53 protein-coding genes (2 of these 53 cut by a window edge) are annotated in these 55,817 nt (G+C 70.0%); 35 read left to right on the forward strand and 18 right to left on the reverse strand.

The genetic code is table 11. The features are described from left to right. Together edd and eda are read left to right on the forward strand one after the other, a co-directional pair. A protein-coding gene (gene edd, locus VGU03_RS13680; RefSeq protein WP_327481421.1) for a phosphogluconate dehydratase crosses the window boundary here: on the forward strand, positions 1–1,018 show its 3' portion. Its footprint begins 797 nt before the window's first position; 1,018 of the gene's 1,815 nt are visible here — the last part of the coding sequence; its start codon lies beyond the left edge, outside the window; the stop codon is at positions 1,016–1,018. After that, on the forward strand, positions 1,018–1,677 hold the full coding sequence (gene eda, locus VGU03_RS13685) for a bifunctional 4-hydroxy-2-oxoglutarate aldolase/2-dehydro-3-deoxy-phosphogluconate aldolase (RefSeq protein ID WP_327481422.1): 660 nt from the start codon (positions 1,018–1,020) through the stop codon (positions 1,675–1,677). Before edd ends, eda begins: the two co-directional genes overlap by 1 nt. A gap of 23 nt (positions 1,678–1,700) precedes the next feature. Here eda and VGU03_RS13690 read toward each other — a convergent pair whose 3' ends face one another. Both VGU03_RS13690 and VGU03_RS13695 read right to left on the reverse strand, forming a co-directional pair. Then, a complete protein-coding gene (locus VGU03_RS13690) occupies positions 1,701–2,009 on the reverse strand; it encodes a DUF1272 domain-containing protein (RefSeq protein ID WP_327481424.1) in 309 nt (102 codons plus the stop codon). A gap of 210 nt (positions 2,010–2,219) precedes the next feature. Next, on the reverse strand, positions 2,220–2,612 hold the full coding sequence (locus VGU03_RS13695) for a rhodanese-like domain-containing protein (protein WP_327481426.1): 393 nt from the start codon (positions 2,610–2,612) through the stop codon (positions 2,220–2,222). A 79-nt stretch (positions 2,613–2,691) separates the two neighbouring features. Between VGU03_RS13695 and ftrA the strand changes: the two genes are divergently transcribed. The 4 genes from ftrA to VGU03_RS13715 all read left to right on the forward strand — a co-directional run bounded on the left by ftrA (position 2,692) and on the right by VGU03_RS13715 (position 6,770). Continuing rightward, complete coding sequence (gene ftrA, locus VGU03_RS13700) at positions 2,692–3,699, forward strand: transcriptional regulator FtrA (RefSeq protein WP_327481428.1); 1,008 nt, start codon at positions 2,692–2,694, stop codon at positions 3,697–3,699. Further along, positions 3,696–4,559 carry an EamA/RhaT family transporter gene (locus VGU03_RS13705; protein WP_327481430.1) on the forward strand — a complete coding sequence of 288 codons (864 nt, stop codon included), beginning with the start codon at positions 3,696–3,698 and terminating at the stop codon, positions 4,557–4,559. The genes ftrA and VGU03_RS13705 overlap by 4 nt, the downstream gene beginning before the upstream one ends. Positions 4,560–4,635: 76 nt before the next feature. Continuing rightward, a complete protein-coding gene (locus tag VGU03_RS13710) occupies positions 4,636–6,234 on the forward strand; it encodes a S10 family peptidase (protein ID WP_327481432.1) in 1,599 nt (532 codons plus the stop codon). Between the two features lie 164 nt (positions 6,235–6,398). Beyond that, positions 6,399–6,770: a nuclear transport factor 2 family protein gene (locus VGU03_RS13715; protein ID WP_327481434.1), complete on the forward strand. Its 372-nt coding sequence runs from the start codon at positions 6,399–6,401 to the stop codon at positions 6,768–6,770. A gap of 13 nt (positions 6,771–6,783) precedes the next feature. On the opposite strand, the gene VGU03_RS13720 is transcribed toward VGU03_RS13715, so the two are convergent. Continuing rightward, positions 6,784–11,403, reverse strand: coding sequence for a DEAD/DEAH box helicase (locus tag VGU03_RS13720; protein WP_327481436.1), 4,620 nt, complete (start codon positions 11,401–11,403; stop codon positions 6,784–6,786). Between the two features lie 122 nt (positions 11,404–11,525). Between VGU03_RS13720 and VGU03_RS13725 the strand changes: the two genes are divergently transcribed. Continuing rightward, on the forward strand, positions 11,526–12,434 hold the full coding sequence (locus tag VGU03_RS13725; protein ID WP_414655965.1) for an alpha/beta hydrolase: 909 nt from the start codon (positions 11,526–11,528) through the stop codon (positions 12,432–12,434). 183 nt (positions 12,435–12,617) lie between these two features. On the opposite strand, the gene VGU03_RS13730 is transcribed toward VGU03_RS13725, so the two are convergent. The 8 genes from VGU03_RS13730 to VGU03_RS13765 form a co-directional block, all read right to left on the reverse strand. After that, on the reverse strand, positions 12,618–13,265 hold the full coding sequence (locus VGU03_RS13730) for a DUF4142 domain-containing protein (RefSeq protein ID WP_327481438.1): 648 nt from the start codon (positions 13,263–13,265) through the stop codon (positions 12,618–12,620). Between the two features lie 51 nt (positions 13,266–13,316). Next, positions 13,317–13,640, reverse strand: coding sequence for a KGG domain-containing protein (locus VGU03_RS13735; RefSeq protein ID WP_327481440.1), 324 nt, complete (start codon positions 13,638–13,640; stop codon positions 13,317–13,319). 309 nt (positions 13,641–13,949) lie between these two features. After that, the gene (locus VGU03_RS13740) at positions 13,950–14,666 is read right to left on the reverse strand and encodes a hypothetical protein (RefSeq protein ID WP_327481441.1); all 717 of its coding nucleotides are present in this window, start codon (positions 14,664–14,666) and stop codon (positions 13,950–13,952) included. Position 14,667: 1 nt separating this feature from the next. Beyond that, positions 14,668–16,008, reverse strand: a complete 1,341-nt coding sequence (locus VGU03_RS13745; protein ID WP_327481443.1) for a sigma-54 dependent transcriptional regulator — start codon at positions 16,006–16,008, stop codon at positions 14,668–14,670. A 259-nt stretch (positions 16,009–16,267) separates the two neighbouring features. Further along, complete coding sequence (locus tag VGU03_RS13750) at positions 16,268–17,239, reverse strand: BON domain-containing protein (RefSeq protein WP_327481445.1); 972 nt, start codon at positions 17,237–17,239, stop codon at positions 16,268–16,270. A 56-nt stretch (positions 17,240–17,295) separates the two neighbouring features. Continuing rightward, the gene (locus VGU03_RS13755; protein ID WP_327481447.1) at positions 17,296–17,565 is read right to left on the reverse strand and encodes a hypothetical protein; all 270 of its coding nucleotides are present in this window, start codon (positions 17,563–17,565) and stop codon (positions 17,296–17,298) included. 98 nt (positions 17,566–17,663) lie between these two features. Next, a complete protein-coding gene (locus VGU03_RS13760; protein WP_327481449.1) occupies positions 17,664–19,607 on the reverse strand; it encodes a PAS domain S-box protein in 1,944 nt (647 codons plus the stop codon). Between the two features lie 143 nt (positions 19,608–19,750). Next, positions 19,751–20,176 carry a response regulator gene (locus tag VGU03_RS13765; protein WP_327481451.1) on the reverse strand — a complete coding sequence of 142 codons (426 nt, stop codon included), beginning with the start codon at positions 20,174–20,176 and terminating at the stop codon, positions 19,751–19,753. A 413-nt stretch (positions 20,177–20,589) separates the two neighbouring features. On the opposite strand from VGU03_RS13765, the gene VGU03_RS13770 reads away from it, so the two are divergent. The 16 genes from VGU03_RS13770 (at position 20,590) to VGU03_RS13845 (ending at position 37,705) form a co-directional block, all read left to right on the forward strand. Further along, on the forward strand, positions 20,590–21,246 hold the full coding sequence (locus tag VGU03_RS13770) for a gluconate 2-dehydrogenase subunit 3 family protein (protein ID WP_327481453.1): 657 nt from the start codon (positions 20,590–20,592) through the stop codon (positions 21,244–21,246). Next, complete coding sequence (locus VGU03_RS13775) at positions 21,246–23,006, forward strand: GMC family oxidoreductase (protein WP_327481455.1); 1,761 nt, start codon at positions 21,246–21,248, stop codon at positions 23,004–23,006. The genes VGU03_RS13770 and VGU03_RS13775 overlap by 1 nt, the downstream gene beginning before the upstream one ends. 23 nt (positions 23,007–23,029) lie before the next feature. Further along, complete coding sequence (locus VGU03_RS13780; RefSeq protein ID WP_327481457.1) at positions 23,030–24,310, forward strand: cytochrome c; 1,281 nt, start codon at positions 23,030–23,032, stop codon at positions 24,308–24,310. A 169-nt stretch (positions 24,311–24,479) separates the two neighbouring features. Further along, positions 24,480–25,127, forward strand: a complete 648-nt coding sequence (locus tag VGU03_RS13785; protein WP_327481459.1) for a cytochrome c3 family protein — start codon at positions 24,480–24,482, stop codon at positions 25,125–25,127. 70 nt (positions 25,128–25,197) lie between these two features. Further along, positions 25,198–28,137 (forward strand): TAT-variant-translocated molybdopterin oxidoreductase, encoded by a 2,940-nt coding sequence (locus tag VGU03_RS13790; RefSeq protein ID WP_327481461.1) that lies wholly within the window; start codon positions 25,198–25,200, stop codon positions 28,135–28,137. Between the two features lie 88 nt (positions 28,138–28,225). Further along, a complete protein-coding gene (gene nrfD, locus VGU03_RS13795) occupies positions 28,226–29,569 on the forward strand; it encodes an NrfD/PsrC family molybdoenzyme membrane anchor subunit (protein ID WP_327481463.1) in 1,344 nt (447 codons plus the stop codon). After that, a complete protein-coding gene (locus VGU03_RS13800) occupies positions 29,566–30,093 on the forward strand; it encodes a DUF3341 domain-containing protein (protein WP_327481465.1) in 528 nt (175 codons plus the stop codon). The genes nrfD and VGU03_RS13800 overlap by 4 nt, the downstream gene beginning before the upstream one ends. After that, positions 30,090–30,767, forward strand: a complete 678-nt coding sequence (locus tag VGU03_RS13805) for a cytochrome c (protein WP_327481467.1) — start codon at positions 30,090–30,092, stop codon at positions 30,765–30,767. Before VGU03_RS13800 ends, VGU03_RS13805 begins: the two co-directional genes overlap by 4 nt. After that, positions 30,764–31,846, forward strand: coding sequence for a hypothetical protein (locus tag VGU03_RS13810; RefSeq protein WP_327481469.1), 1,083 nt, complete (start codon positions 30,764–30,766; stop codon positions 31,844–31,846). The genes VGU03_RS13805 and VGU03_RS13810 overlap by 4 nt, the downstream gene beginning before the upstream one ends. Further along, on the forward strand, positions 31,843–32,256 hold the full coding sequence (locus VGU03_RS13815) for a hypothetical protein (protein ID WP_327481471.1): 414 nt from the start codon (positions 31,843–31,845) through the stop codon (positions 32,254–32,256). Before VGU03_RS13810 ends, VGU03_RS13815 begins: the two co-directional genes overlap by 4 nt. 104 nt (positions 32,257–32,360) lie before the next feature. Continuing rightward, complete coding sequence (locus VGU03_RS13820) at positions 32,361–33,128, forward strand: SCO family protein (protein ID WP_327481473.1); 768 nt, start codon at positions 32,361–32,363, stop codon at positions 33,126–33,128. Further along, positions 33,125–34,060: a cytochrome c oxidase subunit II gene (gene coxB, locus VGU03_RS13825; RefSeq protein ID WP_327481475.1), complete on the forward strand. Its 936-nt coding sequence runs from the start codon at positions 33,125–33,127 to the stop codon at positions 34,058–34,060. Before VGU03_RS13820 ends, coxB begins: the two co-directional genes overlap by 4 nt. Next, a complete protein-coding gene (gene ctaD / locus VGU03_RS13830) occupies positions 34,047–35,648 on the forward strand; it encodes a cytochrome c oxidase subunit I (protein WP_327481477.1) in 1,602 nt (533 codons plus the stop codon). Before coxB ends, ctaD begins: the two co-directional genes overlap by 14 nt. Beyond that, the gene (locus VGU03_RS13835) at positions 35,645–36,292 is read left to right on the forward strand and encodes a cytochrome c oxidase subunit 3 family protein (RefSeq protein ID WP_327481479.1); all 648 of its coding nucleotides are present in this window, start codon (positions 35,645–35,647) and stop codon (positions 36,290–36,292) included. Before ctaD ends, VGU03_RS13835 begins: the two co-directional genes overlap by 4 nt. Continuing rightward, complete coding sequence (locus VGU03_RS13840; protein ID WP_327481481.1) at positions 36,289–36,624, forward strand: cytochrome C oxidase subunit IV family protein; 336 nt, start codon at positions 36,289–36,291, stop codon at positions 36,622–36,624. The genes VGU03_RS13835 and VGU03_RS13840 overlap by 4 nt, the downstream gene beginning before the upstream one ends. A 118-nt stretch (positions 36,625–36,742) precedes the next feature. Further along, on the forward strand, positions 36,743–37,705 hold the full coding sequence (locus tag VGU03_RS13845; RefSeq protein WP_327481483.1) for a sensor domain-containing diguanylate cyclase: 963 nt from the start codon (positions 36,743–36,745) through the stop codon (positions 37,703–37,705). Positions 37,706–37,865: 160 nt separating this feature from the next. On the opposite strand, the gene VGU03_RS13850 is transcribed toward VGU03_RS13845, so the two are convergent. Beyond that, a complete protein-coding gene (locus VGU03_RS13850) occupies positions 37,866–38,267 on the reverse strand; it encodes a DUF4156 domain-containing protein (protein ID WP_327481484.1) in 402 nt (133 codons plus the stop codon). Between the two features lie 124 nt (positions 38,268–38,391). Further along, complete coding sequence (locus tag VGU03_RS13855; protein ID WP_414655966.1) at positions 38,392–41,241, reverse strand: M16 family metallopeptidase; 2,850 nt, start codon at positions 41,239–41,241, stop codon at positions 38,392–38,394. A gap of 255 nt (positions 41,242–41,496) precedes the next feature. Here VGU03_RS13855 and VGU03_RS13860 point away from each other — a divergent pair, with 255 nt between their 5' ends. The 8 genes from VGU03_RS13860 (at position 41,497) to VGU03_RS13895 (ending at position 47,120) form a co-directional block, all read left to right on the forward strand. Further along, on the forward strand, positions 41,497–41,700 hold the full coding sequence (locus VGU03_RS13860; protein ID WP_327481486.1) for a hypothetical protein: 204 nt from the start codon (positions 41,497–41,499) through the stop codon (positions 41,698–41,700). Positions 41,701–41,757: 57 nt separating this feature from the next. Then, a complete protein-coding gene (locus VGU03_RS13865; RefSeq protein ID WP_327481488.1) occupies positions 41,758–42,234 on the forward strand; it encodes a tRNA (cytidine(34)-2'-O)-methyltransferase in 477 nt (158 codons plus the stop codon). Positions 42,235–42,292: 58 nt separating this feature from the next. Continuing rightward, complete coding sequence (locus tag VGU03_RS13870; protein WP_327481490.1) at positions 42,293–42,943, forward strand: ubiquinone biosynthesis accessory factor UbiJ; 651 nt, start codon at positions 42,293–42,295, stop codon at positions 42,941–42,943. Beyond that, positions 42,940–44,586: a ubiquinone biosynthesis regulatory protein kinase UbiB gene (ubiB, locus tag VGU03_RS13875; RefSeq protein ID WP_327481492.1), complete on the forward strand. Its 1,647-nt coding sequence runs from the start codon at positions 42,940–42,942 to the stop codon at positions 44,584–44,586. Before VGU03_RS13870 ends, ubiB begins: the two co-directional genes overlap by 4 nt. Positions 44,587–44,689: 103 nt before the next feature. Then, positions 44,690–45,388 (forward strand): pseudouridine synthase, encoded by a 699-nt coding sequence (locus tag VGU03_RS13880; RefSeq protein WP_327481494.1) that lies wholly within the window; start codon positions 44,690–44,692, stop codon positions 45,386–45,388. A 75-nt stretch (positions 45,389–45,463) separates the two neighbouring features. Then, positions 45,464–45,886 carry an alternative ribosome rescue aminoacyl-tRNA hydrolase ArfB gene (gene arfB, locus VGU03_RS13885; RefSeq protein ID WP_327481496.1) on the forward strand — a complete coding sequence of 141 codons (423 nt, stop codon included), beginning with the start codon at positions 45,464–45,466 and terminating at the stop codon, positions 45,884–45,886. Continuing rightward, positions 45,883–46,485: a 1-acyl-sn-glycerol-3-phosphate acyltransferase gene (locus VGU03_RS13890; protein WP_327481498.1), complete on the forward strand. Its 603-nt coding sequence runs from the start codon at positions 45,883–45,885 to the stop codon at positions 46,483–46,485. The genes arfB and VGU03_RS13890 overlap by 4 nt, the downstream gene beginning before the upstream one ends. Next, positions 46,482–47,120, forward strand: a complete 639-nt coding sequence (locus VGU03_RS13895) for a LysE family translocator (protein WP_327481500.1) — start codon at positions 46,482–46,484, stop codon at positions 47,118–47,120. Before VGU03_RS13890 ends, VGU03_RS13895 begins: the two co-directional genes overlap by 4 nt. 7 nt (positions 47,121–47,127) lie before the next feature. Here VGU03_RS13895 and VGU03_RS13900 read toward each other — a convergent pair whose 3' ends face one another. Further along, positions 47,128–48,141: a LysR family transcriptional regulator gene (locus VGU03_RS13900; protein WP_327481502.1), complete on the reverse strand. Its 1,014-nt coding sequence runs from the start codon at positions 48,139–48,141 to the stop codon at positions 47,128–47,130. 142 nt (positions 48,142–48,283) lie between these two features. On the opposite strand from VGU03_RS13900, the gene aceB reads away from it, so the two are divergent. Beyond that, a complete protein-coding gene (gene aceB / locus VGU03_RS13905) occupies positions 48,284–49,909 on the forward strand; it encodes a malate synthase A (protein ID WP_327481504.1) in 1,626 nt (541 codons plus the stop codon). 40 nt (positions 49,910–49,949) lie between these two features. Continuing rightward, positions 49,950–51,245, forward strand: a complete 1,296-nt coding sequence (gene aceA / locus VGU03_RS13910; RefSeq protein WP_327481506.1) for an isocitrate lyase — start codon at positions 49,950–49,952, stop codon at positions 51,243–51,245. Positions 51,246–51,413: 168 nt separating this feature from the next. On the opposite strand, the gene VGU03_RS13915 is transcribed toward aceA, so the two are convergent. Then, on the reverse strand, positions 51,414–52,916 hold the full coding sequence (locus tag VGU03_RS13915) for a YifB family Mg chelatase-like AAA ATPase (protein ID WP_327481508.1): 1,503 nt from the start codon (positions 52,914–52,916) through the stop codon (positions 51,414–51,416). A 284-nt stretch (positions 52,917–53,200) separates the two neighbouring features. Continuing rightward, positions 53,201–53,458: an accessory factor UbiK family protein gene (locus VGU03_RS13920; RefSeq protein ID WP_327481510.1), complete on the reverse strand. Its 258-nt coding sequence runs from the start codon at positions 53,456–53,458 to the stop codon at positions 53,201–53,203. Between the two features lie 174 nt (positions 53,459–53,632). On the opposite strand from VGU03_RS13920, the gene glnK reads away from it, so the two are divergent. Next, positions 53,633–53,971 (forward strand): P-II family nitrogen regulator, encoded by a 339-nt coding sequence (glnK, locus tag VGU03_RS13925; protein ID WP_091338139.1) that lies wholly within the window; start codon positions 53,633–53,635, stop codon positions 53,969–53,971. A gap of 4 nt (positions 53,972–53,975) precedes the next feature. Here the strand turns inward: glnK and VGU03_RS13930 are convergent, their stop codons facing one another. Next, the gene (locus VGU03_RS13930) at positions 53,976–54,500 is read right to left on the reverse strand and encodes a DUF1453 domain-containing protein (protein WP_327481516.1); all 525 of its coding nucleotides are present in this window, start codon (positions 54,498–54,500) and stop codon (positions 53,976–53,978) included. Positions 54,501–54,641: 141 nt separating this feature from the next. Then, positions 54,642–55,385, reverse strand: a complete 744-nt coding sequence (gpmA, locus tag VGU03_RS13935) for a 2,3-diphosphoglycerate-dependent phosphoglycerate mutase (RefSeq protein WP_327481518.1) — start codon at positions 55,383–55,385, stop codon at positions 54,642–54,644. Positions 55,386–55,525: 140 nt separating this feature from the next. On the opposite strand from gpmA, the gene VGU03_RS13940 reads away from it, so the two are divergent. After that, positions 55,526–55,817: the 5' end (the start) of a hypothetical protein gene (locus VGU03_RS13940; protein ID WP_327481520.1), read on the forward strand. Its footprint extends 368 nt past the window's final position; only the first 292 of its 660 coding nucleotides appear in the window; the start codon lies at positions 55,526–55,528; the stop codon falls past the right edge of the window.

The following is a 55,817-nucleotide window of genomic DNA, read 5'->3' on the forward strand; positions in this document are numbered from 1 at the left end:
GTCGGTGATCGCCAACGCCGCCGCGTCCGCACGCATGCCGCTCGGCCGCATCGTCGACGAGCGCGCGATCGTCAACGGCGTGGTCGGCCTGCATGCCACCGGCGGCTCGACCAACCACCTGTTGCACCTGGTGGCGATGGCGCGCGCCGCCGGCATCGTGCTCAGCTGGGACGATTTCGACGCGCTGTCGGCGGTGGTGCCGCTGCTGGCGCGCGTGTACCCCAACGGCTACGCCGACGTGAACCAGTTCCACGAGGCCGGCGGCATGGCTTTTTTGATCGATCAGCTGCTCGGAATGGGCCTGCTGCATGCCGACGTGCAGACCATTGCCGGGCCTGGCCTGGCGCGCTACGCGCAGGTACCGGTGCTGGACGAAGCTGGGCGACTGGCATGGCAGCCGGTGGCCGGCGAAAGCGGCAACCGCGGCGTGCTGCGTGCCGCGCACGAGCCGTTCCGCCCCGACGGCGGCCTGCGCCTGCTCGACGGCAACCTGGGGCGCGCGGTGATCAAGATCTCCGCCGTGCCGGACGACCGCCTGCTCATCGAGGCGCCGGCCGTCGTGTTCGACGACCAGGACGCGGTGCGCGCGGCGTTCGAACGCGGCGAGCTCGATCGCGACTTCATCGCCGTGGTGCGTTTCCAGGGTCCGCAGGCGATCGGCATGCCGGAACTGCACAAGCTCACCCCTACGCTGGCCGTGCTGCAGGACCGCGGCCACCGCATCGCGCTGGTCACCGACGGGCGCATGTCCGGCGCCTCCGGCCGCGTGCCGGCGGCGATCCACGTGACGCCCGAAGCGGCCGCCGGCGGCCCGCTCGCGCGCCTGCGCGACGGCGACATGCTGCGCCTGGACGCGGCGAACGGACGCCTGGACGTCCTGGTCGACGCCGCCGAAGTGGCTGCCCGCGTCCCGGCCACCGGTAGCCAGTCCTCGCACCAGGCCGGTACCGGTCGCGAACTGTTCGCGCTGTTCCGCGCCAACGCCATGAACGCCGACCTCGGCGCCGGAGTGCTCTGATGAACCAGGCCGACAAGCAGCAAGTTATCGAACGCACGATGCGCCTCGCGCCGGTGATCCCGGTGGTGGTGATCGACGATGCCCGCGCCGCCGTGCCGATGGCGCGGGCGCTGGTCGCCGGCGGCATCCCGGCGATCGAGGTGACCCTGCGCACCGCCGCCGCGATGGAGGCCGTGCGCGCGATCGCGGCCGAGGTCGAGGGCGCGGTGGTCGGCGTCGGCACGGTGCTGGGCGAGGCCGACCTGCGCGCGGCGCAGCAGGCCGGCGCCCGCTTCGCCGTCTCGCCGGGCGCCACCACGCGATTGCTCGATGCGGCCGAGGACATCGCGCTGCCGCTGCTGCCCGGCGCGGCCACCGCCAGCGAGGCGATGGCCCTGCTCGAGCGCGGCTACCGGCACCTGAAGTTCTTTCCGGCCGTGCCTGCCGGCGGCGCGAAGCTGCTGGCCGCCTGGGCCGGCCCGTTGCCGCAGCTACGCTTCTGCCCGACCGGCGGCATCGGTGCGGCCAGCGCACCCGACTTCCTCGACCTGCCCAACGTGCTATGCGTGGGCGGCTCGTGGCTCACCCCGGCGGACAAGCTCGTCGGCGCCGACTGGGCCGGCATCGAGCAGCTCGCCCGCGCGGCGGCCGGACTGCGCCGGGCCCACGCCGGCACCTGACGGCAGGTCGGCGGATACGGCGGCTAGAGTTTCTCCGGCGGCAGCTGGCCGACCTGCGCCACCAGCGCGGCCTGCGTGGCGGTGTCGACCGGCTTGAAAATGATGCGGGTGGAGGCGGGATAGCGCCCCAGGTGGTTGCCGAGCCTCCAGTCGCGTGCGGGGCGTACCGGCCGCGCGACGAAGCCGCCGCCGCAATTCGGGCACACCCCGTGCAGCACGCGCTCCACGCAGTCGCTGCAGAAGGTGCATTCGAACGAACAGATCCGCGCATCGGTCGATGCCGGCGGCAGCGGCTTGTTGCAGTGTTCGCAGCTTGGGCGAAGTTCGAGCATGAGGCGGTTCCGAAGATGGTGGGTAGAGGCAGGGCGCGTGGATGCTACATCCATGAAGATGGCAGGCAAGCGCAGCGCGCCTGATGCCATGTCACGCCAGCAGCCCGTACCGCCGTCTGAGCGTCCCGCGCACCCAGCCGCCGGCAGAAGCGGGCCGCCTGCGCGAGGTCGGCACCGGTCGCGCGCCGCACCAGCAATCCGTCTAGGCGATCAGCCGCGCTCGAGGCCGAAGCCTTCGTCCAGCCAGCCGGTCAGCCCGCCGATCATTTCCTTGACCGGCCGGCCCAGCCGCGCCAGCTTGAGCGCGGCCTTGTTCGCGCCGTTGCAATGCGGGCCGGCGCAATAGACCACGAACAAGGTATCGGCGGGGAACTCTGCCAGGCGCGCCTCGCCGATGGTTCGCACCGGCATGTTGATCGCGCCGGGAACGTGGCCTGCCGCAAACAGCACGGGGGTGCGCACGTCCAGCAGCACGAAGTCATGTTCCTCGTGCCGGCTGGCGTACCAGACGTCGGCGCAGTCGGTCTCGAAACCCAGGCGCGCCTGGAAGTGTTCCTGCGCGAGGGCGGCGGGTGCGGCGGGGGTCTGGCTGACGACGCTCATGGAGATGCTCCGCTCGATAGGGCGCCAACAGTGTGCGCACTGGCGGCGAGCGCGGCCATTGGCGAGAATGACCATCTTCATGAAAAAGCCGCCAATCCCACCCCGCAACCTGACTGTGGTGGCGCTCGCCTACGACGGCCTGTGCACCTTCGAGTTCGGCATCGCGGTGGAGATGTTCGGCTTGCCGCGCCCGGAGTTGCCGGCCTGGTACGACTTCCGCGTCTGCGCCATCGAGCGCGGGCCGCTGCGCGCGGCCGGCGGTTTGCGCGTGCATGCCGACGGCGGGCTGGAGGCGCTGGAAGGCGCCGGTACGGTGATCGTGCCGGGCTGGCGCGGTGCCGATGCGCCGCCGCCGCCGAAACTGCTGGCCGCCCTGAGGGCCGCCCACGCCGGCGGCGCACGATTGCTCTCGTTCTGTTCCGGCGTGTTCGTGCTGGCCGCCACCGGCCTGCTGGACGGCCGCCGCGCGACCACGCACTGGCGTTACGCCGATGCGCTGTCGGCGCGCTTCCCGCGGGTGCGGGTCGAACCCGACGTACTCTACGTGGACGAGGGGAGCCTGCTGACGTCCGCCGGCAGTGCCGCGGCGCTGGACCTCTCGCTGCACCTGATCCGCCGCGACCACGGGCCGCAGGTGGCCAACCAGGTGGCGCGCCGCGCTGTGGTGCCGGCGCACCGCGACGGCGGCCAGGCGCAGTTCATCCCCTCGGCGCTGCCGGCGCAGGGCGAATCGCTGGGCGTGTTGCTGGATTGGATGCGCCGCCGCCTCGACCGTCCGTTGCCGCTGGCCGAGCTGGCTGCGCGCGCCCGCACCAGCGAGCGCACCCTGCTGCGCCGCTTCGAGGCCGCCACCGGCCGTTCGCCGCGGCAGTGGCTGATCGAGCAGCGGCTGGGCCGCGCCCGCGAGCTGCTCGAAGGCAGCCGGTTGAGTATCGAGCAGATCGCCGACCGTTGCGGTTACGGCCATGCCGACAGCCTGCGCCATCATTTCCGCCGCGCACTGGGTCTGAGCCCGGCGCGCTACCGCGAACGCTTCGCCCATCGTGCGCCGGCACGGTCCGCCCCCAACTTGCCGGAGAAGGCATGATCTATCTGCTGTTCGCCGCCCTCTGCAGCGTGCTGGTGTCGGTGCTGCTCAAGCTCGCCCGCCGGCTGGAGGTGGACGTGGGCCAAGCGATCGCCTGGAACTACGTGGCCGCGGTCGCGCTCAGCGCCTGGGCGTTCGCGCCCACCGCCTCGAGCCTGCGTGCGGCGGCAGCGGTGTGGCCGGCGTTGCTGGGGCTGGGCGTATTGCTGCCGACGATCTTCCTGGCCCTGGCCGGCTCGGTGCGCCATGCCGGCATCGTGCGCTCCGAGGTGGCCCAGCGCCTGTCGCTGATGCTGTCGCTGCTGGCCGCCTTCGTGCTGTTCGGCGAACCGTTGAGTGCGGCCAAGGCGTGGGGCGTCGCCGCGGGCCTGGCGGCGCTGGCCGGGTTGGTCTGGCGGCCTGCGCGCGGGGGCGCCGATACCGCCGCCGACGCGGCGCGCTGGCTCTTCCCTTTGCTGGTGTTCCTGGGCTTCGGCGTGATCGACGTGCTGTTCAAGCGCGTGGCGCAGGCGGGCGTGCCGCTCGGTGCCGCGCTGCTGGCGATGTTCGCGCTGGCCCTGCTGGTGAGCCTGCTGTTGCAGGGCTGGCGGCTCGCGCGCACGAACGTGCGGCTGGGGCGCCGCAGCGTGGCGGCCGGCCTGCTGCTGGGCCTGCTCAACTTCGGCAACATCCTGTTCTACCTGCGTGCGCATCAGGCACTGCCCGGCCGGCCGGCGCTGGTGTTCGCGGGCATGAACCTGGGCGTGGTGGCGTTCGGCGCGTTGGCGGGCCTGGTGCTGTTCCGCGAGCGGCTTTCGCGCCTCAACCTGGCCGGACTGGCGCTCGCGGTGGCGGCGATCGCCTTGCTGGCGCGCGGCTGAGCGTGACTTCTGGGCTGTGAACGCGCAGCAGGCGCTGCCTATGCTGGCGCTTTCACGCGTCCCGAGAGGTTACCTCATGCGCAAGCTTCCCCTGGCCGCGGCACTGGCCGCGACGCTGCTGGTCCCGGTCAGTTTCGCGGCGGACAAGGACAAGCCCCGCGCCGACGGCGACCAGGCCCAAGCGGCGCTCACCCAGCCGCAGAGCGCGCAGAGCAGCGGCTCGGTCAGCGTCGAGGGCAGGCGCATCGACTACAAGGCCGTCGCCGGCACGCTGGTGCTGCACGAGCACGGCGACCAGGCCGGCGAGCCGACCGTGAGCATGTTCTACGCCGCCTACTTCAAGCAGGGCGTCGATCCGGCCAAGCGGCCGATCACCTTCATCTACAACGGCGGCCCCGGCTCGGCCACGGTGTGGCTGCACATGGGCGCGTTCGGCACCAGGCGCGTGGTGACCAGCGACGACAGCCACACGCCGGCGGCGCCCTACCGCCTGGTCAACAACGACTACAGTCTGCTGGACGCCTCCGACCTGGTGTTCATCGACGCGCCCGGCGCGGGCTTCTCGCGGCTGATCGCCGACGACAAGGACAAGTCCAAGCGCGACGAACAGATGAAGGAGCGCAAGAAGGAGGTCTACGGCGTCGACGGCGACGGCCACGCCTTCGCGCAGTTCGTCACCCAATTCCTCTCCCGCTACGACCGTTGGAACTCGCCCAAGTACCTGTTCGGCGAAAGCTACGGAACCACCCGCTCGGCGGTGCTGGCCAACATCCTGCAAAACGAGGACAGCGTCGATCTGAACGGCGTGATCCTGCTTTCCCAGATCCTCTCCTTCGACACCAGCATCGACGGGCCCGAATTCAACCCCGGCGTCGACCTGCCCTACGCGCTGGCGCTGCCGACCTTCGCCGCCACGGCGTACTACCACCACAGGCTGCCGCAGCAGCCGGCGCAGCTGGAGCCGTTCCTGCGCGAGGTCGAACAGTACGCGCTGGGCGACTACGCCAGCGCGCTGATGCAGGGTGCGCGGCTGGACGATGCGCGCAAGCGCGCCGTCGCGCAGAAGCTGCACGAGTACACGGGACTGCCGGTCGACTACCTCGTCAAGGCGAATCTGCGCGTCAGCGGCGGCATGTTCGAGCACCAGCTGCAGTTCGACGGCGACCTGACCACCGGGCGCCTGGACAGCCGCTTCTCCGGGCCGGCGCTCGATCCGCTGGCGAAAGATTCGGAATACGACCCGCAATCCTCGGCGATCAGTTCCGCCTACGTAGCCGCCTTCAACGACTACGTGCGCCGCCAGCTCAAGTTCGGCGACGCCATGCAATACCGGCTGTTCGCCGATATCGACCACTGGGATTTCTCGCACAAGGCGCCGGGAACGCACGGCGAGGCCCTGCAGTCCTCGACCAATGTAATGCCCGACCTGGCCACCGCGATGAAGACCAATCCGGACCTCAAGGTGCTGCTCAACGGCGGCTACTACGATCTGGCCACGCCCTACTTCGCCGCCGACTACGAGATGCACCACCTGCCGATTCCGGCCGCGCTGGAGAAGAACATCTCCTATGCCTGGTACCCGTCCGGCCACATGGTCTATGCGCACGAGCAGTCGCTGAAGGCGTTGCACGACAACGTGGCGCGCTTCATCGAACAGACCGACAACGTGAAGTGAGCTGCCATCCCTCGCCCTCCGGGCGAGGGGGGGGCCGCGAAGGCGGGAGAGGATACGAGTGGAGCGGGATGCCGCCGGGCCCTCGTTCCCAATCCCTTTCCCGCGGGGAAGGGCCGGGCATCGCGAGCTTGCTATGCTGCCGAAGCCCAACACGGTAAACCCGCATGCGCGCCCTGATCGACCGCTATATAGACGCCTACAACCGACTGGACGTGGACGGCATGCTGGCCACGCTGCATCCGCAGGTGGTCTTCGAGAACATCACCGCCGGCGTCACCACGGTGCGCACGCAAGGCGTCGAGGAGTTCCGCCGCCTCGCCCAGAGCACGCTGCCGCTGTTCGCCCGCCGGCGGCAGACGATCACCCGCTACGACGAAAAGGACGGCATGGCGCACGTGGGCATCGCCTTCGAAGGCGTGTTCGCACTGGACCTGCCCAACGGGGCGCGGGCCGGCCAGCTGATCGCGCTCAACGGCCGCAGCGAGTTCCGCGTGCACGAGGGGCTGCTGATCCACATCGCCGACATCAGCGACTGACCGCCTCGGCCGGCTAGATGGCCAGGCCGAGGCCGCGCGGCTCGCTGCCGGACCGGCGCAGCAGCGCATTGCGCCAGCGCTGCTGGGCGGCGCCGTCGGCGTCCTGCAGGAACTGCGGCTTGTTGGCCACCAGCGCAGCCACCGGCACGCCGTCCTCGTACAGCACGCGGGTACCGGCAAGCGCCGGCAGCTTGTCGCCGGCCAGCACCGTGCCGACCAGGTTGAGCGGGTCGCTGCCGCTGACGCACACCAGTTGCTGCGTAGGCGCACGGTTGCGCACCGCACGCAATGCGCCGATCGCTTCGGGCAGCGCGAACTGCTCGCCGACCAGGCCCTCGACGAAGCGGCCGCCGCGGATCTCGCCGCGCGCTTCCAGCCGGTGGTACACGCGCAGCAGTTCGCGCCAGGACGGCAGCCACGGGGCTTCGCGCTCGAGCAGCTTCCAGAAGACCACGCCGTAGCGGCGAAGCAGGACACGCGCGACGTGCTCTGCTTCATCGGATTCAAGCTGGCGCGAAGCGCCTCCTTTGCCTGCTCTCCCCCCCAACCCGTCATTCGACCCCTTCGGGGCCATCTTCTCCCCCGAGGGGAGAAGGGCCGGACGAGCCAGCGACCAGCGTCCCGCATCCTCGATCTCGCTCAGCGCATGCCGCCGCGCGCGCCGGTGCGGGCGCGACTCGCGCTTGGCCGCCGGCAGCAGCAGCGCGCGCAGGCCGGCGAAGCTGTCGGCGGTGACGCGGCCTGCGGCGACCAGTTCGCCCAGCGCGTTTTCCAGTTCCGTGCGCAACAAATGCGTCAGGTCGAGCAGCTCGTCGAAGAACAGCGCGCCGTGCGCGGCCAAAGCATCGGCGACAGCCTGCGCGCGCGAGGAAAGCAGCGCCTCCTGCGGCTGCCCGTCGGCCGCCATGGCCGTCCAGACCGCCATTTGCCGCCGCGGCAGCAGCACGATCGGCGTGGCGCGCACCGGGCCCGCACTGCCGCCGCCGGCGCGCAGGCGGTTCCAGCCGAAGCGGCCGGCGCGGCACAGTTCATCCAGCCAGCGGCTGGCGTAGTCGCCCACGCGCGCGGGCAGCAGCTCGCTCTCCCACGCGCCGGCCGCCGCTTCGTAGCCTTCGAGCTGGTGCAGGGCACCGATCAGGCCATCCGGCCCCTCCATGCGGGTGTCCGGCGTCAAGTGTTGCCAGTCCGCGTAGAAGCGCAGCAGGTCGCGCCGGCTGACCGGCTCGATCTCGCGGCGCAGGCGGCCGATGGTGTAGCGATGGATGCGCGCGAGCAGATGCCGCTCGCACCACTCGATGGCGGGCGCGTCGGGGGTGAAGCGGCCCTGCATCACGTAGCCTTCGGACTGCAGGCGCAGCAGGGCCGGCTCGATGTCGGACGGCTCCACGGCAAGCGAGGTGGCAAGCGTGTCCACGGTGATCGGGCCGAGGCCGCCGAGGCGGCGGCGGATCAGTTCGAGCAGGGCGTCGTCGCGGGCCCAGGTCCGGGCGTAGTCGGGCGGGGGGCTGATCGGCGGTTGCAGCGTGGCGTCTGCGTGGACGGCATGCCAGAGCGGCAATGATTCCGCGGCGAGCCATACCGATGCGCGCTCGTGTTGGGACCTCTTCTGGCTGGCGGGAACGGCCTCCCCCTCTCCCCGATCCTCCGCCCCCGCCTGGGGCCGGGGCAGAGAGGGCCGGGAGCGTGTGGCGCGGTGGTGCCTGGCCAGCGCCTCGAGCCGTTCCTGCCAGCCGGCGTTGCCGGCCACCTCGCCGGCCGTGACGAAGCCCAGCAGGGTCAGCGCCTCGTGCATCTCGTCGGCGCTGCGCACCTGCGGCCAGGCTTCCTCGCGCACGGCCGCGATCGCCTCCGGATCCAGCCGGCCCAGGTCGTCGGCGTCCTCGGCGTTCCAGCGGCGGTTCTGCACCGCCTGCGTGCGGCGTTCCTCCAGCGGCGCGTCGTCGAGGTAGGCATAGGGCGCGGCGGTGAGCACCTCGGCGGCGAGCGGGCTGGGACCCGTGAGGTCGCGCGCGACCACCCTGATGGCGCCGCTTTCTAAGCCGCGCAGCACGGCGAGCAGGCCGTCCACGTCCATCGCCTCGCGCAGACAGTCATGCAGGGTCTGGTTGACCAGCGGGTGGTCGGGGATCTGCCGCTCGCCGACGATGTTCTCCAGGCAGGCGACCTGGTCGGGAAACACGGTGGCGAGCAGGTCCTCGCTCTTCATGCGCTGGATCTGCGGCGGGGTCTTCTTGCCGCCGGTGTAGCGCGGCAGCGCCAGCGCGGTGACCGCATTCCAGCGCCAGCGCGCCGGGAACAGCGGCGCGTCCAGCAGCGCCTGCACCAGCACGTGCTCGGCGGAGTTCGAATGCAGGTAGCGCGACACCTCCTCCAGCGGGAAGCTGTGGCTGGTCGAGAGCGACAGCACGATCGCGTCCTCGGTCGCCGCCGCCTGCAGCTCGAAGTTGAACTGGCGGCAGAAGCGCTTGCGCAGCGCCAGGCCCCAGGCGCGGTTGATGCGGCTGCCGAAAGGCGTGTGGATCACCAGCTGGGTGCCGCCCGATTCGTCGAAGAAGCGCTCGAACACGATCGTGTGCTGGGTCGGCAGCACGCCCAGCGCCGCCTTGGCCCGATGCAGGTAGTCGGCCAGCTGCTGCGCGGCCGGCTCGCTCATCGACAGGGTGCCGCGCAGCCAGGCGACCGCCCCGGCCACGCCGCCGGCGTCGAGCAGCCCGCCCACCTCTTCGCGCAGGCGGGCCACGCCGTAGGAGAGCTCGTCGCTGCGCCCGGGCGCCTCGCCGAGCCAGAACGGGATGCTCGGCGGCGCGCCGTGCGCATCCTCCACGCGCAGGCGGTCGCGTTCGACGCGCAGGATGCGGTAGCTGGTGTTGCCCAGCTGGAAAACGTCGCCGGCCAGGCTCTCGACCGCGAAGTCCTCGTTGACCGAGCCGACGATGGTCGACTGCGGTTCGAGTACGACCAGGTAATCGGCGGTGTCGGGTATCGTGCCGCCGGAGGTCACCGCGGTCAGCCGGGCATTGCGGCGGGCGCGCAGCTGGCGATGTACCGCGTCGCGATGGATGTACGCCGCGCGCGCGCCGCGGCGCGTGCTGAAGCCTTCGGCGAGCATGCGCACGATGGCGTCGAACTGCTCGCGCGGCAGCGCGCGGTACGGGTGCGCGCCGCGCACCAGCGCGTACAGCGCATCCTCGTCCCATTCCTGGCAGGCGACCTCGGCGACGATCTGCTGGGCCAGCACGTCGAGTGGCTGCACGGGCTGCACCAGCGCGTCGAGTTCGCCGCGGCGCACGCAATCGAGCAGCGCCGCGCATTCGAGCAGGTCGTCCCGGCTGGTGGGAAAGAGGCGCGCCTTGGGTGTACCGCTCACCGCGTGGCCGGAACGGCCGGCGCGTTGCAGGAAGGCGGCGATCGAGCGCGGCGAAGCAAGCTGGCACACCAGATCGACGTCGCCGATGTCGATGCCGAGCTCCAGCGAGGCGGTCGCGACCAGCAGCTTGAGCTCGCCTCGTTTCAGGCGTTGCTCGGCATCGAGCCTGAGTTCCTTGGCCAGGCTGCCGTGGTGCGCGGCGACCGCGTCCTTGCCCAGCCGCTCGGCGAGATGGCGCGCGGCGCGTTCGGCCATGCGGCGGGTGTTGACGAAGACCAGCGTGGTGCGGTGTTCGCGGGCGAGCTGGGCCAGGCGCTCGTAGACGGTGTCCCAGGCGTCGTTGGACATCACCGCCTCGAGCGGTACGGGCGGCACTTCGATGGCGAGATCGCGCGCGCGGGTGTGGCCCACATCAACAATCGCGCAGCTCGTTATTTCCTTCTCCCCTCCGGGGAGAAGGCGGCCCGAAGGGTCGGATGAGGGGCCGGGGCTCGCGGGGAGGGTTGTAGGAGCGAGCTCTTGACTTGGCTGAGGCAAGACCCGCCCCTCACCCCGGCCCTCTCCCCCTTCTTTGATAAGAGCCGGGGGAGAGGACGCCTGGTCGCGCGCTCCGACCAGGAAGCGCGCCACTTCCTCGATCGGCTTCTGCGTCGCCGACAAGCCGATCCGCTGCAACGGCCGCTGGCACAGCGACTCCAGCCGCTCCAGCGACAAGGCCAGGTGCGTGCCGCGCTTGGAGTTGGCCAGCGCGTGGATCTCGTCGACGATCACCGCACGCGTGCTCTTGAGCATGGCCCGCCCCGAGGCCGAGCCCAGCAGTACGTACAGCGATTCGGGCGTGGTCACCAGGATGTGCGGGGCGAGCTTGCGCATCAGCGCGCGCTCGGCCTGCGGCGTGTCGCCGGTGCGCACGGCGGTGCGGATCGCCACGTCGGGCAGGCCTGCGGCCTGGAGCTCGGCGCGGATGCCCTCCAGCGGCGCCTCCAGGTTGATGTGGATGTCGTTGGAGAGCGCCTTCAGCGGCGAGACGTAGACCACCCGCGTCTCGTCCGGCAGCACGCCACCGGCGGCCACGCCCTCGCGCACCAGCGCATCGATCGCGGCGAGGAAGGCGGTCAGCGTCTTGCCCGAGCCGGTCGGCGCCGCCACCAGCGTGTGCGCCCCGGCATGGATGTTCGGCCAGGCGCCCACCTGCGCCGCGGTGGGCGCCGGAAAGCTGCGCTGGAACCAGCGCGCGACGACGGGATGAAAGTGACCGAGCGGCATCGCCCGATGATATAGGGGCGGGCGTCTCATACTTCGAGCGTCCCCCCGAATGCATGCCTCCTCTTCGGGTGCCTGTTCAGGACGCGGCGGGCGGGTTACGTTGCAGGCCTGGGCGCGGAGGCATGCGTGTGGACGCACCATGGCACACAACCGAGGGCTTGCTCGGCCGGCTGACGCTGGCCGACGGGCGCTGGCTGTGCGTATACGACTGGCCGCGCGAGGATGCGCGCGCCGGCGTGCTGTTCGTGCACGGACTGGGCGAGCACGCGGGTCGCTACGGCCGACTGGCGGCCTGGTTCAACGCGAGTGGCTATACCGCGCGCAGCTACGACCAGCGCGGCCACGGTCGCTCGCCGGGACAGCGCGGCGGGCTCGCCCGGCCGCTGGAGCTGCTCGAAGACCTGGCCGAGGTCTACGCGCGCTTCGCCCGCGAGCTCGGGAAGCCGCCGCTGCTGCTCGGCCACAGCATGGGTGCGCTGGTGGCGCTGCACGCGGTCATCGACGGCCGGCTGGCGCCGCCTGCCCTGGTGCTTTCCTCGCCGGCGCTGCGTACCTGGGCGAGCGCCTGGGAACAGGCCCTGGCCCGGCAGTTGTCGCGCTGGCTGCCGAACCTGCCGCTGCGCAGCGGCCTGCCATTCGAGGCGCTGTCGCACGATGCCGCGGTGGTGGCGGCCTACCGGAACGATCCGCTGCGCTCGGGTTGGATCACGCCCCGGCTGGCGCGCTTCATCTTCGCGGGCGGCCGGCACTGCATCGCCCGAGCGCCGCAGCTGTCCGTGCCCACCCTGCTGCTGGTCGCCGGGGCCGATCGCCTGGTGGATGCGGGCGGTAGCCGCGCGTTCGCGGCGGCGGCGCCCGCCGGCCTGCTGACCACGCATCAGTTCGGCACGCTCTTCCATGAACTTTTCAACGAGGCGGAGCCGGCGCGCGGCGAGGTGCTGGCACTGCTCGCGCGCTGGCTTCAGGCGCACGGTCGGTCCGCCCTCCACCGACGAAGCCCTCCCTACGAGGGGGAGGGCTCACGTCTCTAGGGAACGCCCGGTCTGCCTTCGGCACTCTTCGGCTGGCACGGCGAATGGCCACAGCCGCAGGGACCCGAGGAGGGCTCGTTCACCGCCTGGCGGCAATGATCCGAGCAATAGGTGTCGCCGATGGGCACGCTGCAGCGGCAAGCCGGGTGGGCGCAACGCTGGCTGGCGGAGGCGTTCATGGCCTCAATGCGTACTGCTGCCGGAGGGCGGCATGCTCATCGAGCCGCTGCTGTCCATCGGCGTGGCGGAGCTGTGGCCCTTCGACCGACCGCTGCCGTGCATGCCTTCGCTGCCGGCGAGTTTCTCGGCCATCTCCATGTGCGTCTTGAGCACGGGCAAGGTGGCGCTGGCGAACTGCTTGACGTCGCTGTCGCTCGCCTTCTGGCTTTCCATGCCGAACATCTTGATCGCCTTGCGATGGTCCTTGACCATCGCCTTGGCGTAGGCCTGGTCGAAGGCCGTGCCGCTCATGGCCTTGAGCTTGTCAGCCTCCCGTTTTTGCATCGGCGTCGGCTCGGTGGGCAGGGTCACCTGCTGGCGCTGGGCGATGCTCATCAACTGATCGTTCGCCTTGGTATGGTCGTCGACGATGCGCTGGGCCAGTTCCTTCACCTGCGCGGAGGAGGACTTGTCCAGCGCGATGCGGCCCATCTGGACCTCGGCCAGGCCGTCGGCCGCCGCATGGCGCATGAACGCGCCGTCCTTGCTGGTGCCGCTCTTGCTCATGCTGCCGCTGCTGCCGGGAGTGCTGCTGCTCTGGGCGAACGCCGTGCAGGCCACGCCGGCCAGCAACAGTGCGCCGAGCATCATGCTGATGCGTCGGTTGGTCATCTCGATTTCCTCGTGGGTGGTTTGCGCGCCCCGGGCTTGCGCACGGCGCGGTCAGTCTTCTTCCCCGTTCTTGGAACCCTCGCGGCCGGCCTTGGCCTGCTGGGCGTTGCCACGGTTGCTTTCCTCGCCGCTGCGGCGGCCGTGGCTGGCTTCGCCACCTTTGCGGCCGATCGCGGCCATGTGCTCGCGGTTGGAGCTCACGGCTTCGCCGCCCTTCTGGCCGGCGCGGCGTGCTTCCTCGGACGTGAACTGGTGGGCATGGCCGCTGGCGTGCGCCGCGCGGCCGCCTTCGCTGGCGATCTCGCGCTGGCGTTCCTCGTCCATGCTGGCGAAGCCGCGTTTGCTGGTGCCGCTGCCTTGGTTCTTGCTGGACATGTCGGTGCTCTCTTCTTCTCTTCCGTTCGGGGGAACGTCGGGCAGGGGAACCCGACGGCGCACCGCGTTGCGCGGCTGCTGCCATGTGGTCGCAACATCCATGCCAGCCAGAAAGTGCGCCGAACGCCGCCGTAACGTGCGCAACGTCGCCGACAAGCCAGATGCTGCCGCGCCTGCTCGCAAGCGGTCGCGGCAAAACTACAAAGCCGCTTGGAAAAGTTGCCGTGGTGCGCAGCTAGGTGCGGTGACGGCGGCGTGCAGCGCGGCTAGACGTTTGGAGGGCGCATGCCGCGTCGAGCCCGCTCGCGGCTAGTTGAGCTCGCTGCGGCGGACCGGGTTAGGCTCGCCGAGCAGGCCGCGGGCTAGCTCGGCGCAATGCAGGCAGCCGTGGCCGATCTGGTTGAGCACGGTGAGCACGCGGGCGTGCTCCTTGCGCTCGAGCATCAGTGCGGCAAGATCGGTGCGCATCAGGATGACGTTGAGCGCGTTGTTGATCGCGTCGACCACCGAGACCGGGTTGGCGGATTGCTCGTGGGCGTCGGCCTCGCGCCGCTCGCGCTGCAGCAGCACGGCCAGCCAGGCGCCGACGTGGGCCAGCGCCGCACGTTCCTCGGCGTCGAGCATGCGCGGCCGGTACAGCGTCAGACCGAGCGCCGCCGCCGGCCGGCGCGCGCGCCGGCAAGGCAGGGCGATCGCGCGCAGGCGCGCGTTGCCGCCGCGCAGGCGCGCGTCGCTGCGTTCGACGCACAGCGAGGAGCGCAGCGACTGCGCGGCCAGGTGCGAAGCGAGCGCACGCGCCTCGCGCCGCGAGGGCGGCGGTGGCGGCAATGGCCAGCAGTAGCGGCCCTGTCCGCTGGGCCGGTGCGGCGCCACCAGCAGGCAGACCTCGGCGTGCCATTGCAGGCTCACCTGCTGCAGCAACCGGGTGATCGCCTGCTCCGCGGAGGAGGCGTCCAGCGCCTGCAGTGTGGTCGGCAGCGGCAGGGGGATGGGGGTGATGTAGGGGCTGGCCGGGCGTGCGTTCATTTCATTCGCGATCTTCGTGCTGGTAGCGCGACAGCTTGTTGTAGATGGTCTTGAGGCTGACCCCCAGCGCCTCGGCCGTCCGCGTCTTGTCGTTGTCGAAATGGGCAAGGGTGCGCAGCAGCATCTGTTTTTCCATTTCGTCGATGGTCATGCCGACGCGGAAAGGCATGCTGCCGTGGTCGTGCGCCTGGTGCAGCGGGTATTGCGGCGGCTGGGCGATGTGCATGTCCAGTTCATCGCCGGACATCACCCAGGCGCGTTGCACCGCGTGCTTGAGCTCGCGTGCGTTGCCGGGCCAGTCGTGCGCCAGCAACCGGCGCATGGCGTCCGGCGCGAAGCGGCGGCTGGTGCCGTAACGCTCGTTGAGGCGGTCCAGGAAGCGCTGCGCCAGCAGCGGGATGTCGCTGGGGTGCTCGCGCAGCGGCGGCATCGCCAGCGGGAAATCCATCAGCCGGTAGTACAGGTCGGCACGCAGCAGGCCGTCGCGCACCGCCTGCAGCGGGTCGCGGTTGGTCGCGGCGATCACGCGCACGTCCACCGGCTTGCTGGCGCTGGCGCCCACGCGGGTCACATCGCGCTCCTCCAGCACGCGCAGCAGGTGGGTCTGCAGCTGCAACGGCATTTCGGTGCATTCGTCCAGAAACAGCGTGCCCCCTTGCGCCTGCTCGAAGAAGCCGGCATGGTCCTTGATCGCGCCGGTGAAGCTGCCGCGCTCGTGGCCGAACAGCTGGCTGGTCAGCAGGTCCGGCGCGATCGCGCCGCAATTGACCGCGACGAAACGGCCGCTGCGCTCGCTGTACTGGTGCAGCGCGCGCGCGGCCAGTTCCTTGCCGGTGCCGCTCTCGCCGTGGATCAACACGGTGACGTCCAGCGGCGCGACGCGGCGGATCTTCTCGAACAATCGCTGCATCAACGCGCTGGCGCCGATCAGCTCGCCGCAGCGCTCGCTCGCCAGCGCGGTGGCGGCGCGCAGCTTGGCCGCGGCCACCGCCTGGTCGAGCAGGCGATTGAGCTGATCGCCTTCGACCGGCTTGATGAGGTAGTCCAGCACCGGCAACTGCAAGGCCTGTACGGCGGTCTCCACCGAGGGATGGCCGGTGATCACGACCACCTGGCCGGTCTGTTGCGGGTCGAGCTTGTCGATCAACTCCAGGCCATTGCCGTCGGGCAGCGAAAGATCGACCAGCATCAGGTCGAAGTGCGCCTCGGTAGTAAGCCTCAATGCATGCGCCAGGCTGGCTGCGCCGGTGACGGAGCAGTCTTTCGGTTCGGCGAAGGCGGTTACCACGTCTAGGAATTGGGGATCGTCGTCAACGAGCAGGATGGAAGCGGTCGTCGGCACAATTTCACCGGAAGGGGTCGCAAGACCCGGAGGCTGTCGCGTTGAAAGGAGCAGGCCGCCCGAGGCGTACCCATGCATCCACGGCGACAGCCGCGGCTGCGCAGCGCTTGGCAGGTCGGCGTGGACGACGCTGACGATGCCGCAAGCGAAGTGCAAGCTGCGTCGAAGAGTTGTTCTAGGCAGTGGCGCGTGCGTCGTGCACGCGCCACACGTGTGGGCGTCCGGTACGCCGCATGCCTCGCAGGTGGCGCGCGCTGCCTCAGTGCCTGCTGCGTCCACCGATGTCGCTGCCTTGCGTGGAGCCGCCGCCGGCGGCGCTGGTGCTGCCGGCCGCTGGCGAGCCGCCCGCACTCGCCGTGTCCGAGCGCGCGGCGTCGCTCCGGCTCACACGCAGATGGTTCTGGATGTCCTTGACGTTGCCCAGGTCGTCGACGATGTCCTCGGCCTGGTGCTTCATCCGACGCGTGGGGACGCTGCCTTCGAGCGTGACCGTTCCCTGGCTCACCTTCACTTCGATGTCGCTGGCATCCAGATCGGCCTCGGTGAGGCGCTCGCACGCCAGTTCGCGCAGGCGTTCGTCGCTGCGTTCGTAGCCGCGCGGGCGGGTGCCGCGGAATGCGCCGCGCTGGTCGCCTTCGTCGAACCAGTAGCGCTTGCCTTGCTGGCGGAAGCCGGCGCCGCCATAGGTGTCGGTGTGGGCGTACTGGCCGCCGCCGGCGTCGCGGCCGCCAGCGCGGGAGGCCGTACCGTAGCGCGGGCCCTCGTAGTCGTGTTCCTGCGTCCAGCTGGCGTGGGCGTAGTCGCCGCTCGCGTCGTCCTGGGAGCTGCCCTGGCCATAGGAACGCTCCGCGCCATAGCCACTGTTGTCCTGTCCATGGGGGTCAGGGCGGTAGTCGCGCCGGGGCTGCCACTGGTGGCGGCCACCCTGGTTCTGGCGCTGGCCGTCGGCGCGTTCACTGTCGGTGTCCTGGCCGTAGCGCGCGTCGCCGCGGTGGCCGCTCCACAACTCGTCCTCGCGGTAGCCGCCGCCGTAGCGCGCGGGCTGCTCGCTCCAGCGCGGGCTGCGCGTGTCGTTCCGTTCGTGCTGTGGGTGGGCGGCTCGCCATGGGCGCTCGGCGGCCGTTTCATTGTCGTCGCCGAAAGTGCGCACCTGGCGCCGGGCCTCGTAGGGGTCACGCCGTTCATCGTGGATGCGCGGGCCGCGTCGCGGGTCGTCGTCATGTCGGCTCATGGGAGCTCCTTAAGGGATGGGCGCGAAAAATTTGCAGCCGCATGCCAACTTTTGCCTCAGTTGAACCAGCAGAAAGCGGGCGCGGCCGGATCGTCGATACGCGGCATCGGCATACCCGGATCATGTGGGTCGATCGCCGGCTGGTCGGGCTCGCGCGGCTTGGGTGCGCGCACCGGATCGCCCGGATCATAGGGTTGCGGCGGCGTGGGGTCCGGCGGCAGCGACTCGGGATCGCCGACCGGCTTGGACGGGGTCATGCCGCCGATGGGGCCGATGCGAGGCATGCGGATCGCGACGGGCGGCGGGCAGGGCAGGAACATCTGCATGGGGAGTCCTCGCGGAGGAGTATTCCCGGTCATACAAGCCACGTGCCAACGCCGCGCAGCACGCCAAACGGTTCAGGCGGCCCGGGCCGGCCGGCGGTTCAGGGATTCTGCGCGCGCTTGAGCGGGCTGGGCAGCAGCGTGCGGATGCGCTGCACCAGCGTGTCGAACTCGAACGGCTTGGTCAGCAGGTCGGTGTCGGCATCGAGCGTCCAGTCTTCCGGCATCGTCTCGGCATAACCGGTGACGAACAGCACCTTGAGGCCGGGCCGGCGGTGGCGTCCGACCTCGGCCATCTGCAGACCGTTGAGCCCGGGCAGGCCGATGTCGGAAACCATCAGGTCGATCCGCTCGTCCGACTCGATCGCCGCCAGTCCGCCGTGGCCGTCGCGCGCTTCCAGCACCCGGTAATGCAGTTCGCGCAGCTTGCCGGCGACCAGCTCGCGCACCACGTCCTCGTCTTCCACCAGCAGGATGGTTTCGCCGGCGGCCGGCTCCCAGCGCGCGCCCGGTTCGCGCGCGTCGTTCGAACGCACGTTGCGCCGCTCGCCGCTCGGCAGGTAGATCGATACAGTGGTGCCGTGGCCCGGTTCGCTCTCCAGCTCGATCGCGCCGCGCGACTGCGTGACGAAGCCATGGATCATCGACAGTCCCAGGCCGGTGCCGCGGCCCTTGGGTTTGGTGGTGAAGAACGGGTCGAACGCCCGCGCGCGCACTTCGGGCGTCATGCCCATGCCGGTGTCGGATACCTGCAGCAGCAAGGTCGGCGCATCGCTGAGGCTGTGCGGACGCCGCAACGGTCCTTCGCCGGGCGGCGCCGAGCCGGTGCGGATGGTCAGGCGGCCGCCGTCGGGCATCGCGTCGCGCGCGTTGATGGCCAGGTTGAGCAACGCGCTTTCCAGCAGGTTCGGATCGCACAGCACCGGCACCAGCGCGGGCGCCAGGTCGAGTTTCAGCTCCACCCGTTCGCCCAGCGTGGCCGGCAGCAGCTCGGCGATCTGCGTGACCAGGTCGTTGAGGCTCACGCTCTTGGGCGCCAACGGCTGCCGCCGCGCGAAGGCGAGCAGGCGATGCGTCAGCGTGGCGGCGCGCTTGGCCGAGTCGATGGCGTTGCCCAGGAACCGGTCCACGTCCTGGCGTCCGCTGGCCAGGCGCATCTGCACCACCTCGAGCGAGCCGATGATGCCCTGCAGGAGATTGTTGAAGTCGTGCGCGATGCCGCCGGTGAGCTGGCCCAGCGCCTCGATCTTCTGCGACTGGAACAGCTGCGCGCGGGTCTCCTCCAGGTGGCGCTCGGCCTCCATCCGCTCGGTGATGTCGCGGGTGATCTTGGCGAAGCCCAGCAGCTGGCCGTCGCTGTCGCGGATGGCGTCGATGGCGATCTCGGCCATGAAGCGCGAGCCGTCCTTGCGCACCTGCCAGTCGACCAGGTCGTAGCGGCCGCTTTCGGCGGCCACCGTCATGGCCGTCTGCGCCACCTGCGGGTTGACGAAGAAGCGCGCCAGCGGGCGGCCGATGATCTCGGCGGCGGCATAGCCCTTGATGCGTTCGGCGCCGGCGTTCCAGTCGGTGACGATGCCATTGGGGTCGAGCATGCAGATCGCGCAATCGGTGACGCCGTCGACGAACAGGCGGAAGCGCCTCTCCACTTCGCGCAGCCGCTGCTCGGTATGGCGCCGCTCGGTGATGTCGCGGGTGACCATCGCGAAGCCGAGCAGGTGGCCGTGCTCGTCGCGCACCGCGTCGCAGACCATGTGCGCCCAGAAGCGGCTGCCGTCGCGGCGCAGACGCTCGGCCTCTTCCTGGAAGCGGCCGTGCGCCGCGGCCATGTGCAGGATCAACTCGGGACGGCCGCCGGCGCGCTCCTGTTCGGTGTGCAGCAGGGCGAACGGGCGGCCGACGATATCGGCCGGGCGGTAGCCGTGGATCTGCTCGGCGCCCGCGTTCCAGCTGCGGACGCGGCCCTGCGGATCGACCATGAAGATGGCGTAGTCCAGGATGGACTGGACCAGCAACTGGTAAGGATGGGTACCACTCGTTTCCATGCCACCATCCTTGCACAGCAGGTACCGCGCGATGGCCGTCCATGACGATGTCATCGGTGTCTCGTCCCCGCACGGGGGAATTGCAGTCGCCGCCGGAGGACCGCCTGCCGCGCGGCCGACCTCAACCAGACCTGCTTCAATGCCTAGTGCGATGCTCCAGGATACGTCGGCGCGCCCCTGTCGGCGACGGCGCAGGCGCGGGCGTTCTTCGCACGGGCATCGGCAATGGCGGCCAGCAGCGCCTTGCGGTCGTAGGGCTTGGGCAGGAAGGTGGCGGTGGGGCCCAAGCGGTCGCTGGACGCTTCCGGGTCGCCCGAGATCACCACCACGGCGGCGTTCGAGCCGCGCCGGCGCAGTTCCTCGGTCATGCTGATGCCGTCCTGGCCGCCACCGATGTTGACGTCGGTGACGATCACATCGATTTGCGGCTGCTCGTCCATCAACCGGATGCCGCTCTTGGCGTCGCGCGCGGACAACACCTGGTAGCCGGCGGCATCGAGCAGCAGCGCCATGACTTCGCGCGTGTCCGAGTCGTCTTCCACCAGCAACACAAGGTTGTCCTTCGCCATTGACCCCTCCACACGCTCGTGCGCCAGAACCGTGAATCCTGACCACACACAAGTGATGGAAGCGTGCAGGCGAAAGCCTTGCTGCGTCAAGCATTAAGCATGCGATCTTCCGGTTTCGGTTCACAAATGTGGTGCCCTGCGCGCCATACGCGAAAGCATCGGCAGCGTGCATCGCAAGAAACCGGCAAAAGGCGCTGGCGGGGACGCGGTCCCTACCGCAAAGAGCGCAATCGGCTGCGCGGAACGCAAGATTTTTCGACCCGCTAACACCCTCCTTTCACCGGGATGACGCCCTCCCTTCACCGTGACCTGCCTAGGCTCCTATGTCCAAAGCAAGGGAGGAGGCAGACGTGGGGCACGATCCGGCACGCCGGGAATTCCTGAGGCTCTTGGGCGTGGCGGTTCCCGCAGGCATGACGCTCTGCGCGTGCGGCGGCCCCGGCGGAAGCGGCGTGCACGGCGCCTCGCCCAACGCCTACCTGGCTACGGAGGAAATGGATTTCATACGTGCTGCCGTGGCCCGGCTGATTCCCGCCGATGCGCTAGGTCCCGGCGCCGACCAGGCCGGCGTACCCACCTTCATCGATCTGCAACTGGCCGGCCCCTACGGCCGCGCCGAGCGCTGGTACATGCAGGGCCCCTGGCCCAGCGGCGTGGACAGCCAGGGCTACCAGCTGCGCTACACCCCCGCGCAGGTCTACCGCCAGGCCATCGCCGGCATCGACGCGCATTGCCGCAAGCAGTACCAGCAGCCTTTCGCCAAGCTCGGCGCCGGGCAGCAGGACGCCGTGCTGCACGCGCTGGAGGACGGCAAGGTGGACCTGGGCGACGTGCCGTCGAAGACCTTCTTCAACCTGCTGTGGCAAAACACCCAGGAAGGCTACCTGGCCGACCCGGCCTACGGCGGCAACCGCGATTTCGCCGGATGGAAGCTGATCGGCTTCCCTGGGCCGCGCTACAACTACGTGCGCGAGATCGGCGAATACGGCAAGCCCTACGGACAACCGTACGTCAGCCTGATCGGCCGCACGCCGAGCGAGGCGCTGGCCCACGCCAACGGGGCCGCTTGATGGCGCGGCGCATGCCGCCGGTGGACGTAGTGCTGGTTGGCTTCGGCTGGACCGCCTCGATCATCGCGCAGGAGCTGACCGACGCCGGCGTGCAGGTGCTGGCGCTGGAGCGCGGCGCCTGGCGCGACACGGTGCCGGACTTCGCCACCGACCACATCCAGGACGAGCTGCGCTACGCGGTGCGCAAGCAGATCTTCGAGGCGCCCGAGCGCGAGTCGCTGACCTTCCGCAACAACGCCAGCCAGACCGCGCTGCCGATGCGCCACCTAGGTTCGTTCCTGCCCGCGGCCGGCGTGGGCGGCGCGGGCGTGCACTGGAACGGGCAGTGCTGGCGCTTCCTGCCGCAGGACTTCGTGATCCGCTCGCACACCGAGCAACGCTACGGCAAGGGCTTCATCCCGGCCGACATGAACCTGCAGGACTGGGGCGTCAGTTACGAGGAGCTGGAGCCCTACTACGACCGCTTCGAATACCTGTGCGGCGTCTCCGGCCAGGCCGGCAACCTCAAGGGACAGCTCGTGGCCGGCGGCAACCCCTTCGAGGGGCCGCGCGCGCGCGGTTATCCGCTGCCGCCGCTGGAGCGCAGCGCCTCCACCGTGCTGTTCGACAAGGCCGCGCGCGAGGCGGGCTTCAAGCCGTTTCCCTGCCCGGCCGCCAATGCCTCGCGTCCGTACCGCAACCCGCTCGGGGTGCAGCTGGGCCAGTGCACCTATTGCGGCTACTGCGAGTGGTTCGGCTGCGGCAACTATTCCAAGGCCAGCCCGCAGACGACCATCCTGCCGGTGCTGCTGAAGAAGGACAATTTCCACTTCCGCACCCACTGCAACGTCACCCGCGTCAACACCGACGGCAGCGGCAAGCGCGCCACCGGCGTCACCTACGTCGACGTCGACGGCAACGAGATCGAGCAGCCGGCACAGATGGTGGTGCTGTGCGCGTTCGCCCAGCACAACGTGCACCTGCTGCTGCTCTCCAAGATCGGCCAGCCCTACGACCCGGTGGCCAACACCGGCGTGGTCGGGCGCAACTACGCCTACCAGATCACCTCGTCGGTGGACGTGTTCCAGAAGGATCGCCTCAACCCCTTCATGGGCGCCGGCGCGCTGGGCCAGGCGATCGACGAGTTCAACGGCGACAACTTCGACCACGGTCCGCATGGCTTCATCGGCGGGGGCTACGTTGCGCTGTGGAATACCGGCGGGCGGCCGATCCTGCAGCACTACCTGCCCGAGCATGCGGCCAAGTGGGGCGCCGGCTGGAAGCAGGCGATGCACGAGAACTACCTCACCGCCTGCTCGATCGCCACCCACGGCAGCGTGATGAGCTACCGCGGCAGCTACCTGGACCTGGACCCGACCTGGCGCGACGCCTACGGCAACCCGCTGTTGCGGCTGACCTTCGATTTCCAGCCCAACGAACACAAGATGTCGGATTTCCTCACCGACCAGGCCGCCACGATCGGCCGCGCGATCCCGGGCGCCAGCGTGCACGTGAAGAAGCGCCAGGGTCCCTACTCGATCGTGCCCTACCAGACCACCCACAACACCGGCGGCGCGGTGATGGGCACCGACCCCAGGACCAGCGTCGTCAACCGCTTCCTGCAGAGCTGGGACGTGCCCAACCTGTGGGTGATGGGCTCCTCCGTGTTCCCGCAGAACGCCGGCTACAACCCCACCGGCACCGTCGGCGCGCTGACCTACTGGTCGGCCGAGGCGATGAAGCGGTATCTCAAGAGCCCCGGCCCGCTGGTGGCGACATGAATGCGCGTGCGCGAGGGGCAGCCTTGCGAAAGGCCGCGTCGACGGCGGGCGTGCTGCTGGTCGCCGCCCTCTGCACCGCCTGCTCCCACGACCGCGACCTGACCACCCCCTCGGTCGTCCAGCTCGGCGAGCGCATGAGCCCGGGCCCGTACGGCGACATCGCCCGCGGTCGCTACCTGGTGCGCATCGGCGACTGCGAGGCCTGCCATACCGCGCCCGGCGGCACGCCCTACGCCGGCGACCGCGCGATCCCCACGCCTTTCGGCACGATCTATTCCAGCAACATCACGCCGGATGCGGAAACCGGCATCGGCCGCTGGAACGACGCGGACTTCTACCGCGCCATGCACGAGGGCGTCGACCGCGAGGGCAACCACCTGTACCCGGCCTTCCCTTATCCCTGGTACACGCGCCTGAGCCGCGACGACGTGCGGGCGATCAAGGCCTATCTGGACACGCTCGCGCCGGTACGCCAGGCCAGGCGGCGCAACGAGCTGCCCTGGCCGCTGGACCGGCGCGGCGTCATGGCGGTGTGGAACGGTCTGTACTTCCAGGACGGCACCTACCGCAGCGACCCGAAGCGCTCGGCGCAGTGGAACCGCGGTGCCTACCTGGTCCAGGGCGCCGGCCACTGCGGCGCCTGCCACAGCAAGAGGAACTTCGCCGGCGCCACCGACATGGATGATCCGTTCTCCGGCGGCTTCGCCGAAAACGCCTTCGCGCCGAGCCTGGCCGGCGGCGTGCGCGACGGGCTGGGCAGCTGGAGCGAACAGGACATCGTGCAGTACCTGGGCACCGGCCGGAACGATCGCACCGCCGCCGCCGGGCCCATGGCCGAGGTGGTCGAGCAGTCCACGCAGTACATGAGCGAAGCCGACCGTCGGGCGATCGCCGTCTACCTCAAGAGTCTGCCGACGCCGAAGGAAGCATCGGTGGGCAGCGTCGACCGTGGCACGCTCGACCGCGGCGCCGCGCTGTACGTCGACAACTGCGCCGGCTGCCACCTCGCCGAAGGGCAGGGCGAGCTGGGCGCCTTTCCGCCGCTGCGCCAGAGCAGCGCGGTGCAGGCCCGGAGCGCCGACACGCTGATCGGCGTGATTCTCCAGGGCGCACGCGTTCCTGCCACGCTGGGCGGCGATCCCACCGGCCTGGCCATGCAGGGTTTCGCCGATCGCCTCGACGACGCACAGATCGCCGACCTCACCACGTATATCCGCAACGCCTGGGGCAACCAGGCGAAGGCGGTCGATGCGGACCGTGTGGAAGACCTGCGCGAGACATTGCGCAAGTCGCCGGGTGGCTGAAGTACTGCTCCCGCTCCTCCTCCCCATCCTTGACAAGAGCAGGGGGAGAGGGAGCAAGCGTGGCGCTCCGCGCCGCCGTGATTTTGATGACAGCGGGGGCATGGGCTTCACACGCCGCCTGTGAAGCTGACCGACGAACGCTCGCTTGAAAGGACCACGACGAGAGGCGATGAGCCAGATCTTCCATCCGCGCTTCGGCTTGTTCGTCAAGCTCGCCCTGCTGGCGCTGCTGGTCCTGGCCAGCGCCGCCGTGCTGGCCTGGCGCGGACTGACCAACGAGCCGCACCGCGTCGGCGAAGCCGTGGAGCAGCCGGTGCCCTTCAGCCACAAGCACCACGTGGGCGACGACGGCATCGACTGCCGCTACTGTCACGCCACGGTGGAAACGGACGCCTTTGCCGGCATCCCGCCGATCTCCACCTGCATGACCTGCCACTCGCAGCTCTACACCGACGAGGCGATGCTCGCCCCGGTGGTGCAGAGCTGGCAGCGCGGCGCGGCGCTGCACTGGCAGCGCGTGCACCAGCTGCCCGACTTCGTCTACTTCAACCACTCGATCCACGTGGCCAAGGGCGTGGGCTGCGAGAGCTGCCACGGCCGCGTCGACCGCATGGCGCTGACCATGCGCACGCAGCCCCTGTCGATGAAGTGGTGCCTTGGCTGCCACCGCGCGCCGCAGAAGTACCTGCGCCCGCGCGAGCAGGAATTCGCCATGGGCTGGAAGCCACCGGACCAGGAAAAGCTGGGCCTGGCCCTGGTAAAGCGCTACCACGTCGACACGCGCCGGCTGACGGATTGCTCGGTATGCCACCGCTGACCGGGCGCATGCCAGGCCTCCGCGCCCGTTCCGCCGGCAGCGTCGGCGGCAGGCGCGGTCGGGAGACCGGATGAGCCGTCCATCCGCCCTCGACGCGCTGCGCTCGCGGCTGGGCGATGCCCGCGGCCCGCGCTACTGGCGTGCGCTGGAGGAGCTCATCGAACAGCCGGACTGGCGCGATCGCCTGCAGGAAGCGTTTCCGCAGCTGTCGCAGCTGGAACCGAAGCTCGACCGCCGCGGTTTCCTCAGGTTGCTCGGCGCCTCGCTCGCGCTGGCGGGCCTGGGCGCCTGCAGCCGTCCGCCGCAGGAGCAGCTGGTGCCGTGGGTACGCCGCCCCGACGAACTGCCGCCTTCGCTGCCGCGCTTCTACGCCAGCACGCTCGCCTGCGCCGGCGACGTCGCCGGCGTGCTGGTGGAGACGCACCAGGGACGCCCGACCAAGATCGAAGGCAATCCGGCCCACCCGACGAGCCTGGGCGCCACCTCGCCGGCGATGCAGGCCGCCGTGCTCGAGCTATGGGATCCGGACCGCTCGCAGGCACCGCTGCACGAGGGCGTGGCGGCGAGCTGGGACGAGTTCCGCGCGCAGGTGGAGACGCTGGCCGCGCGCCACGCACGCGACGGCCGCGGCCTGCACGTGCTGAGCGGGCGCATCGACTCGCCCACGCTGGCGGCGCAGCGCGCGGCGTGGCTGGCTCGCTTCCCCGGCTCGCGCTGGCACCAGTACGAGGCGGTCGACGAGGACAACGCGCTGGCCGGCGCGCGGCTCGCCTTCGGCACGCCGCTGCGCGCGCGCTACCGCTTCGACCAGGCGAAGGTGGTGCTGGCATGGGAGGCGGACTTCCTCGGCAGCCTGCCCGGCGCGTTGCGCCACGCCCGCGACTTCATCGGCGGCCGCGTGCCCGAGCATGCGGGCTTCAACCGCCTCTACGTGGTCGAAGCCAGTCCGAGCCTCACCGGCGCCAAGGCCGACCACCGTTGGCCGCTCGCAAGCGCGCAGGTGGGCGCCTTCGCGCTGGAGCTGGGTGAACTGCTCGGGCTGTCGGGCGTGCACGCGGCCCAGTCCAGCGGCATCGCCGCGCGCCGCCTGCGCGCATTGGCGCAGGATCTGCAGGCGCAGCGCGGCAGTGGGCTGGTGCTCGCCGGCCGCACGCAACCGGCCTGGGTGCATGCGCTGGCGCACCTGATGAACGAGGCGCTCGGCAACGTCGGGCGTACGGTCGAGTACTACGCGCCGCCCGAGCCGTGGGAGAGCGCCGGCGAAGGCTTGCGCGACCTGACCGCGGCGATGGCCGCCGGGCGCGTGGACACCTTGCTGGTGCTCGACGCCAACCCGGCCTACGCCACGCCGGTCGACGCGCGCTTCGCCGAGCTGCTCGCCAAGGTGCCCCAGCGCATCCACCTGGGCCTTTACCGCGACGAGACCGCGCGCGCCTGCCAGTGGCACCTGCCGCGCTCGCACGCGCTGGAAAGCTGGTCCGACCTGCGCGCCGCCGACGGCAGCGCCAGCCTCGTGCAGCCGGTGATCGCACCGCTGTACGACAGCCGCAGCGTGCACGAGCTGCTGGCGATGTTCCTGGGCGACACGCGGGGCGAACGCGAGCGCGTGCAGGCGACCTGGCGCGGCCAGGCCGGCGCCGACCCGGACGGCTTCTGGACCGCGAGCCTGCAGGCAGGCGTCATCGCGCGCAGCGCGCCGCCCGCGCAGTCGGTCACGGTGGACGCGGCTTTCCTGGCGCAGCGGCGGGCGGCGGCCGAACCGGGCGGCCTCGAACTGCTGTTCGCGCCCGACCCCACCGTGTGGGACGGACGCTACGCCAACAACGGCTGGCTGCAGGAGCTCCCCAAGCCGCTGACCACGCTGACCTGGAGCAACGTGGCGCTGGTGAGCCCAGAGCTCGCGCTTGCGCACGGACTAAAGAACGGCGACGCGCTGGAGCTGCGCATCGAGGGACGCCATACCCAGGCGCCGGTCTGGGTGATGCCCGGGCAGGCCGCGCGCAGCGTCACCGTGTGTTTGGGCTACGGCCGCCGCGCCGCCGGCCGGGTGGGCGAACGGCTGGGCTTCGACGCCTATGCGCTGCGCGGCCTCGCCGCACCCTGGCGCGACGGCGGCCTGCAGGTCAACCGCACCGGCGCGCGCTACGCGCTGGCCACGACGCAGCGCCACCACGCCATGGAAGGCCGCGCGCCCGTCCGCGCGGGCACGCTGGAAGACTTCCGCGCCCACCCGGCCTTCGCGCAGGATCCGCCCGCCCCGCCCAGCCTCTATCCCGACCGCCCGCGCGGCGAATACGCCTGGGGCATGAGCGTGGACTTGAACGCCTGCATCGGCTGCGGCGCCTGCACGCTCGCCTGTCAGGCGGAGAACAACATCCCCGTGGTCGGCGCCGAGGAAGTCGGGCGCGGCCGCGAGATGCACTGGATCCGCGTCGACCGCTACTACGAGGGCGAGGCGGCCGCGCCGCGCATCCACCATCAGCCGGTGCCGTGCATGCACTGCGAGCACGCGCCTTGCGAGATGGTCTGCCCGGTCGGCGCCACCGTGCACGATACCGAGGGGCTCAACGTGCAGGTCTACAACCGCTGCGTGGGCACGCGCTTCTGCTCCAACAACTGTCCGTACAAGGTGCGCCGCTTCAACTTCCTGCAGTACAGCGACCTCGCCACCGAGAGCCTCAAGGCCCAGCGCAACCCGGACGTCTCCGTGCGCAACCGCGGCGTCATGGAGAAATGCACCTATTGCATCCAGCGCATCGAGACCGCGCACGTGGCCGCGGACCGCGAAGACCGGCGCATCGCCGACGGCGAGGTGCTGACCGCCTGCCAGGCGGTGTGCCCCACGCAGGCGATCGTGTTCGGCGACCAGCAGGATCCGGCCACCGCGGTCAGCCGGCAGAAGGCCTCGTCGCGGAACTACGCCCTGCTGGAGGAGCTCAACACGCGTCCGCACACGACCTACCTGGCAAGCCTGCGCAACCCGCACCCGGCGCTGGGGGACGACGCATGAGCCTCTTTCGCGTACCGCACGCTCGCCTCGGCCCCGCTCCCTATCCCCGGGGAGAGGGAGCGGCATCGGCGGATGTGGGAGTACCGGCATGAGCGCACCGCTGCTCGCCCCCGGCGAAACCAACGCCTCGATCACCGACCGGGTGAGCAACCTGGTGCTCGAACGCCCCAGCGGCCGGCTGTGGCTGGTCGCTTTCGCGCTGGCCTTCGTGCTCACCGCCTGGCTGGGCGTCGGCATCGTCTGGCTGCTGGTCAAAGGCGTGGGCATCTGGGGACTGGACATCCCGGTCGCCTGGGCCTTCGCCATCGCCGACTACGTGTGGTGGATCGCCATCGGCATGGCCGGCACCTTCATCTCCGGCGGCCTGTACCTGGCGCGGCAGGGCTGGCGCAACGCGCTCAACCGCTATGCCGAGGCGATGACCGTGTTCGCCGTGTCCGTGTCGGGCATCTTTCCCATCCTGCACCTGGGCCGGCCCTGGTTCTTCTACTGGCTGGCGCCCTACCCCGATCGCATGGGCGTGTGGCCGCAGTGGCGAAGCTCGTTGTTCTGGGACTTCTCGGCCATCGTCGCGTACCTGATCGTGTCGATCCTGTACTTCTACGTGGGCCTGATTCCCGACCTGGCCTCCTTGCGCGACCGCGCCCGCACGCGCGGCAGGCAAGTGTTCTACGGCCTGCTCGCGCTCGGCTGGCGCGGCGAGGCGCGGCACTGGCAGCGCTTCGAGACGCTTAACCTGCTGCTCGCCGCCATGGCGGTGCCGCTGGTGTTCTCGGTGCACTCGATGGTGGCACTGGATTTCTCCGAGGGCCTGCTGCCGGGCTGGCACTCGACCATCTTCCCGCCGTTCTTCGTCGCCGGCGCGCTGTTCTCCGGCTTCGCCATGGTGCTGGTGCTTGGCATCCCGCTGCGCCGCTTCTTGGACCTGGGCGACTTCATCACCGCGCGGCACATCCGCAACCTCGCCAAGCTGATGCTCGCCGCCGGCCTGTTCGTCGACTACAGCTACGCCTCGGAACTGTTCAACGCCTTCTACGGCGGCGACCGCTACGAGGTCGCGCACGCCATGGCCGAGCTCACCGGCGCCTATGCCTGGGTGTACTGGACCATCGTCGGCTGCAACGTGGTGGCGATCCAGGCGATCTGGTTCGAGCGCGTGCGGGAGAACCACGCCGCGTTGTTCTCGATCGCCCTGCTGGTGCTCGTCGGCATGTGGTTCGAGCGCTTCGAACTGATCGTCAGCAGCCTGTACCGGGATTTCCTTCCGTCCAGTTGGGGCATGTTCTATCCCACCTTCTGGGACATCGGCTTCCTGGCCGGCTCCATCGGCCTGTTCTTCCTGCTGTTCCTCTTGTTCGTGCGGCTGCTGCCGGTGCTGCCGATGTTCGAGCTGCGCAAGCTGCGCGCGAAGCTCGGCCGGGAGGCGGCATGAACGAGCGCGGCTGGCTCGCCCGTTTCGACGATGCCCAGGCGCTGCTGCTGGCCGTGCGCGAGCTGCGCCGCCAGGGCTATACGCAGCTGGAGGCCTATACGCCGTATGCGGTGGAAGGCCTGGCCGAGGCGCTCGGACCGGTGCGCGACCGCATCCCGCTGCTGGTGCTGCTGGGCGGGCTGTGCGGCGGCTTCGGCACCTTGTTCCTGGAGTGGTACGCCTCGGTGGTGAACTACCCGATCGACGTCGGCGGCCGGCCCGACGCGAGCTGGCCAGCGTTCGTCCCGGCGGCGCTGGAAATGACCATCCTGTTCGCGGCGCTGTTCGGCGTGGTCGGCCTGTTCCTCGCCAACGGCCTGCCGCGGCTGGTGCACCCGCTGTTCGCCGTGCCGGGCTTCGAGGCGGCCAGCCGCGACGGCTTCTTCCTGTGGCTGCGCGCCGACGATCCGCGCTTCGAGGCAGCGCAGGCGCGCGCGGACCTCGCACGGCTGGCGCCGCTGGCGATCGACGAGGTGGCGCCATGAACGGGCGGCGCCTCGTGCTGGCGCTTTCGCTGTGCGCGCTGGCCGGCTGCGAGCAGGCCATGCACGACATGTACGACCAGCCCAAGTACAAGCCGCTGGCGCCCAGTCCGCTGTTCGCCGACGGCAACAGCGCGCGCACGCCGCCGCCGGGCAGCGTGCCGATGGCGCAGGGGGCGGCGGCCGATACCGCGAGCGGCCGGCACGGACAGATGCCGCTGCTGCCGCCGCCCGGACCCGCGCTGCCGCTGGACGAGCAGGGCCGCAGCCTGGCCCGGGGCGAGGTCGGCGAACGGCGCTACGCCAACCCCTTGCCGGTCACTTTGGCGCTGCTCGAGCGGGGCCGCGAGCGTTTCGACATCTACTGCGCGCCCTGCCACGGCGCGAGCGGCAGCGGCGACGGCATGATCGTGCGCCGCGGCTTCCCGGCGCCGCCGAGTTATCACACCGACCGCCTGCGCAACGCGCCGGACAGCCACTTCTACCAGGTCATCAGCGACGGCTACGGCGTGATGTATCCCTATGCCGACCGTATCGGTCCACACGACCGCTGGGCGATCGTGGCCTATATCCGCGCGCTGCAGCTGTCCCAGCATGCGCCGCGCGACCGCTTGTCGCCGCAGGACCTGGCGCGCCTGCCGGCCACGCCCGTCGAGGGTGGGGAGACGCGGCGATGAGCGGCCGCTGGCTGCGGGTCTCGCGCACCGAGGGCTTCGCCGCGGCGGTCGGCCTGCTGGCGCTGGTCGGCTGCCTGCTGCTGGGCCTGCATGCGCCGCGCGTGGCGCTGCTGTCCTACCTGTTCGCCTGGCTGTTCTGGCTGGCGCCCGCGCTGGGCAGCGTCGGCCTGCTGATGATCCACGCCTTGACCGGGGGCGACTGGGGCCTGGCGCTGCGCCCCGCGCTGCTCGCGGCGAGCCGGCGCCTGCCGTTGATGGCGCTGCTGCTGCTGCCGGTGCTCATCGGCATGGCGGTGCTGTTTCCCTGGGCCGCACCGCACGCGGTGGGCGATCCCGCGCTGGATCGCCAGCGCTGGTGGCTCGACGCGCCGTTCTTCCTCGCGCGCGCGGTGGTGGTGTGGGTGCTGTGGCTGTGGCTGGCGCACGGCATGCGCCGCCGGCTGGGCACGCCGCGGGCCGGGCGCTTCGCCGCCGGTGGCCTGATCGTCTATGCGCTGAGCGTCTCGGTGGCGGCGGTCGACTGGGTGGTCTCCCTGGTGCCGCGTTGGCACTCGACGACCTTTGGCGTCCTGCTGGGCACGGCGCAACTGCTGGCTGCGGCGGGACTGGCCGTGGGGGTCAGCGTGGCCGGCCGCGACCCGGCCGCTGCGGCGTGGCTGCCCAGGCGGCTGAACGACCTGGGCAGCCTCCTGATGGTGCTCGTGCTCGCGTGGGGCTATCTCGCGTTCATGGACTACCTCACCGTATGGATCGCCGACCTGCCCACGGAAACCGTGTGGTACCTGCCGCGGGTGAAGACCGGATGGCGCTGGCTGGGGGCCTTCCTGGTGCTGTTCCACCTCGCGCTGCCGTTCGCGATCCTGCTTTCTCGGCGGGCCAAGCAATGCGCGGCGTGGCTGGCCGGCGTGGGAGGGTGGCTGTTCCTGGCGCAGATCGGCTACGTCGCCTGGCTGGTGCTGCCGGGGCTGCGCACGAGCGCGCTCGCCTGGAGCGATCCGCTGGCGTGGATCGGTATCGGCGGCCTGTGGTGGCTGGGCTACGGCGCGCAACGCCGCGCCGTGCCGGAGGCGGATGCATGAGCCGCCAGCCCGACTCGCACGAGTCCTATACGGTCGCCGCCGGCGTGTTGCACTGGGCCGCGGCGATCCTGGCGCTCAGCCTGCTGGCGGTCGTGCTGCTGGTGTACGTGTGGGCGCGGCCGGTGCTCACCGCCGGCGCGGCGCCGGTGCGGCCGATCCCGCCGCAGCCGCGGCTGCAGCCCGACCCGGCGGCCGACATCGCCGCGGAGCGTTCGCAGCAGCGCTCACGGCTGGAGGGCTACCAGTGGATGGATGGGGCGCACACGGTGGCGCGGATACCGGTTGCACGGGCGATGGAGCTGGTGGCTGCAGGCAAAGGCCTGCCCCTCACCCCAACCCTCCCCCCCGGCGGGGCCGGGGGAGAGGGAGCCACGCTTGAACATCCCGCACGGACGGAGCGCAAGCCATGAGCCACCGCGCGTTCGCCCGCCTTAGCCCTCTCCCCCGAGCGCAGCTCGGGGGAGAGGGTTGGGTGAGCGGGAGGCCTCTGCATCGCCTCGCCGCAGTCCTTCTCATGCTCATGCTCTGGCTGCCGGTCGCTGCGCTCGCCACTCAGGCCCCACCGCCCCCACCGGACATCACCCAACGCGCCGGCTTCGACCAGCACCTCGGCGCACCGCTCCCCATGGACACCCGCTTCCTCGACGCCAACGGCAAACCCGTCGACCTGCGCACGCTCGCTGGCGGCAAGCCGCTCCTGCTCACGCTCGGCTACTACCGCTGCCCCAATCTGTGCGACGTGGTGTTGAACGGCATGGCGCATACGCTGGCAAAGCTCGACCTCGCACCCGGCCGCGACTTCGCGGTGGCCTTCGTCAGTATCGACCCGACTGAAACGCCGGCGGACGCACGCCACACCCAGACGATGCTCGAGCGCATGCATCCGGACGCCCACGTGCCGCAATGGCGCTTCCTCACCGGCGATCAGGCGAGCATCGGCCCGCTCGCCCGTGCGGTGGGCTTCCGCTATTTCTACGACCAGAAGCTCCATCAGTACGCCCACGCCGCGGGTCTGGTGGCGATCACGCCGGAGGGCAAGGTCGCGCAGTACTTCTTCGGCGTGTCCTGGCCGCCGGCCTCGCTGCGCCTGGCGTTGGTGGGCGCCTCGCAGGGCCGGCTCGGCTCGCTGGCCGACCGCCTGGTGCTGCTGTGCTGCGGTTACGACCCGGCCACCGGCCGCTACAGCCTGGCGATCGGTCGCAGCATGCAGGCGCTGGGCGTGGCCTTCGTGCTGGCGCTGGCGTGCTGGCTGGCCTGGCTCCGGGCGAGGGCGCGCGCATGAGCATGCTGCCGCAGGCCTCCAGTTTCGCCCCGGACCTCGACCACCTGTTCGACACGCTGCTGCTGCTGTGCGGCCTGGTGACGGTCGGCGTGTTCGTTGTGATGATCGCCTTCTGCGTGAAGTACCGCCACGGCAGCGCCGCCGAGCGCACGCCCGCGCGGCAGCACCTGGGCGTGGAGCTGACCTGGACGCTCATCCCCTTCGTCCTGTTCATGGGCATCTTCGGCTGGAGCGTGCAGCTGTGGATCCGGCTGCGCACGCCGCCGAAGGACGCCCAGCCGGTCTACGTGGTCGCCAAGCAGTGGATGTGGAAGGTGCAGCACCCGGGCGGCCAGCGCGAGATCGACACGCTGCACGTCCCCGTAGGCCAGCCCATACGCCTGGTGATGACCTCGCAGGACGTGATCCACAGCTTCTACGTGCCGGCCTTCCGCGTGAAGCAGGACGTGCTGCCCGACCGCTACACGGAGCTGTGGTTCACCGCCACGCAGGCGGGCAGCTTCCACCTGTTCTGCTCCGAGTTCTGCGGCACCGACCATGCGCGCATGGGCGGTTCGGTGATCGCCATGGCGCCGGCGGACTACGCGCGCTGGCTGCACGCGCACGCGAGCTTGAGCCTGGCGGCGCAGGGCGAGGCGCTGTTCCGGCAGCTCGGCTGCAGCGGTTGCCACGACCCGCAGTCGGGCGTGCATGCGCCGGACCTGTACGACCTTTATGGCCACACCGTGCCGCTGTCGGACGGCTCGCAGGTGATGGCCGATGAGCGCTACCTGCAGGACTCGATCCTGCTGCCGAAGAAGCAGATCGCCGCCGGCTACGCACCGATCATGCCCAGTTTCGAAGGCCGCATCGGCGCGGAGGACGTGCTGGCCCTGGTGGCCTACCTGAAGACCCGCACCCGCGCGGCGGAGGACAGCCATGAGCACCGTTGAGCGCGCGCCCGCGCCGCGCAGCTACCTGGAGGAAGGCTACGGCCTGCGTTCGTGGCTGACCACGCACGACCACAAGCGCATCGCCATCCTGTACGGCGTCGGCATCACCTTTTTCTTCTTCCTCGGCGGCCTCGCCGCGGCGCTGATCCGCTGGGAGCTGGTCACGCCCGCCGGCGACCTGATGAGCGCGGAAACCTACAACAAGGCGTTCACTTTCCACGGCGTGGTGATGGTGTGGTTCTTCCTGATCCCCTCGATCCCCGCCACGCTGGGCAACTTCCTGCTGCCGCTGATGATCGGCGCGCGCGACGTGGCGTTCCCGCGGCTGAACCTCTTCAGCTGGTACCTGTACGTGGTCGGCGGCCTGTTCACCCTGCTCTGCCTGCTGCTGGGCGGCGTGGACACCGGCTGGACCTTCTACACGCCGTTCTCGACGATGTTCTCCAACTCCAACGTGATGCTGGTGGTGGTCGGCGTGTTCGTGGTGGGGTTCTCCTCGATCTTCACCGGCCTGAACTTCATCGTCACGGTGCACACCATGCGCGCACCGGGCATGACCTGGATGCGCCTGCCGCTGTTCGTGTGGGCGATGTACGCGGTGGCGCTGGTGATGATGCTGGCCACGCCGGTGCTGGCGATGACGCTGGCGCTGATCGGGCTGGAACGGCTGTTCGGCGTGGGCATCTTCGACCCGGCGCTGGGTGGCGACCCGGTGCTGTTCCAGCACTTCTTCTGGTTCTACTCGCACCCGGCCGTGTACATCATGATCCTGCCGGCGATGGGCGTGGTCAGCGAGCTGATCACCCATGGCGCGCGGCGGCGCATCTTCGGCTACAAGTTCATGGTGTGGGCGATCATCGGCATCGCGGTGGTCGGCTTCCTGGTGTGGGGCCACCACATGTTCGTGGCGGGGCAGTCGATGTACGCGAGCATCGTATTCTCGATCCTTTCCTTCATCATCGCGGTGCCCTCGGCGATCAAGGTCTTCAACTGGACCGCCACGCTGTACAAGGGCGACATTTCGTTCGATGCGCCGATGCTCTACGCACTCGGCTTCGTCGGCCTGTTCATGCTGGGCGGGCTGACCGGGTTGTTCCTGGCGGCGACCGCGCTGGACGTCAATCTCACCGACACCTACTTCGTGGTGGCGCACTTCCACTACATCATGGTCGGCGGGGCGGTGATGGCCTACCTGGGCGGCATCCACTACTGGTGGCCCAAGATCACCGGACGGCTCTATTCGGAGGCGTGGGCGCGCTTCGCCGCGATCCTGATGTTCTTCGGCTTCAACCTCACCTTCTTCCCGCAGTACATCCTGGGCTACGAGGGGATGCCGCGGCGTTACCACGAGTACCTGCCGCAGTTCCAGGTGTGGAACGTGCTGTCCTCGGCCGGCGCCACCATCCTGGGCGCGGCCTACCTGCTGCCGCTGTTCTACCTCGCCTGGTCGCTGCGCCACGGCGCGCGCGCCGGCCCCAATCCCTGGGACGCCACCGGATTGGAATGGACCGTTCCCTCGCCGCCGCCCCTGCGCAACTTCGACGAGGCCCCCGAGGTCACCGAAGGCCCTTACGCCTACCGCCGATGAATGCCCGACTCCACCCCGTCCCGGAGCAGTTCGACGACCCCGTGCAGCAGCGCGAGGCGGCCACACTCGGCATGTGGGCGTTCCTGGCCACCGAGATCCTGTTCTTCGGCGTGTTGTTCGCCGGTTACACGCTGTGCCGCGTGCGCTTCCCCGACGCCTTTGCCGAAGGCAGCCGGCATACCGACATGCTGCTGGGCACGATCGAGACCGCCGTGCTGCTGACCAGCAGCTGCGCGGTGGCGCTGTCGGTGCGGGAGGTGCAACTGGGCGGGCGGCGCCTGGCCAGCGCGCTGCTGGCGGCCACCGCAGCGCTCGGCGTCACCTTCCTCGTCATGCACGGCTTCGAATACGTCGCCGAGTACCGCGAGGGGCTGATCCCGGCGATCCATTACACCCAGCAAGGCGTCTATGCGCGCGGCATGGAGATCTTCTACTGCCTGTACTACTTCATCACCGGCTTCCACAGCATCCACGTGATGGTCGGCGTGGCGCTGATGGCGGTGATGGCCTGGCGTACCTGGCGCCGCGCCTACGATGCGGACTACCACACACCGCTGGAGCTCACGGCGCTGTACTGGCATCTGGTCGACATCGTGTGGATCTTCGTCTACCCGTTGGTTTACCTCGTCGGGAGGGCCGGATGAACGCCCGCGCCGCCCGCCCGCAGCGCAGCCACAGGAGCGGCCCGCGGCCGCCTTCGCTGGCGAGCAACCTGGGCACGCTGGCCGCGCTGCTGGTGCTCCTGGCCCTGAGCGCCGGCAGCGCGCTGCTCAGGCTCGGACCGTTCAACGAGGTGGCCAACCTCGGCATCGCCGCGATCAAGGCGCTGCTGGTGCTCGCCGTCTTCATGCGCCTGAAGACCGACAACGCTTTACTGCGCATCGTCGCCAGCGCGGGCTTCGCCTGGCTGTCGGTGATGATCGCGCTGGCGTTGGCCGACGTGCTGACGCGCACGCCGCTGCTGGTGCCCTGGTAGCGGCGGCCTGGCACGCAACGTGCAAACGCTATGAGGGGGACGATTCATCGACACGCTGGCACGATCCAGGCGGGCATCGAGCAAAGGCCCCCGCCTCCGCGACCACGTCGACCGCCTCATGAACGCCCCGTACGACAACCTCCCGTTCCCGCCGCTGCCGCCGTTCGGCGGCTTCCGCGAAGCAGCGCAGGCCTGCCTGGGCTTGCTGGGCGCGCGCACCGGCGTGGGCGCCTGGTACTTCACCCGCGTGGACGGCGAGGACTGGCTGGTGCTGGCCGCGTCGGACGAGCGCTACGGCGTGCGCAGCGGCGACGCGCTCAAGTGGGCCGATTCGATCTGCTCGCGCATGGTGCGCGGCGGGCCGTGCGTGGTTTCCGACGTCAATGCGCAGGCGGACTACGCCCAAGCGCCAATCGTCCGTCGCGGCATCGGCGCCTACCTGGGCGTGCCGGTGCAGCTCGACCACGGCGCGATCGGCACGCTGTGCGCGATCGACCCGCAGCCGATGACGGCGGACCTGGAGCGCTGGCTGCCGGTGGTGAAGCTGTGCGCGCAGATGCTGGCTACGCTGTGGCGCCACGACGTGGACCTCAAGGAAACCCAGCGCCGCGCCGAGCGCGCCGAGCTCGAAGCGATGACCGATCCGATGACCGGCATCTACAACCGCCGCGGCTGGCGCCAGCTGCTGACGCTGGAGGAACAGCGCTGCCGCGACGAGCACACCACCGCCGGCATCGTGGTGGTCGACCTGGACCGGCTCAAGCAGACCAACGACAGCCAGGGCCACACCGCCGGCGACATGCTGATCCAGCGCGCGGCGCAGGAGCTCTCCCGTTCGGTGCGGGCCATCGACGTGGTCGCGCGCCTGGGCGGCGACGAGTTCGTGGTGCTGATCCTCGACGTGGGTCCCACCGAGCTGGCGCGCCAGGCCGGCCGCCTGGAAGAGGCCCTGCGCGCCGCCGGCATCGCCGCCACGCTGGGCTACAGCTGGCGCGGTCCGGACCGCGACCTGGGCGAGGCTTACCGCGAAGCGGACCTGCTGATGCTCGACGCCAAGCGCGGTAGGCAGCACGCGCCGTAGTCGGCGCGCGGGCGCCTCGCTCCGTCGCCAGCCCGCTGAGCGTCTCGCCTGGAACGGAAGACGCAAACGTCCCACCAGCGTGCGCTTCGTCGTGGCCGACGCGACGGCGGGCGCATCCGTGCCGATGGCGACGCGCTAGGCGCGTCGCCATCGGCACGGTTCAGCCGCCCCTGATCGGGAAAGTCTGCGTGCCGCCGGATGCCGTCGGCGCCGGTGCGGCGGAGGGCGTGGTCGAGGCCGGGCGGGCGCTGCCGCACTGGTAGGCGCCCCAGGCCTGCGAGCCGTCGGCCGGTTCGCCCAGCGGCTTGATGGTGTCGGCGTGCATCTTGGCCGCCTCGTTGCGGGCCATCACTTCCAGTTCGTCGCGCACCTTGATGTCGTTGCGGTCAACCGGGCCGACGTGGTCCATCACCGAGACGGTGACCTTGCCCAGGTCGCGGCATTGCGAGACGTCGCCGCTCCAGGCGGTGCGCACCTGCTTGCCGGCCTCGTCCAGGGTGATGCCCCAGGTACAGGCGCCGAGCAGCAGGACGGGGGCGAGCAGCAACAGGGTCTTGCGCATGGATGGCTCCGGCGGGGCAGTCTGGAAGAGGCCATCCTACCCTGGCAGCACCGGGACCGGGCTGAAGGGAAAGCAAAAGCCTTCCCTTCGTTGCGGTCGACCCGGAGGCGCCGGGGAGGGCCGGCTACTTCACCGGTTTGCCGTCGGCATCGAGCACCTGGACCTGGCCCAGCTTCAGCGCCCGCACCGGCGCCTCGATCTGCTTGAGGTCGCCCACGATCACCCAGGTCAGCCGGTCGGGGTGGATCACCTCCGCGGCGGCCGCCTGCACCTGCGGATCCTTCAGCGCCTCGATGCGCGCCTTCTCGGTCTGCACCCAGTCGTCGGGGCGGTCGTACAGGGCGATGTCCTGCAGTGCGCCCATCACCGCCGAGGTGGTCTGATACTCGCCGGGCAGACCGCGCACGTCACCATCCTTGATCTTGGCGATTTCCTGGTGGGTGAGCGGCTGCTTGCCAATCACGCCGCGGGCCTCGGCCAGGATCTGCGCGGCCGAAGGCGCGGTCTTGTCGGTCTGCACCGGGGCGTACATCAGGAACGGGCGCTGGCCCAGCGCGTCGGGCAGGAAGCTGTAGGCGCCGTAGGCCCAATGCTTGTCCTCGCGCAGGTTCATGTTCAGGCGCGAGGTGAACGCGCCGCCGAAGGCGCCGTTCATGGTCTCGATGTCGAGGTTGTTGGCCGCCTTGGTCGAGGGCGCCAGGCTGCCGGCCAGGATCAGGCTCTGCTGCGCGCCGGGCCGGTCGATCAGGTAGACCCGCGGCGACCTGGGCGGCGCCACGGCGGCGAGGTTCTTGGCCGGGACCTTGCCTGCGCCGTGCTTCCAGTCGGCGAACACCTTGTCGAGCTGCGGAATGATCTTGGCCAGCGTGGTGTCGCCGGCGACGAGGATCTTGACGTTGTCCGGACGGATGAAGTCGCCCATGAAGCGGCGCATGTCGCCCACGTCGAGCGCAGTTATCGACTCGACCGTGCCCGAGCCGGTGAACGGGATCGCGTAGGCGTGGCCCTCGCCGTAGAGCAGCGGCGGCAAGGTGCGCAGCGCGATGCCGACCGGCTGGCTCTTCTCCTGCGCGATGCGCGCCACCCACTGGCCGCGCAGGCGCGCCACGTCGTCGGCGCGGAAGGCCGGATTGCGCACGATGTCGGCGAACAGGGCGAGCGAAGGCGCCAGCTTGTCGTCGAGCGCGTTGAGCGAGGCGTTGCAGAAGTCCAGCCCGCAGCCGCTGCCGATCAGCGCGCCCAGGCGCTGCTCGCGCTTGGCGATCTCGACCGAGTCCAGGTCCTTGGTGCCTTCGTCCAGCATCGCCATGGTGAAACTGGAGGTGCCCAGCTTGCGGCCCTGGTCGGCCGCGTAGCCGGCGTCGAACAGCAGCTGCACCTGCACCGCCGGCACTTCGTGGCGCTCGGCGAGGGTGACCTCGATGCCGTTGGCAAGCTTGCCGTGCTGCAGCGTGGGGAAGGTCAGGCTGGGGAAGCTCGTCACCTGCGGCACGCCCTTGCTGCGGTCGACCGGGCTCTTCACGGTGCGGTAGTCGCCCTTGGCCGAAAGCCTGGGCGCGGGCTTGCCCGGCAAGGCGGCGCGGCCGCCGGCGGTGGCGAAGTCGGTCGCCTCGACCTTGCCCGGCACGACGGTCAGCGTGTAGTCGCCGCGCGCGATCCAGCGGTCTGCGCACGCCTTGACGCTGGCCGGCGTGGCCGCCATCAGCGTGTCGAAGTCCTTCAGGTAGGCGCCCGGATCGCCCTGGTAGAGCTGCCCCTCGGCGAGGATCGAGGCTTGCGTGTTGACCCGCTCCAGCCCGCGCACGAAGGCGGCGCGGATGGTGGTCTTGACGCGTTCCAGCTCGTCGGCGGTGGGTCCGTCCTTGAGGAACTTGGCCCATTCGTCGGCCACCGCGGCCTCGACCTTGGCCGGGTCGGCACCCTTCTTCACGTCCACCTGCAGCTCGAACAGGCTCGCCAGCACGTGCTGTTCGATGTCGACCGAGACGTCGTCGGCGAGCTTGTCCCGGTAGACCAGGCGCTGGTACAGGCGCGAGGTCTTGCCGCCGCCGAGCACCGCCGCGGCCAGTTGCAGCTGGTTGAGTTCCAGGTCGGTGCTCGAGGGCACGTTCCACTCGCGGTAGATGCGCGTCTGCGCCACGTTGTCGGTCATCGCGCCGCGGGTGGACTGGTCGCGCGGCGCGATCCACGGCTGCGGGCGCGGCACCTGCGGGCCGGCGCCGATGTCGCCGAAGTACTCGAGCATCTTCTCCTTGGCCTGCGCCAGGGTGATGTCGCCGGCCAGCACCACCACCGTGTTGGCCGCGCCGTAGTAGTCGCGGAACCATTGCTTGACGTCGGCCAGCGAGGCGGCGTTCAAGTCGGCCATCGAGCCGATCGTGTCGTGGTGGTAGGGATGGTTGGCCGGGAAGGCCTCGGCCTGGATCAGCTCGCCGACGCGGCCGTACGGCTGGTTTTCGTCCTGGCGTTTCTCGTTTTGCACCACGCCGCGCTGCTCGTCCAGCTCCTTCTGGCCGATCGCGCCGAGCAGGTGGCCCATGCGGTCGGACTCCATCCACAGCGCCATGTCCAGCGCGGTGGTGGGCACCGTCTCGAAGTAGTTGGTGCGGTCCAGCCAGGTGGTGCCGTTCTGGTCGGTGGCGCCGGCCAGCTCGAACGGCCGGAAGTACTCGTCCTTGTGGTTTTCCGAGCCCTGGAACATCAGGTGTTCGAAGAGGTGCGCGAAACCGGTCTTGCCCTTGGGCTCGTAGGAGGAGCCCACGTGGTACCACACGCTCACCGCCACCACCGGCGCCTTGTGGTCCTCGTGCACCACCACGGTCAACCCGTTGGGCAGGGTGAAGCGCTGGTAGGCCAGGTCGGGGATCTTCTGCGCCTGGACGGCGGCCTGGGCCGCCGGCGCCAGGCCGGGAAGGGCGATCAGGCCTGCGACGACCAGCGCCAGTGCGGTCTTGGCGGGAAAGCGGCTTGCCACGATGCAACCTCCTGTCTCACGGATGTCTCCCGAGGCTATCGGGCGAGGGCGAGCCAGCACAAGCGCGCTGTCCGCATCGCTGTCCGTCCGGTGTCCGCCGGCGGACCCCGCACTGTCCGCGGACAACCATCGCAGGGCCAGCCCGGGCTGACAAACGTCATTGGATCAAGGGTTTTACCGCCACTGCATCGCTGGCACGGCGCTTGCCAAAGTAATCACGACGGACCCCTTTCCCTGTTTGAAGGAAGCCAAGCCATGAAATTCGAGACCCTGTTGCTGCGCAGCCTCTTCGTCGCCTGCCTGCTGGCGTGCGGATGGATCATGGGCGCGATGCTGTTCACCCCCGGCCCGGTGCAACTGGCGGGTACCGGCGGCGCCCGCATCGGCGCGCTGCTGGCGGCGCCCGCCGCCTGCATGCTGCCTCCCGATGGCGTGGTGTGCCCGCGGCAGGACAGCTGAGCGGCGCCGCGCGGGATGGATCCTGCGCTCGCCGCACGGGATCGGGATAATGGTCCGATGCTGCACGTCATCCTGTACCACCCCGAGATCCCGCCCAATACCGGCAACGCGATCCGCCTGTGCGCCAACACCGGCGCCAGCCTGCACCTGATCCGGCCGCTGGGCTTCGAACTGGACGACGCACGCCTGCGCCGCGCCGGCCTGGACTACCACGAGTACGCCCGCGTCGCCGTGCACGAGGACCTGGCCGCGTGCCTGGCCGTACTGGGCCAACCGCGCGTGTTCGCCTTCTCCACCCGCGGCCGCATCGCGCATGTCGACGTGCGCTACGCGGCGGGCGATGCGCTGCTGTTCGGCTGCGAGACGGCCGGACTGCCCGCCGAGCTGCTGGAGGCGATCCCGCCCGCACAGCGCCTGCGCCTGCCGATGCGGCCGGACAGCCGCAGCCTCAACCTTTCCAACACCGTTGCCGTGGCGGTGTACGAGGCCTGGCGGCAGCTCGGCTTCGACGGCGCCGCGCCCATCGGCGCCTGAGCCGGGAGGGCGATCGCGCCCGTGCAGCCCGCTACGACGCACCCGCTACAATCGGCGGATGAATGCCGCCCCCCCGAATGCCTGGCTGCCGCAGCCATTGCGCAAGCTCGCCGGCCGCGCGCTGGAAACCGCGCTGAACCACACGCTCTCGCTCGACCCGGATACGCGGCAGAAGCTGGCCGCGCTCGAAGGCCGCAGCATCCAGTTGCACCTGCGCGGACCGGAGCTGGTCCTGCGTGTCACGGTGGAGGGTGAGCAGCTACGGGTCGGTCCGCCGCAGGACGCGAGCCAGCTGCGGGTGGCGGCGAGCCCGGCCAGCCTGCTGGCGATGGCGCTGCGCCGTGGTGATGAAGGCGTGTCGCCCGGCAAGGTGGAGATCGCCGGCGACGCCGAGCTGGCGCGCCGGCTCGAAAAGCTCGCCAGCGCCTTCGCGCCGGATTTCGAGGAGGCCTTCGCGCGCAGCTTCGGCGACGTGCTCGGCGTGCCGCTGGCACAGGCCGTCGCCCGCGGCCTGCGCCATGCGCGCGAAAGCGCCCGCCACTTCACCGAGGATGGCGCCGACTGGCTGCGCGACGAGGCGCGGCTGACCCCCGCGATGGGCGAGGTGGACGATTTCCTGGACGACGTCGACCGTCTGCGCGAACGCACCGAGCGCCTGGAGGCGCGGCTGACGCGGCTGCGTCAGCGCCCGCCGGGGCCGCGCGCATGACGCCGCTCAAGGTGCTGCCCGGCGTGCTGCGGGTCGCGTCGGTGCTGCTCGCCTGGCGGCTGGACGAACTGGTCGACGCGGCGCACCTGTACCGCCCGCTCAAGCTGCTGCGCCCGCTGCTGGCGCGTCCGCGTCCGGGCGCCCGCGAGCTGCCGCGCGGCGCGCGGCTGCGCCTGGCGCTGACCGAGCTGGGGCCGATCTTTGTCAAGGCGGGGCAAGTGCTGTCCACGCGTCGCGACCTCATCCCGGCCGACATCGCCGACGAGCTGGCGCAGCTGCAGGACCAGGTGCCGCCGTTCCCCGGCAGCGAGGCGCGCGCCATCGTCGAGCAGCAGCTCAGGCAGCCGGTCGGACGCCTGTATGCCCGCTTCGACGAGACGCCGCTCGCCTCCGCCTCGATCGCCCAGGTGCACGCCGCCACCCTGCACGACGGCCATGCGGTGGTGGTCAAGGTGCTGCGCCCCGGCATCGAGGACAGGATCGCCCGCGACGTGGCGCTGATGCGCTCGCTGGGCGAGCTGGCCCAGCGCTGGCATCCGAACGCCGACAAGATCCGGCCGCTCGACGTCGTCGCCGAAGTGGAGAAGATGCTGGAGAACGAGCTGGACCTGCAGCGCGAAGGCGCCAGCGCCAGCCTGCTGCGGCGCAACTTCGAGAGCGGCGTGGACCTGTACGTGCCGGCCGTGCACTGGGAGCTGACCGCCGAGCGCGTGCTCACGCTCGAGCGCGTGCTCGGGGTGAGCGCGGACGACATCGCCGCCATCGACGCGGCGGGCATCGACCGCAAGGCGCTCGCCGCCAAGGGTGTGCGGGTGTTCTACGAGCAGGTGTTCCGCGACAACTTCTTCCACGCCGACGCGCACCCGGGCAACATCTGGGTGGACGTCGCGCGGCGCGAGGAGCCGCGCTTCATCGCGCTGGACTTCGGCATCATGGGCTCGCTGCCGGAGGCCGACCAGTACTGGCTGGCGCAGAACTTCATCGCCCTGTTCGAGCGCGACTACGCGCGGATCGCGCAGCTGCACGTGGCGGCCGGCTGGATGCCCGCCACGGTGCGGCTGGACGAGCTGGAAGCGGCCGTGCGCACAGTGTGCGAGCCCTACTTCACCCGCCCGCTGTCGCAGATCTCGCTGGCCGAACTGGTGGTCAAGCTGTTCCAGACCGCGCGCCGCTTCGAGCTGACCCTGCAGCCGCAGCTGATCCTGCTGCAGAAGACCCTGCTCAACATCGAGGGCGTGGGTCGCATGCTGGATCCGGACATCGATATCTGGGCGGTCGCGCACCCGGTCCTGAAGCGCATCCTGCGCGAGCGCTACAGCGCGCGTCGCACCCTGCGCGCGATCCGCCAGCGCCTGCCCGAATGGCTGCACGCGGCGCCGCAGCTGCCCGAGCTGGTGCGCGATGCGCTGCGCCAGGTGGCCAGCGGCGAGCGGCGGCCGCTGGCCGATCCGGCGGAGCTGGCGCTGCGGGCGGAACTCGCGCTGCGTCGGCGCCGCGCGCTGCTGGGCGGGCTGTTCGGCGCCACGGCGTTCGGCTGCGCCGCCCTGCTGTGGCTCGCCCGGGCGACGGCGGGTTCGCAATGGCTGGCGCTGGGCTGCCTGGTGGCGGGCCTGGTCACCTTCCTCGCCAGCGCCCGGCGCTGAAACCGCCACCTCCCAGTCAGGCCACACGACCCAGGCGTCATTCCCTCGAAAGCCCGGATCCATTCGTTCGGTTGCAAGGGAACGCCAAAGAAACGCTGTCTCCATGCTCGACATCCTCCACCAGGACGACGCCCTGCTTGCGGTCAACAAGCCCGCGGGCCTGCCCGTGCACCGCTCCAGGCTGATCGGCCCCGCCGATGCGTTCCTCATCGACCTGCTGCGCGAGCAAGTGGGTGGCGACTTGTTCCTCGCCCACCGGCTGGATCGCGCCACCAGCGGCGTGCTGCTGGTGGCCCGCTCGGCCGCCATGGCCGCGGCGCTGGGCGAGCAGTTCATGGGCCGCGCAGTGCACAAGCAGTACCTCGCCGTCGTGCGCGGCTGGCCGGAGCCGACCGAAGGACTTATCGACTACCCGCTGCCCGGTTCGCGCGAGACCGGCCCGCGCCGCGAGGCGCGCACGCGCTTTGCGCGCCTGGCCACGGTCGAGGTGCCGATCGCGCTCGGCCGCTACCCCCAGCAGCGTTACGCGCTGGTGCGCGCGGAGCCGGAAACCGGCCGCTTCCGCCAGATCCGCAAGCACATGGCGCACATCCACCACCCGGTGATCGGCGACTGCCAGCATGGGCGCGGCGACCACAACCGCCTGTACAAGCAGCACTTCGGCTGCCACCGCATGCTGCTGCACGCCTGGCGGCTATGCCTCGCGCATCCGCTGAGCGGCGCGCCGATGGACCTGGAAGCGCCGCTCGACGGCGCATTCGGGGCGGTGCTGGAGCGCTTCGGCTGGCCGCCGCCGGGCTGAAGCCCGCCCGACCGGACAGGCAGCGTGCGCGCGCCGGGCTTCAGCCCGCCCACGGCGATCCCCTAAAATGTGCGCATGCTGTCCATCAGCCGCACCCTCTCCCTCCCCGACACCGAGCTGACCGAGCGCTTCCTGCGCGCGGACGGTCCGGGCGGCCAGCACGTCAACCGCACCGAGAGCGCGGTCGAGCTGCGTTTCGACGTGGCCGCCTCGCCTTCGCTGCCCGAGGAAGTGCGCGCGCGGCTGCTCACGCGGCGCGACCGTCGCATGACCGGCGAGGGCGTGCTGGTGATCCAAGCGCGCCGCTTCCGTGAGCAGGCGCGCAATCGCGACGACGCGCGCGAGCGGCTGGCCGAGCTCATTCGCGGTGCGCTGGCGGCGCCGGCGAAGCGCGTGGCGACCCGTCCCACGCGCGCCTCGAAGGAACGCCGCCTGTCGGGCAAGCAGCAGCGCGGCAAGCTCAAGCAGACGCGCTCGCGCGACTGGAGCGGCGAATGAGCGGCCGCATGCTGCCGCCGGTGCCACCGCAGGCACCGCGGCTGGACAGCCGCTTCTGGCCCTGGTTGATGCGCGGCCTGCTGCGCCTGTCCGGCTGGCGCCTGCTGGGCGAGCTGCCCGACGTGCCGAAGCTGATCATCATCGGCGCGCCGCACTCGTCCTACTGGGACGGCGTGTGGGGCCTGATGATCAAGATCGCGCTGGGCCTGGATATCAAGATCATGATCAAGCGCGAGGTGCTGGACAGCCCGCTGGGCCTGATCCTGAAGCCCATCGGCATGATCGGCATCAATCGCAGGGCCGCGCTCAACGTGGTCGGCCAGATGGTGCGCCGCTTCGCCGACCACCCGCGGATGTGGCTGGGCATCACCCCCGAAGGCACGCGCAAGCACGTCAAACACTGGAAGAGCGGTTTCCTGCGCATCGCGCGCGAGGCCGACGTGCCGGTGTTGCCGGTGTTCCTGGACTATCCGACCCGCACCTTCACGCTGGGCACGCCGCAGTACGCTACCGACGATCCCGACGCCGACATGGCGCGCATCCGCGCCTTGTTCCGTGGCTATCGCGGCAAGCACCGCGATACCGAGCCGGCGGCATGACGGCGATGCTGGGCATCGCGCATTTCGGCGCCTTCCTGCTCGCCTGCGTGGCGCTCAATCTCACACCCGGGCTGGACACGTTCTACATCCTCGCCCGCAGCGGTCGCGAGGGGCGCGCGGTGGGCTTCGCCGCGGCGCTGGGCATCAATGCCGGCTGCGTGGTGCACACCGGGGCGGTCGTGCTGGGCGTTTCGGCGATCCTGATGAGCTCCGCACTGGCGTTCAGCGCGCTCAAGTACCTGGGCGCGGCCTACCTGGTGTGGATCGGCCTGCGCATGCTGCTCTCGCGCACGGCCGCGCGCACGCCTGCCGCGACCCTCGGCCAGGGCGCGGGCGCCGCCTTCCGGCAGGGCCTGCTGACCAACGTGCTCAACCCCAAGGTGGCGCTGTTCTACCTGGCGTTCCTGCCGCAGTTCGTTTCGGCGCAGGCGAGGCACCCGCAACTGGCGCTGCTGGTGCTGGGGGTGAGCTTCATCGGCACGGGCCTCACCTGGTCGCTGGTGCTGGCGCTGCTCGGCGGACGCATCCACCGACTGCTGCTGGCGCGGCCCGGCCTGGGCCGCTGGATGGACCGCCTGTGCAGCGCCGTGCTGCTCGCTTTCGGCTTGCGGCTGGCGTTCCAGCGGCAGGGATAGCACCCAGCTAACGGCCGGAGTGGCCGGGCTCGTCGTGCTCGCGGTGGGTCAGCAGGCCGGGTTTCACCAGGTCGATGAAGGCGCGCGCCTCGGCGCTGAGGAACTTGCCTTTGCGCACCACGACGCCGTAGCTGCGCTGCGGAAACCAGCGCTTCATGTTGCGCACGGCCAGGCGTGAGCGGTCGGCCTCGGTGATGCAGATACCGGTGACGATCGATATGCCCAAGCCCGCGGCGACGTACTCCTTGATCACCTCCCAGCCACCCACCTCGATCGCCACCTGGTAGGGCACCTGGCGCTGCTGGAACACCAGGTCGACCAGCCGGTAGGTGGACAGCCGCTGCGGCGGCAGGATCAGGCCATAGGGCGAAAGGTCCTCCAGCACCACCTCGTTCTTGTGCGCCAGCGGATGGTCCGGCGGCGTGATCAGCATCGGATCGTACTGGCGCAACGGCGCCCAGGCGATGTCGTTGGGCACGTCCAGCATCGAACCGACCGCGAAATCCGCCTCGTCGGCGCGCAGCAGCGCCAGGCCGTCGCGGCCGGTGACGTTGGCCAGCTGCAGGTGCACCGCCGGATAGGCCTCGCGGTAGCGGCGCACCATCTCGGGCAGCAGGTACTGGATGGTCGAGGCGCCGGCGGCGATGGTCAGGCGGCCGGCCGTGAGGCCCTTCACGCGGGCCTGGAAGTCGCGGTCGAGGTTGTCCCAGCCATCGATCAGCGGCCGGGCCAGCTCGTACAGCGCCTCGCCGGCATCGGTCAGGTTGATGCGCCGGCGCCGCCGCTCCAGCAGCGGCACGCCCAGTTCACGCTCGAGGGCCTGCAATTGCAGGGTGACGGTGGGCTGGGAGAGGAACAGCGCCTCGGCTGCCCGGGTGAGCGTACCCAGCTTGACGATGCTCACGAACGCGCGCAGCTGCTTGTGGCGGTTGCCCTTGTAGTAGTAGCGCTCGGCCGTCTCTGCCTCGTCGAGGGCTTTCCGCGGGCGTGGATTGCGTGTCCGGCTCGAGCGATTGGCCATCATTCTCCCTCGATAGCGCCATTAAACCCAATTTTTAGATACAACTTTGATTCTTTCAATAAGAAAGATTGAAACATTCGCTTTGTCAAATAGAGGTTGTCGAGCCTAGCGTGGATGACACCTTCCCGAAGGAGCTGCATCCATGGCCGTCCCGCAGGAACGACTCGATCCCGGCCCGCTGACCGTCCACGGCGACACGTCCGCCTACCGCGACCTTCTCAGCCATGACGCGCTGGCCTTCCTGGCCGGCCTGCATCGTCGCTTCGACACCCGTCGCCGCGCCCTGCTCGCAGCCCGCGCCGAACGCCAGGCGGGCTGGGATGCAGGTGCCTTGCCGGATTTTCGCGCCGACACCCGGGCGATCCGCGAGGCCGACTGGCAGGTGGCGCCCATCCCGTCCGCGCTGCGCGACCGGCGCGTGGAGATCACCGGCCCGGTCGAGCGCAAGATGATCATCAACGCGCTCAATTCGGGCGCGCAGGTGTTCATGGCCGACTTCGAGGATTCCTCGGCGCCGACCCTGGCCAACCAGCTCGACGGCCAGCGCAACCTGATCGACGCGGTGACCGGCACCATCGCCTGGGAGTCGCCGGAGGGACGCCACTACCGGCTCGGTCCCGAGCCAGCCGTGCTGGTGGTGCGCCCGCGTGGCTGGCACCTGCCGGAACGCCATCTCGAGGTCGACGGCGAACCGATGGCCGGAGCGCTGGTGGACTTCGGCCTGTTCGTGTTCCACAACGCCCGCGCCCTGCACCGGCGCGACCGCGGCCCGTACTTCTACCTGCCCAAGCTCGAGGCCATGGAAGAGGCCGCGCTGTGGGATGCCGTGATGGCGCATGCCGAGGGCGAACTTGGCCTGCCGCACGGCTGCATGAAAGCCACCGTGCTGATCGAGACGCTGCCGGCAGCGTTCCAGATGCACGAGATCCTGCACGCGCTGCGCGAGCGCGTGGTCGGCCTCAATTGCGGCCGCTGGGATTACATCTTTTCCTACCTCAAGACCCTGCGCCGCCACCGCGACCGCTTGCTGCCGGAACGCGGCCAGGTCCAGATGACCGTGCCTTTCCTGAAGGCCTATTCGGAGCTGCTGATCCAGACCTGCCATCGCCGCGGCGCCTTCGCCATGGGCGGGATGGCCGCGCAGATCCCGATCAAGGGCGACGATGCCGCCAACGAGGCCGCGCTGGAGAAGGTCCGCGCGGACAAGCTGCGTGAGGTCCGCGCCGGCCACGACGGCACCTGGGTCGCCCATCCGGCGCTGGTGCCGGTGGCGCGGGAAGTATTCGACCGGCACATGGAAGGCCCGAACCAGCTCGGTGTGCTGCGCCCGGACGTATCGGTGACGCGCGAGCAACTGCTCGCGCCGGCCTGCGGAACGATCACCCGCGCCGGCTTCGACAACAACGTGGAAGTGGCCCTGCGCTACACCGCTGCGTGGCTGGAAGGCCTCGGCTGCGTGCCGATCCACCACCTGATGGAGGACGCCGCCACCGCCGAGATCGCCCGCGCCCAGCTGTGGCAATGGCTGCACTACGCCGCCGAGCCCGGGGAGCGCAACGACTGCGTGCCGCTGGAGTTCGCCGATGGCGCACCGATCGACATGGCGCTGTTCGACCAGTTGCTGGCCGCGCACGCCCATCGGCTGCGCGGCAGCGACCTCGTCGGCGCCAATCGCGCCGACGAGGCGGCCACCCTGCTCGCGCAACTGACCCATGCCAGTCAACTCGGCGCTTTCCTCACCCTGCCCGCCTACGAGCTGCTCGCCTGACAGCGGGCCTCTGGAACTCCCCTTCTCAAGGAGCCGACGTATGAAGAACCATCTGCCGACCGCCGAACAGCTTTCCCTGGACTGGACCAACAACCCCCGCTGGAGCGGCGTCCGCCGCAACTACACCGCCGAGGACGTGGTGCGCCTGCGCGGCACGGTGTCCATCGAGCATTCGCTGGCCCGACGCGGAGCCGAGAAGCTGTGGCAGTCGCTGCACAAGGAAGACTTCGTAAACGCGCTCGGCGCGCTCACCGGCAACCAAGCCATGCAGCAGGTCAAGGCCGGCCTGAAGGCGATCTACCTGTCGGGATGGCAGGTCGCCGCCGATGCCAACCTCGCCGGCGAGATGTATCCGGACCAGTCGCTCTACCCGGCCAACTCGGTGCCGCAGGTGGTCAAGCGCATCAACAACGCGCTGCTGCGTGCCGACCAGTTGCATCACGCCGAAGGCAGCGACGAGATCGACTGGCTGGCGCCCATCGTGGCCGATGCCGAAGCCGGCTTCGGCGGCGTGCTCAACGCCTTCGAGCTGATGAAAGCGATGATCGAGGCCGGCGCCGCTGGCGTGCACTTCGAGGACCAGCTCGCCGCGGTGAAGAAATGCGGCCACATGGGAGGCAAGGTCCTGGTACCCACCCGCGAGGCCATCGACAAGCTCACCGCCGCGCGCCTGGCCGCCGATGTCTGCGGCGTGCCGACCTTGCTGGTGGCCCGTACCGACGCCGACGCGGCCGACCTGCTCACCTCCGACGTCGACGACAACGACAAGCCCTTCCTTACCGGCGAGCGCACCGTCGAGGGCTTCTTCCGCGTCAGGCCGGGTCTGGACCAGGCCATCAGCCGCGGCCTGGCCTACGCGCCCTACGCCGACCTGGTCTGGTGCGAGACCAGCAAGCCGAACCTGGAGGATGCGCGCCGTTTCGCCGAGGCGATCCATGCGAGGTACCCGGGCAAGCTGCTGGCGTACAACTGCTCGCCGAGTTTCAACTGGCGCAAGAACCTGGATGACGCCACGATCGCGACCTTCCAGAAGGAACTGGGAGCCATGGGCTACAAGTTCCAGTTCATCACGCTGGCCGGCTTCCACAGCCTCAATTACGGCATGTTCGAGCTCGCGCACGGCTATGCCCGTCGGCAGATGAGCGCCTTCGTGGACCTGCAGGAAAAGGAGTTCGCCGCCGCCGCGCGTGGGTTTACCGCAGTCAAGCACCAGCGCGAGGTCGGCACCGGCTACTTCGACCAGGTTACCCAGGCGATCCAGCAGGGGCAGTCCTCGACCACTGCACTCAAGGGGTCGACCGAGGAAGCGCAGTTCCAGCGAGCCTCGGCTGCCTGAACCTCCGCGCGCGGCGCGAGGTGGGCATCGAAAGAGAGGAGGCCGGCCCCGGTATCGGGCGGGGGGGAGGGGGACCGATACCGGGGCGGCGGCCGGCAGCATTTAAGTACCGGCGGGTGCAGATATTAGGCGCTCGCCCAGCAATGTCAATACCCGGCGGTACAGAAATTAAAAGCGGCGGTATTGCAGCGCCTCGGCCAAATGCGCCCGATCGAGCAGCGCCGCGCCGCCGTCGAGGTCCGCGATGGTGCGGGCCACGCGCAAAGTCCGGTGATAGGCGCGGGCCGACAGCCCCAGCCGCTCCAGCGCCGCCTCGAACCAGCGCCGCTCGGCCGCGCCCAACCCGCAATCGCGTTCCAGTTCGCGCGTGTTGATCTCGGCGTTGGCGCGGCCGGCCCGGGCCAAGGCCCCTGCGCGGGCCTGGATCACCCGCGCGCGCACGGTCGCGGAATCCTCGTCGTACACGCTGCAGGGCGCGCCCAGTTCGGCCAAGGGCACGCGCGGCACCTCCACGCACAGATCGATGCGGTCCAGCAGTGGGCCGGAGATGCGGCTGCGATAGCGCTGGATCTGATCGGGCGTGCAACGGCAACGCTCGCGCGCGTCGCCGGCGTAGCCGCAGGGACACGGGTTCATCGCAGCGACGAGCTGGAACTGCGCCGGAAAAGTGGACTGCCGCGCCGCGCGCGAAACCAGGATATGACCCGATTCCAGCGGCTCGCGCAGTACTTCCAGCACGTGGCGGTTGAACTCGGGCAGCTCGTCGAGAAACAGCACGCCGTTGTGCGCCAGCGAGATCTCGCCCGGGCGAGGGTTGGAGCCCCCACCGACGAGTGCCACCGCGGAAGCGGTATGGTGCGGCGCCCGGAACGGACGACGCCTCCATCGGGCCGGGTCGACCGGCTGGCCGGCCACCGAGAGCACGGCGCAGGTTTCGAGCGCCTCGGTCTCGTTCAGTGGCGGCAGGATGCCGGGAAGGCGTTCGGCCAGCATGGTCTTGCCGGTGCCCGGCGGACCGACCAGCAGGAGATGGTGCCCTCCGGCTGCAGCGATCTCCAGCGCGCGGCGCGCCTGCAGCTGGCCGCGCACGTCGACCAGGTCGGGCACGCCCGGATCGGCTGCCTGCCCGTCGTCAGGCGGGCCCGGTAAGGCCAGCTCCTGCGCGTCCCGCAGCCAGCCACAGACTTCCGCCAGCGTATCGGCCAGCAGTACCTCGGCCTCGGGCACAAGCGCCGCCTCGGCAGCGTTGGCGCGCGGCACCACCACGCGTCGCCCGCGCGCCCGCGCACGCAACAGCGCAGGCAGCACGCCGGAAACGCCGCGCAGATCGCCGGACAGCGCGAGCTCGCCGAGAAACTCGCACCGGTCGAGCTTCTCCCGGGGCACTTGTCCGCCAGCAGCCAGGATGCCGAGCGCGATGGCGAGGTCGAAACGGCCTCCATCCTTGGGCAGCTCAGCGGGAGCGAGGTTTACCGTGACCTTGCGGTTGGGATACTCGAACGCTGCATTCTGGATCGCCACCCGGACGCGGTCGCGTGCTTCCCTTACGGCTGCTTCCGGCAAGCCGACGATGTGCGTACCGGGCAGCCCACCGGAAAGGTGCACCTCGACCATGACCTGCGGCGCAGAGACGCCTTCCTGGGCGCGGCTCAAGGTGACTGCCAGGCTCATGGCATCGCCGGGATAGCCTGGGGACTCGCCGGCGCAGCTGGCGGGACAGGCCTGAATGGCGAGATCGACCGGCCGAACTGATGTGGACTGGCGTGGGCGATGGTCAATGGCTGCCTCGCCTGACGTGGCGCGCGTAGCCCTTCATGGACATGCCGGCCGCACGCGATGGGGTCGCAAGGGTGCATGTGAAACGCGACTCCATCGACGAACAGGCAAAAATAACCGCCCCCGATCGTTCTCGGGGTGAGGGTGACAGATCGGGGGCGGCTCCCGGGAGCTGGCGGCTAGAGCTCGCGGCCAGTCGCGTCGGCCTCCAGCTCGGCGACGCGTCTTTCCAGTTCGTCGACCTTGGCACGAGTGCGCGCCAACAATTGACTCTGGACCTCGAACTCCTCGCGGGTGACCAGCTCGAGGCGACGCAATCCTTGCATCAGGACATCGTGGAAGTTGGTTCGCAAATCCTGCTGCGCCTGTGCCAACCCTGGCGGTACCAGCGACACAAGTCGCAGGGCAATTCTGTCGATTTCCTGCCGATCCATCATGGACGGCACCTCGAGCGGGTCGGAATGAAGTCTAGGTATAGGGGATGTATGTGCACCATCGGCCGGTTCCGTCAGAAATTGTAGGGATTCTCCTACACGCCTCACCGGGGCGACAGCTTCAGGGCAGACAGGCACAATGCCCGCCTGCGTGCACAGGTAGCGGAAGGAACATCCATGAAGCTGGTCGTGGCAGTGATCAAGCCGTTCAAGCTGGACGACGTGCGTGAGGCGCTGGCCGAAGTCGGCGTGCAGGGCATCACGGTGACCGAGGTCAAGGGCTTCGGTCGCCAGAAAGGCCACACCGAGCTCTATCGCGGCGCTGAATACGTGGTCGATTTCCTGCCCAAGATCAAGCTGGAGGTGGCCGTGGCGGACGATCAGCTCGAGCGGGTGATCGAGGCGATCCAGCAATCGGCACGGACCGGCAAGATCGGCGACGGCAAGATCTTCGTCAGCCCGCTGGAGCAGGTGATCCGCATCCGCACGGGCGAGCTGGACAACGACGCGCTCTGAGGCTTCAGCCGAAGGCGCGCGCGAAGCGCCGGTGGTGGACCAGCAGCCCCGCGTAGTAGCTGACGTAGTAGCCGATCATCAGGCCGACCACCAGCAGGGTCAGGGGCCTGTTGCCAAGCTGGGGAGCGGTCGGCGCCATCGTCGGGCCAGTCGCGCCCGCGTAAGGCATCAACACCAGGAAACGCCAGGCCAGGCGCCCGACCAGGACGGCGGTGACGGCGGCGCCGATCCACGGGTTGGGCAGATACAGATCACGGCCGTCCACAGCCCGTTCGAAACGGGTCAGGCGCAGTCCGAGCAGGCCCAGCGCAACGCCGCCTAGCAGGCCGCCGGCCAGGCCTTCGAGCAGACGCGGATCGTGCAGGCCGGCCAGCGAGGCCAGACCGGCCACCACGGTGAGAATCGCCACGCGGGCCATCATGGGTCCGCGGCGAACGGGCTGGCGGCCGAACTGGCGGCGAACGCGACGCCACACCATGAAGGCCACCAGCGGCGAGACCAGCGCGGGCATGAGGAGGTTCGGTGCCATGGCGTGCTCCTTGGATGGGTGCGACGAAGCCTAGCCGCGCAGGCAAGCCGGCACGATGGGTGCCAGGCACCCATCGGGAATGACAGCTGTCAGCGCGAGGGCCGCATCGGAGCTTTACCCGCCGCCGTCGGCCCGAGGAACCTACTTCGCCTTGCCTTGGTTGGCCACCGCGGCCATCTTCGCCGCGATCGCCTCGGCGTCGCCCAGGTAGTAGCTGCGCAACGGCTTCATGGCCTCGTCGAACTCGTACACCAGCGGCACGCCGTTGGGCACGTTCATATCGACGATGGCTTCGTCGGAGACGTCGTCCAGGTACTTGATCAGCGCGCGCAGCGAGTTGCCGTGCGCGGCCACCAGTACGCGCTGGCCGGAGGCCACGGCCGGCGCCAGCACGTCGTGCCAGTACGGCAGCACGCGGGCGACGGTGTCCTTCAGGCATTCGGTGTCGGGGATCATCGACGGGTCGAGCAGCGCGTAGCGCGGGTCGCGCAGCGACGGGTTGGCGGCGCGTTCCAGCGGCGGCGGCGGGATGTCGTAGCTGCGGCGCCAGATCTTGACCTGGTCCTCGCCGTACCTGGCGGCGGTTTCGGCCTTGTTGAGCCCGGTCAGGCCGCCGTAGTGGCGTTCGTTCAAGCGCCAGTCGGTGACCACCGGCAGCCACATCAGGTCCATCGCGTCGAGCACGCCCCACAGCGTGCGCACGGCCCGCTTGAGCACCGAGGTGTGCGCCACGTCGAAGGTGTAGCCCGCTTCCAGCAGCAGCCGTCCGGCTTCCTTCGCTTCGGCCATGCCCTGTTCGGTGAGGTCGACGTCGGCCCAGCCGCTGAAGCGGTTGTCGAGGTTCCACTGGGACTGGCCATGGCGGATCAGGACGAGCTTGTGCATGTCGTTGGCTTCGCGACCGGAAACGTGAAATGGTGCGGGGTGACCGCCCGGAGGTCAAATCGACCCTGCCACAGGTCATGGCAACCCTGCCCGGGGTGCGTGCATCCATGCCCAGGCAACCCACCCAACGGAGCTTCGATATGCGTCGTCACCATCTTGCTTTCGCCCTGGCCCTCGCCTTCTGCCTGCCGCTCGCGGCGATGGCCGGCGACGGCGACATCGACAAGGTCAACGGCAGCGCGCGCGTCGAGGCCGGCCAGACCGCGGGCGACGTGAGCACCGTCAACGGTGCCGTGCGCGTGGGCGACAACGCCACCGTGCGCGACGCCAGCACGGTCAACGGCTCGGTGGAACTGGGCACGCACGCGCAGGCGCAGTCGCTGGGCACGGTCAACGGCAGCATCACGCTGGGCGCGGACAGCCGCGTGCACG

The organism is Frateuria sp. (genome assembly GCF_035944355.1).
Taxonomy (GTDB): Bacteria; Pseudomonadota; Gammaproteobacteria; order Xanthomonadales; family Rhodanobacteraceae; genus Frateuria_A.

Coding starts and splice junctions, on each gene's coding strand:
- eda (WP_327481422.1), top strand. CDS start 1,018: ATGAACCAGGCCGACAAGCAGCAAGTTATCGAACGCACGATGCGCCTC.
- VGU03_RS13690 (WP_327481424.1), bottom strand. CDS start 2,009: ATGCTCGAACTTCGCCCAAGCTGCGAACACTGCAACAAGCCGCTGCCG.
- VGU03_RS13695 (WP_327481426.1), bottom strand. CDS start 2,612: ATGAGCGTCGTCAGCCAGACCCCCGCCGCACCCGCCGCCCTCGCGCAG.
- ftrA (WP_327481428.1), top strand. CDS start 2,692: ATGAAAAAGCCGCCAATCCCACCCCGCAACCTGACTGTGGTGGCGCTC.
- VGU03_RS13705 (WP_327481430.1), top strand. CDS start 3,696: ATGATCTATCTGCTGTTCGCCGCCCTCTGCAGCGTGCTGGTGTCGGTG.
- VGU03_RS13710 (WP_327481432.1), top strand. CDS start 4,636: ATGCGCAAGCTTCCCCTGGCCGCGGCACTGGCCGCGACGCTGCTGGTC.
- VGU03_RS13715 (WP_327481434.1), top strand. CDS start 6,399: ATGCGCGCCCTGATCGACCGCTATATAGACGCCTACAACCGACTGGAC.
- VGU03_RS13720 (WP_327481436.1), bottom strand. CDS start 11,403: ATGCCGCTCGGTCACTTTCATCCCGTCGTCGCGCGCTGGTTCCAGCGC.
- VGU03_RS13725 (WP_414655965.1), top strand. CDS start 11,526: ATGCGTGTGGACGCACCATGGCACACAACCGAGGGCTTGCTCGGCCGG.
- VGU03_RS13730 (WP_327481438.1), bottom strand. CDS start 13,265: ATGACCAACCGACGCATCAGCATGATGCTCGGCGCACTGTTGCTGGCC.
- VGU03_RS13735 (WP_327481440.1), bottom strand. CDS start 13,640: ATGTCCAGCAAGAACCAAGGCAGCGGCACCAGCAAACGCGGCTTCGCC.
- VGU03_RS13740 (WP_327481441.1), bottom strand. CDS start 14,666: ATGAACGCACGCCCGGCCAGCCCCTACATCACCCCCATCCCCCTGCCG.
- VGU03_RS13750 (WP_327481445.1), bottom strand. CDS start 17,239: ATGAGCCGACATGACGACGACCCGCGACGCGGCCCGCGCATCCACGAT.
- VGU03_RS13755 (WP_327481447.1), bottom strand. CDS start 17,565: ATGCAGATGTTCCTGCCCTGCCCGCCGCCCGTCGCGATCCGCATGCCT.
- VGU03_RS13760 (WP_327481449.1), bottom strand. CDS start 19,607: ATGGAAACGAGTGGTACCCATCCTTACCAGTTGCTGGTCCAGTCCATC.
- VGU03_RS13765 (WP_327481451.1), bottom strand. CDS start 20,176: ATGGCGAAGGACAACCTTGTGTTGCTGGTGGAAGACGACTCGGACACG.
- VGU03_RS13770 (WP_327481453.1), top strand. CDS start 20,590: ATGACGCTCTGCGCGTGCGGCGGCCCCGGCGGAAGCGGCGTGCACGGC.
- VGU03_RS13775 (WP_327481455.1), top strand. CDS start 21,246: ATGGCGCGGCGCATGCCGCCGGTGGACGTAGTGCTGGTTGGCTTCGGC.
- VGU03_RS13785 (WP_327481459.1), top strand. CDS start 24,480: ATGAGCCAGATCTTCCATCCGCGCTTCGGCTTGTTCGTCAAGCTCGCC.
- VGU03_RS13790 (WP_327481461.1), top strand. CDS start 25,198: ATGAGCCGTCCATCCGCCCTCGACGCGCTGCGCTCGCGGCTGGGCGAT.
- nrfD (WP_327481463.1), top strand. CDS start 28,226: ATGAGCGCACCGCTGCTCGCCCCCGGCGAAACCAACGCCTCGATCACC.
- VGU03_RS13800 (WP_327481465.1), top strand. CDS start 29,566: ATGAACGAGCGCGGCTGGCTCGCCCGTTTCGACGATGCCCAGGCGCTG.
- VGU03_RS13805 (WP_327481467.1), top strand. CDS start 30,090: ATGAACGGGCGGCGCCTCGTGCTGGCGCTTTCGCTGTGCGCGCTGGCC.
- VGU03_RS13810 (WP_327481469.1), top strand. CDS start 30,764: ATGAGCGGCCGCTGGCTGCGGGTCTCGCGCACCGAGGGCTTCGCCGCG.
- VGU03_RS13815 (WP_327481471.1), top strand. CDS start 31,843: ATGAGCCGCCAGCCCGACTCGCACGAGTCCTATACGGTCGCCGCCGGC.
- VGU03_RS13820 (WP_327481473.1), top strand. CDS start 32,361: ATGCTCATGCTCTGGCTGCCGGTCGCTGCGCTCGCCACTCAGGCCCCA.
- coxB (WP_327481475.1), top strand. CDS start 33,125: ATGAGCATGCTGCCGCAGGCCTCCAGTTTCGCCCCGGACCTCGACCAC.
- ctaD (WP_327481477.1), top strand. CDS start 34,047: ATGAGCACCGTTGAGCGCGCGCCCGCGCCGCGCAGCTACCTGGAGGAA.
- VGU03_RS13835 (WP_327481479.1), top strand. CDS start 35,645: ATGAATGCCCGACTCCACCCCGTCCCGGAGCAGTTCGACGACCCCGTG.
- VGU03_RS13840 (WP_327481481.1), top strand. CDS start 36,289: ATGAACGCCCGCGCCGCCCGCCCGCAGCGCAGCCACAGGAGCGGCCCG.
- VGU03_RS13845 (WP_327481483.1), top strand. CDS start 36,743: ATGAACGCCCCGTACGACAACCTCCCGTTCCCGCCGCTGCCGCCGTTC.
- VGU03_RS13850 (WP_327481484.1), bottom strand. CDS start 38,267: ATGCGCAAGACCCTGTTGCTGCTCGCCCCCGTCCTGCTGCTCGGCGCC.
- VGU03_RS13860 (WP_327481486.1), top strand. CDS start 41,497: ATGAAATTCGAGACCCTGTTGCTGCGCAGCCTCTTCGTCGCCTGCCTG.
- VGU03_RS13865 (WP_327481488.1), top strand. CDS start 41,758: ATGCTGCACGTCATCCTGTACCACCCCGAGATCCCGCCCAATACCGGC.
- VGU03_RS13870 (WP_327481490.1), top strand. CDS start 42,293: ATGAATGCCGCCCCCCCGAATGCCTGGCTGCCGCAGCCATTGCGCAAG.
- ubiB (WP_327481492.1), top strand. CDS start 42,940: ATGACGCCGCTCAAGGTGCTGCCCGGCGTGCTGCGGGTCGCGTCGGTG.
- VGU03_RS13880 (WP_327481494.1), top strand. CDS start 44,690: ATGCTCGACATCCTCCACCAGGACGACGCCCTGCTTGCGGTCAACAAG.
- arfB (WP_327481496.1), top strand. CDS start 45,464: ATGCTGTCCATCAGCCGCACCCTCTCCCTCCCCGACACCGAGCTGACC.
- VGU03_RS13890 (WP_327481498.1), top strand. CDS start 45,883: ATGAGCGGCCGCATGCTGCCGCCGGTGCCACCGCAGGCACCGCGGCTG.
- VGU03_RS13895 (WP_327481500.1), top strand. CDS start 46,482: ATGACGGCGATGCTGGGCATCGCGCATTTCGGCGCCTTCCTGCTCGCC.
- VGU03_RS13900 (WP_327481502.1), bottom strand. CDS start 48,141: ATGGCCAATCGCTCGAGCCGGACACGCAATCCACGCCCGCGGAAAGCC.
- aceB (WP_327481504.1), top strand. CDS start 48,284: ATGGCCGTCCCGCAGGAACGACTCGATCCCGGCCCGCTGACCGTCCAC.
- aceA (WP_327481506.1), top strand. CDS start 49,950: ATGAAGAACCATCTGCCGACCGCCGAACAGCTTTCCCTGGACTGGACC.
- VGU03_RS13915 (WP_327481508.1), bottom strand. CDS start 52,916: ATGAGCCTGGCAGTCACCTTGAGCCGCGCCCAGGAAGGCGTCTCTGCG.
- VGU03_RS13920 (WP_327481510.1), bottom strand. CDS start 53,458: ATGATGGATCGGCAGGAAATCGACAGAATTGCCCTGCGACTTGTGTCG.
- glnK (WP_091338139.1), top strand. CDS start 53,633: ATGAAGCTGGTCGTGGCAGTGATCAAGCCGTTCAAGCTGGACGACGTG.
- VGU03_RS13930 (WP_327481516.1), bottom strand. CDS start 54,500: ATGGCACCGAACCTCCTCATGCCCGCGCTGGTCTCGCCGCTGGTGGCC.
- gpmA (WP_327481518.1), bottom strand. CDS start 55,385: ATGCACAAGCTCGTCCTGATCCGCCATGGCCAGTCCCAGTGGAACCTC.